Raw genomic sequence first — 54,086 nt, 5'->3', positions numbered from 1 at the left:
CAGGACCGTGAAACGCCTTCGCGCCGATGATAGTGCATATTCGTGTGTGAAAGTAGGTCATCGTCAGGCTCTTACACCAAAAGCCCCGCATCCAACCGATGCGGGGCTTTTTTACGTCTGGACAAAATGAAAACCCCTTCTACTGAAGACCGATAAAAGCAGAGCAAGGGTCAGCGCTCTGCTAATTACTACCTTCTATTACTACGCTGCCTGCTGAGCCAGCCTCTCTTTAGCATAGGCCACCTGCATACTATTGGGTAAGACTAATCCATTTTTAATCGCAATGACTTCAGCCATGAGGCTGATGGCGATCTCTGCTGGGGTTTTACTGCCTATATAGATACCTATGGGACCGCGTAGCTTATTGAGTTGTTCGGCGGTTAGGCCAAAATGCTGCATGAGCCTCTCGCGACGATCTTGATTATTGCGCCGTGAACCTATAGCTCCTACATAGAAGACGTTAGTATGTAAGGCCTCCTAAAGCTAAGTCATCTAGTTTAGGGTCGTGTGTCAGCGCTATGATGCAGCTACGGCTGTCTGCATTGAATGCAGTGACCACATCATCAGGCATGTCCGATACTATAGCTACGCCTTCCATAGAGATGCTATTGCGATACTCTATACGTGGGTCGCAAATGGTGACTCTAAAGCCACTGAATAAAGCCATGGTGGCTACATACTCTGTGAGTTGGCCAGCACCAATAAGTAGCATTTTATATTCAGGGCCAAAAGAGGTGCTTAGGCTGTTTTTATCGATGCTCAGTGGCAATGGGCTTGCTATGGATTGTTGTGCTACAGAACCATCTTTTAGACTGATCGAACGTTGTATAAGTTGGCCTTGTTCTAATGCCGCTACCAATTGCTGTAATGCTGCTGCATCTGGGTTGAATTCCAACAGAATTTCTAGTGTTCCGCCACAAGGTAGCCCAAATCTAAATGCTTCTTCAGCACTTAATCCATAGGTGACTAGTTTGGGTATAGCGGCTTCTTCATGTAAGGCCGCTTTTTCATTTCCAACAGTGTACTGTCGGATAAGGTCGTCTTCTATGCACCCTCCGGATACTGAACCAACTACAGAGCCGTCTTCACATAACGCCATAATGGAACCTAGAGGCCTAGGTGATGATCCCCAGGTGCGTGTGACTGTGGCTAAGATAGCTTTTTTACCTTCATTACGCCAAACGCTGAGCTTGCGTAATACTAGAACATCTAAATTTTCCATGGGTTTGTCTCTCACCGTGAAATAAATACAGGTTTTTTTATTAGTGTAGATGTGGCGTACAACTTGGATTTGATTAGCTTTTTAAACCAAATTGTTTTGAGATTTTGATCAGTGTACTAATGGTTTTACTGTAATTATAGTTTGTACACTGTTTATCTATGATCTGGATAGAGATAAAACCTAGTATTTCCTAGTGGGCATAGATGCTCAATATTGCTTCTTGTTGCGCCTAGTACTGGGAATGGAAGCAAGGTATCCATAAATAAAAACTCCCCCTGTAGGAGGGGGAGTTCGTATACCTTATATGCTATAAAGAGCATCTTTACTGTCGCTTGTTCGCTTTTGAGCTTCTCTGTTATGTTGTTGGAGGAGAGCCTTCCAATCGAAGGCTCCATTCCGTAATGCGATCTGATATGTCTAAGACCGCTTGCTGCGGTGTACCAAAGCCAATGCAATAATGCCTGTCACTACCAGAGCACTACCAAATAGTTGTCGGCCGTTTAGACTTTGTTCTAATAGTATCCAAGCCAGAATCAACGAGGCTACCGGTTCAATATTTAAAGCAGGAGCGTTTTGGCTTAGGTTGAGTCGTGGTGTCAGTACGAACAAGCCAATAAACGCGCAACTATAGAAGAAACCTACGGCGATTAAGGCCAGCCACCCAGTAGCATCAACAGGCACTGCTGTGCCGCCTTCTAGGGCTCCGGTAAAGCTTAGTCCTAGCATGCTGAAAAACACGATACCAATGGTATAAAAACTGCGTACTGGGCCATATAGATTGGCGAGGCGGTTTTCGCTGATCCACAAGATAAAGGCAAAGCAGGTTGCGGCCCCAAAAGCAAAAAGTAATCCTAAAAACCAGGTGCTGGTAAGTTGTTCGCTATTTTGGAACCACATGGGTGCATCTAATACCCAAATCAGCCCAAATAGGATCATCCCCATAATAATGGCCGAGGCCTTAGTAGGGCGCTTTCCGCTAACTGCCCAGTTCAATAGTGCTAAGAGAATAGGAAAGGTGTTCGCCACCAATAAGGCTATACCTACGGGTATGCGAGCAACGGCCGAGAAAATACAGAAACTTTGTAGTGCGACCAACAGCCCCAGTGTTAATTGCCAAGGCCAGAGTTTTCGTTCAAAGCGTAATGAATGGCGTTGCCATAATAGCAATAAGGTAAGACACACCAGGCTGGTGCCAGAACGGAACAAAATGGCGGTCAATAAGCCAGCACCATGATCAAAGGCGATGCGTGCTGAAACGTGATTGGTGGCAAAGCCTGTGCCTAGTCCTAACAATATAGGAATGGCGATATGACGTTTAAATGGAAGAGGGGAGTTCATGCAGATACAGCCAGCTAGGAAAGAAAACAATCTCAATCATCTTATGACAGAGTGTGTTTTCTACCTAGCAGCGGATGGCTGTATAGAAAGAAAGAGAGGCAGTTGTTGTAATAAAGAGGTTTATTCCATGCAATGTTCATTTAGTGAACCATTTTGTGTGAAGCATGGATTTTTATATGAATTACAGTTCAACCGCGTAGTAAGCAATATAGAGTTCTTCGCCAGCTAGCCATAATGCTGTTACCCCCATGATTAATGCCATTGCAGTGTTAAAAACGCGAAGATAGTTTGGGCTTTGTAGAAGCTGGCGCAATCTATCTCCTAATAAGGCCCACAGCAAAATGCAGGGGAAGTTAGTGACTATATATAGCAAAGACACCTGTAGATTGTGGCTTAAGGCTTGATCGCTGTTTACTGTACCAAACAAGAGGGCCGTATTAATGGCCATAATCCATGCTTTGGGGTTAATCCATTGGAAGGCTGCCATTTGCAGGAAACCAAAAGGGCGAGCATCTTTTTTGGCTTCTGGAGCACTGGATTGAAAAATTTTCCACGATAACCACAGCAAGTACATACAGCCGGCTAAGGCTAAGAATAGCCGCATTTGTCCCAACCATGACACCATCGCGCCTAAGGCTTGCATAGTGATGAAGCACTGAAAGCCTGCACCTAAACTAATGCCTAAACTCATGGGCAAAGTACGTTTAAAGCCAAAGTTCACGCCAGAGGTTGCTAACAGCAAATTATTGGGGCCGGGTGTAACCGACATCACGGCTACATAACTGAGAAGGGCGGGGTTGATCATGATTGCTGGTTATATGAAAAGGGAGAAAGAGCTGTCAGCGTAAAGCAGATACAAAAATAGGTACAGGCTCAGAAATTATCAATTATGATGGGTACAGTTATTGAGCACTATTTATCTTTAGGGTGTCATCATGCCTGAACTGCTGCCTGCTTCATCACAACCACGTTATCTGCAATTGGCAGAGGGGCTAAAACACGCCATTGAAAAGGGTGTGTTCAGTGCGGGTGGAGCGTTGCCGTCTATACGTCAGGCAGCGCATACGCATAATCTCAGTATTAATACGGTGATTGCGGCCTACCGCTCGCTTGAGGATCAGGGCTTTATAGAGGCCAGGCCACAATCGGGTTTTGTTGTGAAAAATCAGCTACCCGGGTTAATGCGCACTTTTGAAAAGGGTACAGAGGAGAGCGCGGCTAGTGCATCGGTATTGAGCTTAATTGAACAAGCTTTTGCTATGCAGCAGGATCCATCTTTTTTGAATTTGTCGCTGGCATGTCCTGACAAAAACTCAGACTTGTTTCCTAGGGAAAAACTAGGGCGCATTATGAGTCGCTTAGTGCGGCAGCAAGCATCGCTGATCTCTAGCTATGCATTGCCACCAGGTAGTTTGACACTACGCAGACAGATCTCACGTCGTATGCAGAATTTGGGTGTGTTGAGTCATGTGGACGATATTTGTCTTACACATGGCTGTATGGAAGCCATTAATCTCGCACTACGGGCAGTGACTAAGCCAGGGGATAGTGTAGGGGTTGAATCACCTACTTATTTTTATTTGATCCCGTTATTGAATGATTTAGGACTAAAACTGGTCGAGCTACCTACGCACGCAGAGACAGGGTTATGTGTGGATGAGATAGAGCCCCTCTTGGCAGAAAAACAGTTGCAGGCCTTGATTTGTATGCCCAACTTACACAACCCTTTGGGCTGTAGTATGCCGTTGGAAGCTAAGAAAAAACTCGCCAAATTGGTGAATCAGTATCAGGTGCCATTAATCGAAGATGGTTTATATGCAGAGCTGCAAAGCCACGGCACTTTACCTGCTGTACAGTCCTTGGATGAAAATGGGTGGGTGATTTTTTGCTCTAGTTTTAGCAAAACCTTAGCGCCAGATTTCCGTATAGGGTGGGTACACAGCACGCGCTTTAATAGAAAAATACGCCAACTGAAAAGCTTATATTCCATTGCGGAATCGCAGTTTCTATCAGAAACTTTAGGCCAGTTTTTAGAGGCTGGTGGCTATGACTACCATCTGCGTAAACTGCGTAAGAATTATGCGAAGAATATGAACGTGGCACAGGCGTTAATTGCTGACTATTTTCCAGAAGGTACTAAAGCCACTAAGCCAGAGGGTGGGTATTTGTTTTGGTTGGAATTGCCCGATCCCATCGATACCTATGTGCTGTATCAACAGCTAGTACGCGACAAGATTAGTTTGATACCGGGGCGCTTGTATTCAGCCAGTGGTAGGTTTAGTAATGCTGTGCGTATTTCCTGCTGCAATCCTGTGGATGAGCGCTATAGAGCAGGTTTTGCGAGAGTAGGGGAAAAGGCCAGAGAGTTACTGGCCTCGTCCTGAGTGCGGGGTTTAGACAAAAAGTAGGCTGATATTGACGGCAAATGCAGCGAACCAGATTAGGCTGCGCAGTGATGATAAGTCACGAATGTACACGTAAATATACGCTACGCGTAAGAGTACCCATGCTAAGCCCAGCTTCAGAACTAGCTCAGGAGCAACGGGCTGGATGAATAACGCGTAGATAAAGGCAGCGTAGAAAAAAGGTAAGGCTTCAAAGGTGTTAGCTTGAGCCGCATTGGCTCGAGCACGCCAGCCTTCTTGTTTGGCTAACCATTCACGCGGGGTGTGGTTTTGGAAACCTTTACCACCCACTTTGGCACTGATTGCCGCCAGAAACGGCAAGAACGCCGCGATGATCAGAATCCACTTTGCACTCATAATTAGCCTCGTATAAAGGGTAAGGGGGCGAAATTTACAAGCCCGAATGATGGCATTATAATTTTTGTTGAGTGCAAACGCACTGTGCCGCTTTAGCTCAGTTGGTAGAGCAGTTCATTCGTAATGAAAAGGTCACCAGTTCGATTCCGGTAAGCGGCACCAAAAATAGCAAACATGTACGCCAACTCTCCTGGGTTGGCGTTTTTGTTTTTGGTGGCAAAAGTAAGCACACAGTACAGAACTTTCAAAGACTTACTCATCTATGCTGAATGCAAAAAACAGGCGAAAATAAGCTGTTTCTTGAGCAACGTAATGGATTGAGTAATGCACATCTCTGTGAACCCTGATTCGGTATTCAATAGCCTTCAATATGGATTTAGCCAAGCGGTACTAACCAAAGAAGGAAAGCACCTTTTCTTATCAGGCCAAGTAGCAACAGATAAAGATCAAAATACTATCGCTACTGGTATGAAAGAGCAGACGCGAGTTTGTCTTGAAAATATAGAGAAAGTACTGTTAGCGACCCAAGCTAAAAAAGAGCATATTGCAATGCTGCGCATCTACATCAAAGAGGATGCCAATAACCCAGAGAATCAACTGGAAATCAGCGAGGCACTGAAAACCTTTTTCAACACTAACCCTCCTGCGTCATCCTGGGTAGTGGTTACCGGTCTTGCATTACCAGAGTGGTTAATTGAAATCGAGGCTCAGGCTGTCATTCCAGCGGTTGGATGACCTAAGGAATTTCGCATCCACGGCATGAGGAATTCAGGACTCTGTTAGTTGGTTTGAGCTTGGATCGATACTAGAAAGTCTTAGTATCGACCCATATATGTCTACAGGTTGGGGCTGGGGGCTTTCGGAAGTAGTTGCAGCTAGTTGCTACTTTCACCATTAGCCTTATGCCTCATCAGCCCCTATTTACCCTCACGCATACTGGGCGAGCTGCGCTGCCAATTGCTGCTGATAAAAGTTATTGCCATTGCGTGTATCGAAAGCGTTGGCTGCTTCTTGGGCGTGTTGTAGCGCTTCGTCTAACCCCATACCTACATCCATAGACAGACCGCGTTTTTTGGCAGCCTGCAACAGTACTGCGACGGCAGCATAGAGGCGGAATTGGCGGAATTTGTTTTCGCTTTTGGGGAGGATTTTGAGTTCTGTAGTGGCAAGATTCTCAGCTTCTTGCCATTGGTCACTTGCCATCAAATACAGGATGAAATCGGCATTGGTGTTTAAAAACTCAACCTGATTTTTGGTGAGTTTGTAGCCTCTTTCAAAACGCTCTTGCGCCGCTTCTTTATTACCTAACGCCCAGAAGGATAAGGCCAGCATGCCATTGGTCAGGTGTGGGACCTCGCCACATCGTTGTCTGCCAGAGACCAACGGTTTGCCCTTGGTGACGGCGGCTTGGTGATCGTTGTGGTAGAACTGGAAATGTACTTCGTCATTGGTTTCGCAGGCGGCGCAATCGTTCATGTGGTCTTGTTTGGCCGCTTGCCATTCAGCGCGTAAACGTAGCACTTCCTCGGGTTCGCCCATGCTCATTGCCACCATGGTGCGGATTTTGTAATAGGGCTTTAATGAGTACTGAAAGCTCAGGTACTTCTGCTTCATGTCTTCCAGTAAGTTGTCGATTTGCGCTTTGGAAATTTCAGGGAAATCGACAATGCTTAAGGCTACCCATTTGTATTTCCACATCAGGTCGTCTTCATCGATGTGGATTTCTTTGTCTTCGAACTGTTTGATCATCCACGCAAAGGCCAGCAGTTGCTTTTTAGGCATCCCTAAAGTGTAGGTGGCATCCATGAGCATTTCGCGTGCTTCGTAGCCGGCTTCTACATCGTTGTCGGCATCGGCTGCCTTAATGGCTTGTTCAATCAGGCGCACGCCTTCTACGCTGTTTTCACCTACTTCGTAGGCTTCTTCCATGTACTCTTGAGCATTCATGCTAGTGTTCCTTCTGTCTAATGGCTTGCAAGCGTAGGCTGCTGCAAAGCTACGTGTTTTTTAACCGCACTGTGTTGACGAATAACCAGTAGCGGTAAGCATCGTGAGGTGTATTCGGTTGTGTAGGCCATAGGCCTTATTTCATTGCCTTAATGATATGCAGTAAGCCTTTGTTCATTAAGGTGACCTCGTCTTTCTTCAGGGGATAATGCCCCATCAACAAGGCTTGTACATACAACACCTCAACCACCTTGCAAATGGTGTCTACGCTTTTCCCTGAGCAAAATACAGATTGCACCACTTCATTGTGAAAGTTCAGGTAGAGCTGCGCCAGCGGTACGTTTTCTTTTTCCTCTTGCAAGCTGCCTAAAATGCCACCAAACAAATCATTACTGGCTTCGGCTACGCGTCCTAATTCGCGCTCGGCTTGCTTTTGCTGATTGCAGATGTACAGCATGGGGATATCGTGCGGGCTAAAGTAGTTGAGCACCGCTTCGACTTGGTAAGTTTCCATGCGTGCATTGAGCTGACTGAGTAAATCTGCAAAAGCACGTTCTTCTTCAGGGAATAGAGGTTGGAAGGCAAACTCTACGTCTTCGGCTTGGAAGAGTTTGAATACCTCGTGGCCCAATATTCCATTCAAATGTCTGAGGATGGCTGAGTCGTAAGCGTAGCCGCCGTTAATCAGGGGCATTTGCTGAGCACGAGCCACATCGGCAATTTGTCGGAACTCATCTACGCTTTGGGTGTAATAAACCACCTCGGATCGCGATAATAGGGTTTGCAGGTTTTCTTCACCATTAAGGGTGCGAAAGTTCAGGTGCGGGTAAATGAACTGCAGCAACTCACTGTCTTCACACGCTAAGGCTTTGAAAGCTAAATAGTGTGTATTGAGCAGGCGCTGTAATTGCTTTTCAGGCATCGCTTTGATTTGTTGTTTTAGCGATGCTCCCAGTTCTTGGCTGACACGTTCTAGCGCTTCATTCTGGTAAAAGGCTTCACGCGATGCAACAGGTTGCAGCTCTTTTGTCCAAATGACAGTGCGAGTAAAAAATGCCCACTCTGGCATCACTTCCTCTACCGCATCGCTCACAAACATGCGATTCAAATAAGCGCGGTGTAGTTTACGTGCGTGGGTACTGACCGCAAAGGGAATTACATACGCGACAGCAAAGGTATTGCCACTGTCGTTATGCAAGATGAAATAGTCTTGCAGTGATCGCATTTCTTCTGCACCAAATAGCGTGCGCCCAAACTGCAAAACTTCGTAGTGATTCAAAGCCTGTAAGTCTGCCAAACTGCCTACTTTATTGCTGTGTTCGTTTAGCCATAAGCGTTTGTGTTGGTCTTTAAGGTAAATAGGCACTTCCAAGCAGGCACCATACTGGAACATGCACTCGCGGACGGTGTTATGCAAGTCAGCATAGCTTTCAGCTGCAATTTCTGCTTTGTACGTTAAATACACAGAGGTACCAGCCTCGGGCTGAGCTTCTAGCGGTAGTTCACGGATTTCATAAGTGCCATCGCCTTTACCGTTCCACTCTAATACTGTGCCGGTTTTGGCTGAGTGGGTGACTAAGCGAATCTGTGTGGTCACTACAAAGCAAGACAATAAGCCTATGCCGAAACGGCCAATAAAGCTTTGCTCGCTGCTTTCACCAAAGTTCTTCTCGCCTTTAGAGGAGCTGGCAATAGTCGCCAAAAATATCTCAACTTCGTCGGCTGTCAGGCCAATACCATTGTCAGTAAACACTAAGGTTTTGCTGTTAGCGTTTTGGTCTTGTTGCAACTCTACATTGATCTCGCCAGTATCGAGTTTGCTGTCCCATAATTTACGGGCACGAATGGCGTCAGTACCATTTTGCAAGAGTTCACGGATGTAGACGTTTTGGTCGCTGTACAAATGGTTGGACAGTATGTCGATCATGCCTGCAAGGTTGACTTGGAAGCGGCTTTCTTGGCTCATGTAGGGGGCTCAAATTTGACGAATAAGAAACTTCATCATGCTAGAGAGTCGTCATGGAAATAACAAGCACGTTGACGTAATTTGAGATTCTGTAATAAATGGGTGCAATTATGTAAACCGTAAAACAGCTGCTGTTCATGCTCTCTTTGTTCATCAAAGAGAGAGGGTTACCTCTCACGTCGTAGAGATAAGAAAGGTGGCTAGGGGCAAGGTATCTAAGCAGATATATGAACAGTTATGCCGTGGCCGACAGGGGCGAGGAAAAAAAAGAACGAGAGGCCTTAGGGCGTCTCGTTCTTGTGGTTGTGATTGTCTTTAGGAGGGGTAAAAGAGACTACACTGCAGCTAGTGTTGAGAATTAACTGGCTTTTTTAAATTTTAAAGACATAAACCCTTCTAGAGAGTCGTCTTTTATATCTAACCACGGTTTTGGTAATTGAGCGGCTAAAGTTCCAGTAATAGTAGAAGCATAGGATTTATTTCTGAATCCCATAATGTCGGACTTCTTATCTTCTAGCCATTTTTTAAATAATTCAGCTTGTTGATGAACTGGGAAGCTTGGATAGTCAGTAGCACCAGTGAGGTCATCAATATAGTTGGCTTGGAAATCAATAGACTGAGCATCAGTATTTAATTTTTCATGATTTTGTAGCCAGCTATCTATATCTTTACGTCGTTCATTTTCATTAGGGAGCTGTATTTTTCCCATAATAACGTCACGTACGTACCAAGCTTGAGCATCAAACATATTGAATGTGAACCATTGATCTTGCATGCCAAGATAAATAAGTTTCGGATTGCTTTGGAAAAATACCCCTTTATATAAATTATCAGGGTATAAGCAGTTATGTGTTTCCAAACGCAGTTCGTCAGGCAAGAATGGGAAATGAAAGATATATCCGGTACACATAACAATGGCATCAAAAGCTTGGCTGCTACCATCGCTAAAGTGCACAACGTTACCTTCAATATGTTCTAAGCCAGGCTTCTCGTTAACGGCTTCTGGCCAGTTATAGCCAAATGAACCACCACGATGGCTAATCGTGACCGATTTAGCGCCGTACTTATAACACTGTGAGCCTATATCTTCTGCAGAGTAGCTACCGCCTACCAGCAGTATATTTTGTCCTTCAAATTCCAACGCATCACGGAAGTCATGTGCGTGTAAGACACGCCCAGGGAACTGCTCTAAGCCTTTGTAATAAGGCATGTTGGGGGTAGAGAAATGCCCTGTTGCTACGACAACATAGTCAAACTCTTCCGTTTCTTGCTCACCCGTTTTATGGTTCATTACCGTGACACTAAAGCGCTGTGTGTCCTGGTCAAAGGTTACCCAGCGTACCGGACACTCAAAGCGCATGTACGTAAATAAGGCCCGTTTATCTAAACGACCCATGATGTAGTCTTTAAGCACTTCACGTGGTGGGTAGGAGGGGATGGCCTGACCAAAGTGCTGGTCAAAACTATAGTCAGCAAATTCTAGACACTCTTTAGGGCCGTTAGACCATAAGTAGCGATACATACTGCCGTGTACAGGTTCTCCGTTTCTATCTAAGCCTGTACGCCATGTGTAGTTCCACATACCACCAATATCATTCTGCTTTTCATAACAGACAATTTCAGGGAATTCGCTGATATTGGATTTTTTACGTAATGCTTCAAACGCACGTAATTGAGCCAGACCACTAGGGCCAGCACCTAGTATTGCAATTCTTGTTTTTGACAAAATTAAACTCCATTTCTTTTTTGCGCTACCAATATTGGTAATTACGCTCTGTTTTTAATAATAATTATTTCAAGAAAAGGTTATTTTTAACTATTTATGAGATTTATCCATGGTAATTAAACTTTTAAAAACAACCTTTATTTTTATAATTTTGATGTTATTATACCACAATTTATTTTTCTTGATTTTTTTTGGTTTTTGATTTTATTTCTTATTGTTTTGTGGTTGTTTTTTGATATTCTGGTTTCTTATATAAGAAACCAGATTCGGCATGCTTGGATACTGATTTTTCTGTGGCAATATATGTAAAGATAGGCGAGGGATATTCTCACCTTAGTAGGCCATACCAGAGGCCGACTGGCTGGCAGATCAGAAAAGATGTGGTGGTAAGCATGACGATTTTGACAAGCTTTCTTCTATAAGGTAAAAAACCTACGCGAGCGGAAACCGTGGCTCGTTCTACTGTGTGGCACTGCTGCTTGTTTATTTATCACCCGGGGCGGGCCGGTGTTTAGCCTTGGCATGATGCCAAGGCACGCTGGAGTTTACGTTGATAACCCTTAGTCCTTTTAAACGTCGTCTTGTTTACGTAGGCGTTTTTGAAGTTTTTGCGATTCTGTTTTCTACCTTGATTTTGATGGTGCTCAGTGAAAGTGGTGCCGATGATTCATTGCCCGTAGCGGTAATGGTGTCGGCAGCAGCGGTCGCGTGGAATTACACCTATAACAGTGTTTTCGAAGCGTGGGAGCGCCGCAATCAGGTGATGGACCGCACGTTGCGCTTGCGATGTGCACATGCCATAGGCTTTGAGGGCGGATTGATTTTGATCTGCTTGCCTATTTATATGCTTTGGTATGGCGTGGATGTGTGGACGGCTTTCATGATGGAAGTGACTTTGTTAGTCTTTTTCTTAGTCTATACATTTTTCTTTACCTTAGGCTTTGACAAGATTTTTGTACTGCCTCATCAGGTACCTCAAGCACCAGCCGAGTGATAGCAGTAGGGCAGTGCCTGGGGAGTCCCTCATCAGGAGCATGTTCTTATGCAGCACAGGTTTTCTACACGTACATTGACCCGCACTTACGGCACTACCTTTTACGCTTCTCTGGCCTCTTTGGTGTTGGCTGTTGCAAGCCTTGTTACAGTGGGGCAAGCGCAAGCCAGCAGTAAGGGGCCTATTGTGCAGAAAGCGGCAGCCATAGAAGAGCAATTGCAGGCTCGCGTGGGCGTGGCTGTTATTGATACTGCGAGCGGGCAGTCGTGGCTCTATAAAGCTGACGAGCGTTTCCCAATGGCGAGTACAGCTAAAACACTAGTGTGCGCAGCACTGCTACAACAAGGTGAGCCGCTGCTGCACAGTCCCGTTTTGCTACAGCCTGACGACATACAAACGTATGCGCCAGTGACTAAAGAGTTGGTAGGGCAGACGTTGTCTGCCTTTCAACTGTGCGAGATTACGTTACGTAGCAGTGATAATACGGCGGTTAATCTGGTGTTGAATGTGGTGGGCGGCCCTAGTGCAGTAACGTCCTTTCTACGTCGTATTGGTGATCAGGTCACAAGACTAGATAGGCTAGAACCAGAGGTGAATGAGGCTACGCCGGGCGACGAGCGCGATACCACCACACCTGCTGCTATGGCTGCCACCATGCGTGCCCTGCTGTTAGATTCCGCATTAAACCCAACGATGCGTGCACAGTTAGTAGAGTGGTTGAAGGCGAATGACGTGGCGGGGCCCTTATTACGTGCAGGTGTGCCTAGTGATTGGGTGGTGGCAGACAGAAGTGGTAGTGCTGAGTACGGAACGCGTGGCGTGGCAGCTGTGATGTGGCCTACGCAGCATGCACCTATAGTGGCGGCAGTGTATATCACTGAAACGGATGCGCCCATTGAAGCTCGCAATGCAGCGATTGCCTCTATAGGTCAGGCTATAGCCGAAGAGCTATCACTGTTGCCTAATAAATAAGGGGAGGGCAGTGGGGTTGCGTATGTAACCTCACTGCCCTAGCAAGTGGGCAGTAAAATTGAGATGTGGTTGCATCTTGTGATGCTAAATTTTATAAAACGAATATTCATTCTATAATTGCTTCATGATTGAACTATCTGAAAAATCCTGTAGCCTATTTCCTGAAATGGGACCTCGTCACGAGGCTATCCTTAGGGCAGCCCTACGCTTGTTTAATGAGAAAGGCTATTTCAGTACTTCGGTTCATGAAATCGTCGCAGCGGCAGATGTGTCGGTGGGCTTTGTGTACCACCATTTCACCGATAAGGCTGGCATAGCACGTGCCTTGTTTGACCACTTGTTGTCGGGCATGAATGCATTGCTGGACGATATTGAAGCCAGTCATGATCGTGCACAAGAGCGTTGCAAAGCCGTAGTGCAAATGTTGTTTGAGCTAACGGATACAGAGCCAGATGCGATGGGTTTTATTATCCATGCACGGCATAAAGAATTCTTACCTACCGAGAAATCCATCTGTTCTGCCTCAGCGTTTGTGCGTATGCGTCGCTTTGTGCTGAAGGGTATAGAAGAGGGCGAGATCCCTACTATGGACGCTTCCGTTGCGGGGGCACTGGTCTATGGCGCTGCGATACGGTTAGTGTGTTTACGTCTGGATGGCTTGGTAGAGCTACCGCTAGAGAATTATTTTGATGAATTGTGGCCGCGTACGTGGGCCGCAGTGCAAAGCGCACACTAAGTAGTACGCGCTAAAAACGGGGTGAGGTTAGATCCCGTTTTTTTACCGCAGCAATAAGAACGAATGTTCGTTCTAAATTTTAACGACAAAAGGAGACATCAATGACGCATCATATTTTGATTGTGGGCGGCGGGATTGGCGGCACCATGACAGCGAATCACTTGGTGAATAAGCTGTATCCTGAAATACGCGCCAAAAAGGTCAAGATCACTATGATCTCTAATTCGCCTTGGCATTATTACAAGCCAGCGTTTATGTATGTGGCCTTCAATAGCTTTTTCCGTGATGAGCTGCGTAAGCCGCAACGTAGCTTGCTGCGTCCTGAAATTGATTTCCATGTAGAAGAAGTGACGCAGTTTGATTTCGCTGCTAATCATGTGCTTTGTCGTAGCGGTAAGAAAATTGGCTACGACCACCTGATTGTTTCTACGGGTTGTTTGCCGGCTCCAGAGAAAATTGAAGGGTTGAAAGAGGCGGGTGATCACTTTTATCAGCATGCTCCAGCACGACAGTTGGCCGATAAGCTGGCCTCTATTGAGAAAGGCCGTATCTTTATTACGGTGACATTCCCCAAAACGCATAACGTGCCGCACCAGTGTGGGATTGCGCCTATTGAAACTACACTCATGCTGGACGACTTGCTGCGTAAGCGCGGTGTGCGTGATCAGATCGAGATTGTGTATACCTACCCAACGGTGGCGCAGCTATTGCGCAATTGTTTGTTCTTGCAAAAAGACACGTGCGAAGTATTGCCTACGATTTTTGAACAGCGTGGCATTAAGCACCAGCGTGGCTTCACCTTGGATAGGGTAGACCCCTCTAGAAACATTGCTTATTCGGTAGAGGGCCAAGAGGAAAACTTCGATATCTTGATGGCTACCCCACCAATTCACGCGGTAGAAGCGGTGCGGAATGCGGGTATATCTCAAGCTGCTGATAACGAAGGTTGGCTGCCTACCGATCACGAAAGCATGAAAGTGCTAGGCTTGGAAAACGTGTATGTGTTGGGTGATACGGTAGATCTGCCAGTGAGTAAGGCGGGTGGTTCGTGCCATAGCCAATCGCCTGTTGTGGTGAATAACGTGGCGTCTGAAATTCGTCATGGTCGTATTTGTGATGCCTACGACGGGAAAGTCGTGGCCATTGCACAAATGGGCTTGGAAGACGGCATGCCGCTTTGGTACGACTACAAAGTGGATGTGAAGCCTACGCCACCGAATAAATTGGGTGGGTTAATGCGTAAGGGCTTTAACCGAGGTGTGTATTGGGCAGTGGCTCGTGGGTTGGTGTAAGCCATCTATACAGACAAGGAGATAACAACATGACGAATAGTGAAAACACAGGGCACAACATGCTGAATATCACTGATGAACAAACCACGGCTAACCCCTTTGATGCGCTGATGCAAAATGAAGCAGCCATGAAAGGGTTGGAAGAGCTGTTGGAAAAAGTAGGGCCTTTGCTGGCCGGTGGGCGGTTCAATCGTTTGGTGGATTTGGCTTCCGTGACCGCCGATGCGGTGGATATGACCGATGCCTACATGATAGAGAAAATGGCAAAGGCGTTTGATGATGTGACGGGGGCGGTATGGACGGCCGGCAATGCGGCACGTATGGCACAAGCACAAGTGGCTGACATGAAAGATCCTCCTTCTATTATGGGCTTGTGGCGCTTAGCTCGTGAGCCAGAAGTACGCCGTGGCTTGGCGTTTTTATTCTCAGTGGCTGGTGTGTTGGGTAAAGGCATGTCTACCCCGCCATTGGATGGCACCGTAGACTAAACACAAGTGTGTAACGAAAAGGCCCTGTGTGAATACAGGGCCTTTTTCATTGTGAGGAGAGTGAGTAGGCTAACTTTTATATAGGTTGTAGCCCAACGTATTAGCAATAGACGCGACCATTTTTTGGCCACGCACACTATTGCCTACTTCGTCTAATGGCGGTGAGAACGCGGCAATACCCATTACTCCGGGCACTACCGCCAGAATTCCGCCACCCACGCCGCTTTTACCGGGCAAACCAACTGTGTAGGCCCAGTCGCCAGAGGTATCGTATAGCCCTTCCATGGTCATGTCCGCCAAGATACGGGGGGTATTGTTGGCGCTTAATACTTGCTCTTTGCTAACCGGGTTGAGGCCGCCCGTTGCGAGTGTAGCGCCCATGGTGGCTAACTCTACGGTGGTAAGTAGGGTTGAGCACTGACGGGTGTAAACGTCGCAGGCTTCCATGGGGTCGCAGTACAAGTAGCCAGCGGAATACAGTAGCCAGGCGATAGCGCGATTATGGAAGTTGGTGGTTTGCTCGGATTCGTTCAGTTGGGCTGACAGCTTAATGTGCGCCGATCCCAGCTTGCGTTGCATGCTGAGAATACGACTCCAGCGGTCTTCTGTATTCTTGGCTTTGATTAAGCTGGCACTGGCAATGGCACCGGCATTCACGAGAGGGGATAACGGTTTACCACCGTGTAGCTCTAAGGCCATGACTGAGTTAAAAGGCATGCCTGTGGCATCAGCCCCAATTTTCTGCTGCACTGCTTCAGCACCCCAGTCTTCCAGTGCTAAGGCTAAGGTACATACTTTGGAAATGGACTCTATGGCGAATCTATAGTGAATATCGCCAGCAGAAAGAATGTCACCTTGTGCCGTCACCACAGCGACAGCAGAAAGGTCGCTGGGAATATTGGCGAGGAAAGGAATGTAATCAGCATTGGCTCCACCTGGCGCTTGGCCAAAGTCGCGATGGGCGGTGTCAACGGCAGATTGTATGGTGTTGAGGTCTAGCACGAGCCTACTCCTGAAAGTGGATCATGGAAGTAAAAGAGGAAAAGCTGTTATGGTGCGAACAGGTTTTCCTCTTGATGATGCAGGGAACTACCGCCCCTTAGGAGTTGCTAGATGCAGTGGTTGCACTAGGTGCTGTAGCGGCAGTGTTTGCTGCTGCTTTGACTTCCCATGTGAAGGGCTCGAAATCGGAGTTAGGATCACGCCAGCTGGGTTTACGCTGTGCGTAAATAATTAGTGGGATAGCCACAAAGATCACGACCAGCACAACCAAGTACATGAAGTAAGAGGTTGGGCTACCAACAGCAATTTGGCTAGGTGGTACGAAGCTTAGAGCGAAAGCAAGCAGGGAGCCTACAAAGCCCAGTGATGCCCACAAGTACATGGCAGGGGCGCGATAAGGACGAGGACGATCCGGTTGGGTGCGACGTAGACGAATACCTGCCGCAAACATCAGCAAGTACATGACCAAGTACAGAATCACCGTCAATTGAGACAAGATTTGGAACGCGGCTTGCACCGAAGGCATGATTACGAAGGTGATGGAAAGAATGGATACGATTACCGCCTGCACCAACATCAGGTTCACACCCATGCCGTGCTTATTGGTTTTTTGAAACCAACGTGGCAGATAGCCTGCTTTGGCAACGGCCAGTACCCCAGTGTTAGGGCCAGCAATCCATGTCACCACACCACCCAGTACACCAAATGCCAGCATTACCGCCACAATAGAACCTAGCCATGGAGCGCCCAGCCATTTGAACAGCAGGTCATAGGCTAACAGCAAGCTTTGGGTGAGGTTGATGTCTTGTGCAGGAACAATAAAGGCGATACCCAAGGTACTCAGCAAGAAAATAGCTACCGTACCTAATGACGCAATAGTGATGGCGATAGGGTATTTCTTGGTGGGGTTGTCCATGTCCTTTACGTGTACGGCGTTCATTTCCATACCGGCGTACGCCAAGAAAATGCTGGCGGCTAGTACTACGGTGCTGAAATTACTGAAGTCGGGCATCAGTGCACCCCACGACAATTCAATCAACGGTTTATTGCCACTGAACATCAAATAGGCAAAGCCTAGCAGGGTCACAATACCGGCTGGAATAATGGTGCCTACGATACCGCACCATTTAGATACGCTAGCAAAAATACCCACGCCGCGCAGTGCGATGGCCACAGATATCCAGTACACAATCAGCACAAAGCTGGTGATATACCATTTGTTGGCTGAGATGCTTTCCGCCACGCTGACGGTGGGATCAATAAAAGCAATGGATACTGCGCCAAAGGTTAGTACCGTGGGAAAGTAGGGGATCACTTCAATCCACACCATCGCCATGGCCAAAAAGCCCAGTCTAGGGCCGAAAGCTTCACTGACCCAACGGAATACACCGCCTTTTTCGGGGTAGGTGGTAGCGAGTTCAGCTGCTACCAGTGCCATAGGAATCAGAAAAACGAGTGCAGCAAAGGCAAAGAAGAATATGGAGCCTAGCCCATATTCTGCTTCGGATGGCAGAAAGCGCAGGCTAACCACCGCCGTGATGTTCATGATGGCAATGGTAGCAATCGACATCTTCGCTGTAGGCTGATTTTGTGTCGCAGAGCTCATGGTTACCCTCTCATAAAGATGATTGAAAACAGAAACCGGCAGGGGATACAGAAAGAGGCCATTGCTGACCTCTTTCTTCTACCTCATGTTTTAGTGGTGGAAACCACCGGCTTCTTGTTCATCCAACGGTTGCGATACCGGGCGTTTGGCGAAGTAGTCCAACGTGCGTTGGAAGTCAGCCAATAACAAATCGGCCAAGTCGCGGCTCACGCCGTGACGTACCAAAATACGCTGTACCACAAGGTCTTCACGGTTGGCGGGCATGGAGTAGGCAGGAACTTGCCAGCCACGACTGCGCAGTCGGTCAGCAAAGTCATACAGCGTGAAATTCACTTTGCCTTTGAACTCTTCTTTAATGGTCCATGACAGGGCAGGAATGCCTTTTTTCATGTCGCCATCAAAAATGATTTTGAAGGGGCCGAATTTCTCAATTTCTTGGGATAGGTATTTAGCTGTGTCGTAGCATGCGGTTTGAATGCGTTTATAGCCTTCTTTGCCCAAACGCAGGAAGTTGTAGTACTGAGCCACGATCTGGCCACCAGGGCGAGAGAAGTTCAGTGCAAAGGTAGGCATATTGCCACCAAGGTAGTTCACGTTAAAGATTAGCTCTTCGGGCAGGCTGGCGGCATCACGCCATACAACCCAACCCACCCCAAGAGGAGCCAAGCCAAATTTGTGACCAGAGGCATTAATGGATTTCACGCGAGGTAGGCGGAAGTCCCACTCGATTTCAGGGGCGCAAAACGGAGCCAAGAAACCACCGCTGGCACCATCAACGTGGATAGGAATATCTAAACCTGTGTCTTTTTGCAGTTTGTCCAGCGCGTCGCTTACGGCCTTAACGGGCTCGTAATCGCATGTGAAGGTAACGCCCATGGTGGGTACAACGCCGATGGTGTTTTCGTCTACGCGTTTTAATACCTCCTCAGGCGACATGATTAGTCTGTCACCTTCTAATGGGATTTCACGCAGTTCTACATCGAAGTAGCGCGCAAATTTGTGCCAGCAAATCTGTACAGGACCGCAAATTAGGTTAGGTTTGTCGGTAGGTTTACCGGCGGCTTGCATCTTTTTGCGCCAGCTCCATTTCAGCGCTAAGCCACCTAGCATTGCCGCTTCAGAAGAACCCGTAGTAGAGCACCCCATGGTGTTGGCTGCATCCGGAGAGTTCCATAAATCTGCAATCATGTGCACGCAACGTGACTCTATTTCAGCCGTTTGTGGGTACTCATCCTTGTCGATCATGTTTTTGTCTATGGACTCATCCATAAGACGGCGGGCTTCATCATCTACCCATGTTTGGCAAAAGGTGGCCAAGTTTTGGCGCGAATTACCATCCATCATTAATTCGTCGTGTACCACTTGGTAGGCGTGACGTGGGTCATGCTCACCTTCAGGCATTTTGTACTTGGGCATGACTACCGATAGATCGTTTGATGCATATACATCGTCGTACATACGATCGCGGATATCATCTTTGGAGTGCAGAGCCATTTCTATAACCTCATTGAAAGAAAAGGGTTGAGCCAAATTTCGGCCTGAAACAACATCGTTGATACGAGTTAATCGTGAAGTGGCTTATTTGGTTTTTATTGGAAATTTTTAGTGCTGCAGCAATTACTTGATGATGTGAGGATTCTAGATGGCTTTGCTCATCTAGTTATGTAACTAATTAATTCTACTATTTCTAATTATTTCTAATTAAGTATTTTGACTAGCTGTTTTTGTGCTGATTTTTATACGAAGAAAAGTACTTTTTAAGGCTTGGGATGCACATAAGCAGGTGTTTTTAGCCGCAAGGAAAATACACTAACCATCTGATTTTTGGCTGTAAACGAGCAGACGGCCTACGCAAAAGGGTAGGCCGTCTGGAGTTGTGCCATAACCGTGACACAGATGTTAATGGCGATGTATTGATATCGTTACTGCAAGAGTTTACGTAGTTCCATTAACCCAGCTTGTAACGCTACTTCTTGGCTTTGTACGGCGTCAGGTAAGCCTATATGGCCGTCATTACGTAAGATTTGTTCATTAGAGAGCGTTAACTCGGCATGTTGTTGGGTGACATTTAATTTAAGCCCCGTTAATACTTGCCGTAATTGTGCTGCACATTTTTCACCACCATGAGCACCGTAGCTCACAATAAAAGCGGGCTTGTGGTGCCATTCTGTATATAAATGATCTAGCGCATTCTTTAATGCGGCCGGATAGCCCCAGTTATATTGGGGGGTTACAAAAACAAAAGCATCCGCTTGGGCAATTTTATTGCTCCAGGCTTGAGCTTGAGGTGTTTGATAACCTGCGCCGTGAGCAGGTATAGCAGGCTCATCCATCATAGGCAAAGGCCAATTACGTAAATCCACCAGTTCAAACACGGCTTCGGGTATGCATAGTCGTCCTACTGATGCTACCCAGTCTGCTAGTAAAGGGCTAATACGCTGAAGGCGTACGCTACCCATAATGACGAGAATTTTAGGGGAGGGCTTCATGTACATTCTCTACTCTGATGTTGCTGATTCATGCAGGCCTAAGGGCCCGCTACCATCATAATCAGTTATTGCTAGTGTGGCTTTGTTTTGAGGCGGAGTAGGCGATGTTTTTCGCATAGAAACCTAGATAGGCGGTGTGTGTGGTAGGTTGTTTTGCTTCCTATTGGTAACTAAATGTTAGTAAATGGTGGCCGTGCCATGCCTTGCTATAAATAATGAGAAGTAATATGAATGATATAAATCAAGGCATTAATGTCATGTACGTGCATAAGTGGCAACGCTGGATTTTGCTTTTGAAATTTTTAGTTACTAATTAGCGGGAAATTCAGTAAAAGCGAGTAGGACTACAAATCGCGAGCAGTAGACAGATAGCCGTAGCCTGATTTGAGTGTCAGTAGAAGCTGACAGAAACAGTTGTTTTTATCGTTTTAAGGTGCTCGTAATAGCTGTTTTTTTTAAACTTCAAATACAATACATACGTATGTATTGAATGGTGTAGAACATGAGCAAACCACGCAGCATAGATAGAGACAAAGTATTAGATATTGCTGAAGCCATCGTAGATCAAAGCGGGGCAGCAGCATTGACGATTGATGCCGTCGCTAAAGCGATGGGCATTAGTAAAGGCGGGGTGCAATCGTGTTTTGGTACTAAGCAGGGCTTGGTGAATGCCATGCTGGAGCGCTGGGGGCGACGTTACGATGCGTGCTTAGAAAAGGCGGCGGGTGTCTCCGTGGAGCAGTTATCCAGCATAGATAAAATCAGCCAGCACATACATATCACCGCAGATGAGCAGGCGCTGATTGCGCGAGCGGCCAGCCATCTTAGTGTGCTTCTAGAGGCTAAAGAGCTACGCGAGTGGATCAAACGCTGGCATCACGAACGACTAGCCGAGTTAGACACCTCTACCCCTGAAGGTAGACAAGCACGTATTGCGTACTTTGCGACAGAAGGGGCGTTTGTATTGCGTTACTTTGGGTTGGCTGAGTTAAGCGATCAAGCGTGGCAAGACACCTTCAACGATATAGCAGGCTTGATGGGCAAGCAGGCGATGTAACCACCTCTTAAGTCAGGGCAGTAGTTTTCATGTTGAGTTGGGTTTTTTTAGTGATATCCAGTGCGCTGGAGGTCTTGTGGGCAGCAGGGCTGAAGTATGCAGAAAGTCCTACAGAGTGGGTGGCAACCGTTCTATGTATTGTGGGTAGTTTTGTGTTCATGGTGTTGGCTGCTCAGCGGATGGGGGCAGCGTTCGCGTATGTGGTGTTTGTCACCTTTGGCACAGTAGGCACCTATATGTTGGATGTGCTGTATTTCGGCAAAGAGCTTAAATGGGCGGCTGTGCTGGCCATTGCCGTGATTTTGTTTTCGGTGATCAAGTTAAAGCAGAACGAGGTATAGGATGAATTGGCTATTTCTGGTTCTGGCAGGCTTGTTAGAGATTTTTGTGGTGGCCGGTATTCGTGATATTGCGAGTAAGCGCTATAGACGTGGGGCGGTAGTGTATGGCTTAGGCTTATCTAGCTCGTTGTACTTTTTGTACCTTTCCATGCGTAGCATTGATGTGTCTATTGCGTATACCGCTTACACAGGAATAGGAGTGATAGGTACGGTGGTGTCCGGTATTGTGTTATGGGGCGATAAAGGTGGTGTACGCAAGTTTTTCTACTTACTGTTGATCATTGCCTCTATAGTGGCGTTGAAAATGTTGGGCTGATTGGCTGCCTCATAGAAGGGAAGGGTATATCCCTACTGGTTGTTTGGTTAATTGTTTCTAAAAGTTTTTATTTTTCTTTTATTTTTGCCTAAATTGCACTAAAATCGGCGAAATTTGCTTTATTCTTCGTAATAGTCCATGCTATAGAGTGTTATGGGTTTTAGGGAGAATGGTATGCATGCGTATGAAACACGTATACAAACTGTGGAAGTGCGTGAAGCAGGTAATATGCGATTGCGCACTTTGGCCGACACTCAGCAGTTTCATGATTACAAAGGGATGGCGGCACGTTTGGGTGTTTCGTCGGCTACATGGCCGTTATTTGGTCAGCTTTGGCCTTCCAGTATCCATCTGGCCAACAAAGTTGCTACACGTCCTTTAGATAAAAAACTACGAATACTCGAAATTGGTTGTGGCTTGGGGTTAGCCAGTTTGGTGGCACACCAGCGCGGGCTGCAAATCACAGCGAGTGATACGCACCCGTTAAGCAGTGAGTTTTTACGTCGTAATGTACATTTAAATAAGCTTTTGCCCATGCGCTACAAGTATGGGCGTTGGGGCAAAAACTATAATCAGCAAGCCAAAATCTTAGGGCTAGAGGTGTTAGAAAGCCGCTTTGATTTGATTATGGCGAGCGATGTGCTGTATGAGCCAGATATGCCTGGTGATTTGGCAGCATTTATTGACCAGCACAGCGAGCCTAATGCTGAGTTTTGGTTGGTAGATCCCAACCGTGGTTATGCCGGGCGCTTTGGTAAAGCGTTGCAAGAGCATGGCTTTGAGTTGTTGGAAAATACAGAACTTAAAGAAGATCCTAGCGAGCATAATGCTAAGGGGTTTTCTGGGCGCTTCCTACGTTATGGTCGACAAGTAGTGCACCAATAAGTAGAGTGGTAGCGTTAAAAAAACGGCAGGCGAATCGCCTGCCGTTTTTTCGTACTAAGGTTGTGTGCATCAATGGGACTGATTGCGTTCTTCTTCTAGGCTGCGGTTGCGCTGTTCTATGGCTGCGGGGAATAGATCCCAGCAGGCAATAAAAAGTGCGGCGATCAGCGGACCAATCACAAAGCCATTGAGGCCAAAGAGTGACAAGCCGCCTAGCGTAGAAATCAAGATGATGTAGTCAGGAATTTTCGTGTCTTTGCCAACCAAAAGTGGGCGCAGAACGTTATCTACCAAGCCGATGACAAATAAGCCAAATGCTGTCAGAACCGTACCTTCAAATACCTGACCGGTGGCAAAGAAGTAGATGGCCACAGGACCCCAGATTAGGGAAGCGCCTACGGCAGGCAGTAGGGATAGCACGGCCATCAATACACCCCAAAATAGGGATGCTTGAATACCGAGGATGAAGAAGATCAGCCCACCTAATGCCCCCTGAGTAGCAGCCACGGCAAGGTTACCCTTAATGGTGGCACGCACCACAATGGTTAGTTTACGCAGTAGGTGGCTTTTTTGTTCTTCGCTTAGAGGGATCAGGTTGCGGCAATGGCGGCCAAGCATGGCACCGTCACGCAGCAAGAAAAATAGCATGTACAACATAATCCCAAGACTCACCAAAAATTGGAAAGTGTTGGAACCTATACTGAGTGCTTGTCTAGTTAAAAACTGACCAGAACTAATGGCAAATTCAGAAAAGCGCTCGCGCATGCTGTCTATATCACCACCTAAGAGACGGTTAGCAACATCATGTACGCTTTGAGGCATCACACGCAGGATTTGATCTAGGTAGTTACCGAGGTTGAGTTGACCGCCTTCCATCATTTTGTAGAGCGAGACCATTTCTTGGATCAGCGCACCAGCTACCAAAATGACGGGGATAATGACGATCAAAATGATGATCACTAAGGCTGTTAATGCAGCCAGTGTTTTTCTACCATTCATTGCCGTCAAAATACGGCGTTGTAGAGGAGCAAAAATAATTGCTAAGACTACGCCCCAAAACACCGCTCCGTAGAACGGCAATAGTAGCCAAACAAAGGTTAGGCTGACGAAAGCAAGCAGCACCAGGAAGCTGCGGAAATAAAGAGCCGTTTCAATTTTCATGGAAGCAATACGCAATAAGAAATCCGTGAAGTGTGCTAACGATAACCTGAATCCTGGTGTCTGCGCTTGAATTATCTGTAATTAGATATCAGTCATCTTTTCCCCACCAGCCCAGGGTTTTATAGAGTTGGACTACATAGCGCTGGGCCGTGAACTCCTCTTGTCGTAGTTGCTGCTCTATGTCGTACAGTGTACGTTGAGTTTCCAAAACGTAAAGGTAACTACCAGCACCCGCGGTGTGCCGTTTTTGAGCAATGTCGGCGGCACGCTGTATGTGCATGCTGGCTTGTAGCAGTCGCTGTAGTTGCTTTTGGTGCTCAGTGATATTTAGGATGGCACTTTGCACTTCTTGCTGGGCCGTGAGTATTTGCTGATGGTAACTTACCAATGCATAGTCGCCATCCGCCTCAGCAGCACGTAATTGTGCTCGTGCAGAGGACAGATTTACCGCCGGCCATTGCAGCAGCCCTTGAGCCGAATACGCTTGTGTAGCAGAGTTCAGGCCCTGAGTGCCCAGTGAGAAGAAGCCTAAAAAGCTACTGATACTAAGGCGAGGATACAGGTTTGCTGTGGCAGCGCCGATGTGGGCAGTAGAAGCTTGCAGTTGGGCTTCAGCGCGGCGTACATCGGGGCGCTGTTGAATCCATTCGTTTACTTGCGCAAGCGGCAACGATTTGACCTCGGGGGTAGAACCTTGCTCGGGTTGCAAAGGTAGGTTCTCATCAGGTGCTAATCCCAGTAATGTTTTGAGCGTGAGTAGTTGTTGCTGCGCATCCAGCGTTAGGGCTTCATACTCTTGGTACTGATGTTGCAAACGGGCCTGGGCGTCTTCGCTGTCCTCCGGTAGACCAGAGCCAGCGCGGTGTTCGGCTTGCAATTGTTTGACGGTAGCTGTCCAGCTTTGTATTTGCTGTTCTTTCAGTGCTACCTGTCTTTGCAGGTGACGGTACGAGAAATACGCATCGGCCACCGTGGCGGCAATAAGCTGCTGCATTTGTGTCACGTCAGCACTGGAGGCTTCAGCATCAGCGGCAGCGGCCTCGCTTAGGCGCTGTAGCCTACCAAATAGGTCTATTTCCCATTGTACTTGCATGCCTACCTGACGCGGTTCGCCTACTTCACGTCGGTTGGGGTCTATGCTGACCTGCTGACTTTGTCGTGTTTGGCTGGCACTGCCAGTAATTTGTGGCCAGCGTTCGCTGTCTTGCTGATCTAGCAAGGCTCTAGCCTTGCGCAGTCTGGCTTCGGCTTTGAGTATGTCGTGATTAGAGAGTAGCGCTTGCTGTATGAGACTGTCTAATTGCGGGTCGTTGAACCAGCTCCACCAATGGGTGCTAGGAAGCACGGCAGAAAAGTCTTGATAAGGCAGTGCTGTTTCTGACAACTGGTGGGTAACGGGGCGCTCATAATCTGGGCCCACGGCGCAGCCTGCCACCACAAGGCTGCTTGCAATCAGCGAAAGTAGAAAAGGTGTACGCATAATCATGATTGGGCTGGTCCTTCTTCTAGATCAAACTGCTCCAGTTGCTGTTGTCGGGTAGTCAGACTTTTTTGGGTGTGATCCTTAGCCATCAGCAAGTAGAGAGAGGGCAGGATAAACAAGGTAAATAACGTACCTAGCGCCATGCCTGTGATCAGTACTGCTCCTAGACCAAAGCGGCTGTTGGCACCCGCACCACTAGCAAACAGCAACGGTAATAGGCCAAACACCATCGCCACGGTGGTCATGAGCACAGGGCGCAGGCGGATTTCAGCGGCACGCAAAATAGCGTGGCGTTTATCCAGTTGTGATTTGTGTTGTAGTTCGTTTGCGAACTCCACCATCAGAATCCCGTGTTTACTGATCAGGCCTATTAAGGTGACCAGACCAATCTGCGTGTAGATGTTCAGTGAGCCTAACCCTAGGGCTAGTGGTAGTAGCGCACCACATAACGACAAGGGAACAGTAACTAAAATGATCAAGGGGTCTACAAAGCTGCCGTATTGAGCGGCCAGCACTAGGTAGATAACAATCAGCGCCCCCATGAATGCAAACACTAAGGTGTTGCCTTCTTGTTTGAACTGCCTAGAGTCGGCTAACCAGTCATGGCTGAATTCAGCAGGCAATGCGGCCAGGCTTTCTTCCAAGAATGCGACGGCGTCCCCCATGGCTACGCCTGGTGCCAAAATTGCTTGGAAGGTGGCGGCGTTTTGCTGATCGAACTGAGTTAGCGAGTTTGCGGTAACGCCAGACTCCAACGTCACAATGGTAGACAGAGGGATGGTGTCGCCGTCTGCTGTGCGTATACGGTGCAGTTTTAAACTGTCGGGGCTTAAGCGCTCTGCATGATTGCCTTGCGGGATGATGTCGTAAGCACGGCCTTGCATGGTGAAGCGACTGATGTAATCTTCGCCCATCAGTAAGGCTAACGACTCACCAATTTTTTGCATGCTAATACCCAAGCTGTTGGCTTTGGCACGGTCTATGCGCAAGCGGGTAACGGGGTTGTTGTAGTCCAGATCGCTGTCTACGACGACAAACAAACCGCTTTTCCATGCTTGTGCCTTGATTTGGTCCATGGCTTCAAACAGTTGTGGGTAATCTACAGTGCTTTTCAGTACCATTTGTACCGGCAAGCCGCCAGTAGAGCCGGGCAGGGCAGGGAGTTGGAAGATGAAGATGCTGCTACCTTCTACGTCGCTAACTTTGCCTTGTAGCTCTTGCTGAATTTCAGCGGCAGTGCGTTCCCTATCGCCCCAAGAGCTTAGCTCTAAGCCACCAAAACTTGCAGCTGGGCCATCGGTGCCATTGATGATCCATGAGCCTCTACCTTCAGGAATGGTGTCGAATACTTCGGTTAATTGGCGCGAGAAGTGTTCGGCATAGTTTAGGTTGCTGTATTGCGGGGATTTCACGGCACTTAACAGGTGAGCTTGATCCTCAGGCGGTGCCAGTTCACGCTGTGGCATGTTGTAGAGAAATGGCAGGCTGATGAAGATCAGCACAGCAAAGGCCAGTACCTTCTTGTGATGGCGTAGCAAGCCTTCCAAAATGTTGTGATAGCGTCTGCCCAGCGAAGTAAAGAAGTGTTCGGCTAGCTGCGCGAGTTTGCCTTCTTGTTGTTGACGGTTTAGAAGGTACGAGCTCATGACGGGCGACAGCGTTAAGGCCACTACACCAGAGACTAATACAGCGCCGGCTAAGGTTAGAGCGAACTCACGGAAGAGCGCACCAGTTAATCCATCCATTAAGCCAATGGGGGCGTACACTGCCGCCAGTGTTAAGGTCATGGCGATCACGGGCCCAGCTACTTCGCGTGTGCCGAGTAAGGCGGCCACCACAGGGGATTTGCCTTCTAGAATATGGCGGTGTACGTTTTCTACCACCACAATGGCGTCATCCACGACCAGCCCTACGGCAAGCACAATGGCAAGCAAGGTGAGCAAGTTAATGCTGAAGCCAAATGCCAGCATGATGGATGCGGCACCCAATATAGAGAGAGGGATAGTAGCAAGTGGTACCAGTACTGTACGTAGCGAACCCAAGCACAGGTAAATCACGCCAATCACAATGAGCATGGCTTCTAGTAGGGTGCTCATCACCTCATCAATAGAGGCTTGAATAAAGCGGGCGGTTTCAAAGGCCAGCTCTACCTCTACGCCAGGTGGCAAGGTGCTGCGGATGGTAGGTAGTAGCTGACGTATGCCATCTACAATCACCAACGGGTTGCCGGTAGGGGTGGAAAACAAACCTAGATACACGGCAGGTTTGTTGTTCATTAAGCCGCTGCTGTCTGTGGCGTTGGCAGCGAGCTCTACTGTACCCACATCGCGTATGCGTACAGGGCCGTCGTCGTCGTGTCGGATCACAAGGTCTTGAAACTCCGATACGCTACCTATGTCGGTGTTTACCTGAATGTTAGAGAGCACATAGCGCCCCTTAACTTGTCCGGGGGCAGCAATGTAATGGTTGTTGCGTACCGCTTGGGCCACATCATTGGCGGTAAGGTCGCGAGTAGCGAGTTTTTTTGTATCTAGCCATAAGCGCATCGCCAAAGTTTGGCCGCCATAGACTTGTACGTTAGATACGCCATCAATGGTGGAAAATAGCGGTTCTACTACCCTAGATAAATAGTCAGTGAGTTCGGGAATAGGAAGCGCTGCACTGGAAAAACCCACATAGGCGACAGCCGTAGAGTCACCAGAAGAGCGTTCAATAACCGGGTCATAGGCTTGTTCGGGTAGCTTATAGCGGATCTGACTCACACGCGCCATGACCTCAGTCAGGGCTTTGTTGGAGTCATGGTTTAAGTTCAAGCGAATAGTGACGCGGCTTTGACCTTGTACGGATGATGATTGCACATAATCAATGCCTTCTACGGATGAGACAGCTTGCGTGATGGGCTGCGTAATATAGCCCTGCACTACGTCAGAGGGCGCGCCAGGGTATTGGGTAGTCACCGTGATAGAAGCATTTTCTAACAATGGGTATTGGCGTATGGGAAGTTTGCCCAGCGCTTGCAAACCCAGTAAGCAAATCAGCGCACTGACAACCACCGCCAACACTGGGCGGCGAATAAAGAGATCGGTAAAGGTCATGGTGCTAGCCCTTTGTCATCCGAGAGCGCCAAGGTGTTGTGTTCTTTAATCTGAACAGGGGCTTGGTCTTGCAGTTTAATTTGGCCAGATACCACCACTTGGTCTTCAGGTTGCAGGCCTTGCAGAATTTCAGCTAAACCATGCTCGCGCCTACCTACGTCTACAGAGGTGCGTTTGGCTAAGGTGTTACCAGACTCGGCTGTTTGTATGGTGAACAGCGTATTGCCGTAGCTGGCGTAGTTGATGGCGGTTTCAGGCACCCAGTAGCTACTGCCGTCTTGTGGAATGCGTATTTGAATAGTGGCCGAGCTGCCCGCACGTGCCGGTGCATCGGCAGTGGCTAATTTGGCCTGTACAGACACATTGCGTGAGCGGTTGGTTAAGGGATCAATCGCGGTGATGATGGCATCGAAATCTTGATTAGGGTGAGCGTCGCTGCGCACCGTTAAGTTTTGGCCTAGCTCTAAATGAGCCGCGCTTTTTTCATCCACCTGAAAATTCACATAGACGGTGTCGTTATTTACAAGGGAAACAATGCTATCGCCGGTGTGCAGGTATTGACCGGGATGCACTTGGCGTACACCGACTACGCCAGAAAACGGCGCTTTGATCTGCTTCTTGGCAATTTGTGATTCCACTAAGCGTAATTCGCCTGTGCTCATATCTAAGGCAGCTTGGGCTTGTTCCAACTGTTCGGCAGTGGCAACGCCTTGGCGATTCAGGGTGCGGGTACGTTGATAGTGTTGTCTAGCCTGAGTGAGTTGCGCCTGTAGGCGTTGGCGCTCAGCTTGCTCGCTAGCATCGTTCAACTGCACTAGGGGTTGGTCGGCTTTGACGGTACTGCCTGACTCCAGTAGCAGTTTAGTGATACGGCCTTCGGTTTCTGCAGTCAGGGTGACCTGTTGTGCTGCCTCAAGCTCTCCGGTGCTCACAATGTCTACATACGCAGGTTTGATCGTGACAGAGGCCACTGCAACTGGAGTAGGGGGGTATTGATAGCCGCCTTCAGACGAGGCGCCGGGAAAATAATAATAGCCAAGTACGCCTATAGCTAGCACGGCGATGCCAGCAAAGGGGAAAACTACTTTCTTGGACATTCTGTACTCCAATAAAAGGTAACAAGCGCATGTAGCCTTGTCTCTAGGTTTTAGTTGGAGTTACTATAAGACCTCAAGTTAACTTGAGGTCAAGCAATGAAAACCGCAAAAAAACAGGAAATACAACAGATTAGTGAGCGTTTTCTAACGGTGGGTGAAGTGGCTAATCGTAGTGGTGTTGCCGTCTCGGCCATACACTTTTATGAGAGTAAGGGGCTAATACACAGCGAGCGTGGTGCGAATAATCACCGACGCTTTCCCGCGGTCACGTTGCGTTATGTGGCGATTATCAAGGTGGCACAACGAGCGGGCCTGTCGTTAGAGGAAATCACACAAGCGTTTGGGCGTTTTCCGCATGGCAGCAAAATGAAAGCCGAGGAATGGCATCAGTTGTCTGGGCAGTGGCGAGAGGGGTTGGATGAGCGTATTGCACGCTTGACCCGTTTACGTGATGAGCTAGATAGCTGTATTGGTTGCGGGTGTTTGTCGCTAGAAAGCTGTCCCTTGCGTAACCCTTATGATGAGTTAGGTCAGTTGGGTCCGGGCGCTCATATTTTGGAACGCCCGGTAATAGAAAAGCCGCGCGAGTGCTTAAATGCGGGAGATGGCGATCACGCCCAGCAGTAAGGCTGCAAAAAAGTAGGGCACACTGGGACTCAAGCTGTACAGCAGTGTACCGGCAATCGGGCCTACTACCATGCCAAAACCTTGGGCGGCGCCAATAGAGCCAGCAGCAGCACCTTGTTCATGGGGGTCTACGGCATTAGAGGCTAACGCCGCAAAAGCCGGGAAAATGCAGCCAGTGCCTACGGAAACCACCAAGAAACTGGTGGCTAGCATCCCAGTGGAAAGTGAAATGGCGGCTGAGGCAAAGCCTAGCATCCCAATAACAGCGCCTGTGCGGATGAGTTTCTTGGGTGGCCAGTTTAATTGACGCACGGCAATTTGGGTCAAGATCAGACCAATGCCTACCAGTGTGAGCGATGTACCGGCAGCTTGTGCCGCTTCAGTAGGGTTCAGCCTTAATTGGTCTATCGCAAAAAAGCCAATAGTGATTTGTGCAATGGCCACACATAGCATGGCCACAAAAGCCACCGTCATGGGTCCGCGCAATCGAGGGTCGTGTAAAGCAACAGCGGCACGGCTGGCATGGGCTTGTGCTGCTTGCTTTGGTAGATAACGCCAGAGCATAAAGCTGGCAACCACAGGCAGAACGGCAATCAAGTACAACGGGGCAGCTAGGCTGTGATGGGTAAGGCTGGCGGCTAGTGCAGGACCCAGCACTAAACCTGCAGCATTGGCAGCACCTAAAGCTGCCAATGTGGCTGTGCGTTGGGCGGGTTGCACATTATCAGCGACCAATGCTTGGCCTACGGTAGGAATGGTGGCATAAAACGCACCCGTCACACTGCGGGCGAGCAACATACCCAAGAAAATGAGCACGCTGGATGGCATAAATTGCAGCGACAGAATCAGTAGTGCGCACATGGCTAAGTTGCTGAGCAAGAAGCCATTTACCCCTTGTAGCAGTACGGTTCGTCTACCGTGGTGATCACTGCGTTGTCCCCAGAGGCGAGCGGTGGCCATCCAGAGTACTCCACCAGCGGTAGCGATGGTGCCGGCTTGCCAGGGGGCTAAGCCAACTACGCTGGCAATAGGACCTAATACGGCAATGAAAGCCATCATGGTCATACTGCACACCATGTTAGAAATCAGCAGGGGTTTGAAATTGAATGCGGATGAGGATGTGGGTGTAGAGCTCATGAAGCGGGCATCACGAAATATTGAGGGTAAGCGCAGCGGAAAAAGAGCTGGCCAGTAGATGTGCGAGCGCAGAGTGTTGTTGAGGTGTTTTGTTGGAAATCAGCATATCGGCTAAGCCATGCATGCTTTGAAACATCATGATGGCCATTTCTTGCGGATGGTCGCAGTGCCATACGGCAGTGGCGTGTCCATCGAGTATGAGCTGCCGCAATTGATCAACAACTGGGTTGTTCTGCATTAAAGAGCGGCTGGCTGGGTGTATGTCATGAAACAGCATGTCGTGCAGCAGTTCTTGGTGAATTAAGCAGCCAAGTGCTGCGTCAAACCAATGCAACAGGCGTTGCTCCCAATTGGCGTACGGTTGTTGTAGCGCGTGATGGGTACGCTGACAGAAATCATCAATAAAGCGCTGTTGTAGCGCCATGAGCAGAATATCTTTAGAGCCGAAATGGACGTAGAAGGTCCCTTTGGCTACATCGGCAGCGGCAACAATGTCATCCACACTGGTGTGTTGTATGCCTTTTTCCAAGAATAAAGATTGGGCCGCATTCATCAGCTCCAGGCGGCGCTCTTTGGGGGCGCGGCGTCTGGGGCGTGATGGTGGGGTAGAAGGTAGATTCATGAACGCATTGCAGTTTGCAGGGCTGTTAGCGTGTGCTCCAGCGAATCTGCTTTGGGCAGTGGTTGCTTAAACACGTGCTGTTCTAGCCAAGCGAGTGAGGAGTGAATGTCGGCAAAGGTTTGAGCAGGTACGCCAAACAGCTTTTCGGCATTCATTTTACTCTGCTTGGGGTAAAGCGCTTCAGGTACGACACTTGCCATGCCCATCACTTTCTCACGGATACCGGCTCCCCATTGTTGTAACCACTGTTTAGATTGCTGGGCAGAGCCTGGTGGGTGCACAAGTGAATCGTCATCCATAAAAATACGTAAGGTGGCAAAGTGTTCATCTTGTTGCAGCCATTCAGCCCATTGTGCGAAGTGCTCATCATACTCTTCTACGGTGGCGGGGCCGGTTGCTACCGTGATGATTAAGGGCCAGTGGGATAGATCAGTTTTAAGCATAATAAACTCCTGTGCGGTATAGTTGAGAATGGTAATGACTATCAGTCGGTAGCGCAAGAGTTGTGGTGAATTCGAAAAATTCTTAATGAGTATCATTCTTGTCTCTAAAGACTGCTTATAATGCTGGGATATGCCTAAAAAGGAATAATGATGAAAATGAGAACAGTTTCACTGATGATCGGTTTGATGATGGCCTGCTCAGGCGTGCAAGCTGAAGAGGCTGTCAAAATCGGTTTTATGAGTGAATTGTCGGGCCCTCAAGCAGCGCTTGGGCAAGACAAACTTGATGCTTTCATGATGCTGGTAGAGCAAAATGGCGGCAAGCTAGGTGGTGTGCCGGTTGAGGTCATCAAGCGTGATACACAGCTGAAACCTGAAGTCGCTAACCAAATCGCTGATGAGCTCATCGAAAAAGAAAAAGTAGCCATCGTGACAGGGTTTTCATTCACCAACATCATGATGGCGGTAGCAAAGAAATTCGCAGATGCCAATGTCATCGTGATGAGTGCTAGTGCTGGCCCAGCACCATTGGCCGGTGAGCAATGTGATCCTCATGTATTTGTCATGAGTAAACAAAATGATCAGTTTGCTGAAACCATGGGTGTGTATGCCAAGAACCAAGGCTACGAACGCGTGATTACGCTGGCACCAAACTATCAAGCGGGTAAAGACTTTGTACGTGGCTTCAAAGTGGCCTACGCCACTGAGCTGCAAGACGAAATCTACACACCGTTGAATCAGTTGGATTTCTCTACTGAAATCTCTCGCATTATGGCTGAACAGCCTGATGCCGTGTACGTGTTTTATCCCGGTGGTTTGGGCGTCAGTTTTGTGCGAGCCTACCAGCAGTCGGGTTTAATGGGGCGCATCCCATTGATGAGCGTTTCTACAGTTGATGGCACAACATTGCCTGCGCTTAAAAGTTCGGCTGTAGGTGTACTCAGTGCATCTGATTGGGGCCCAGACTTGGATAACGCGGCTAACCACCAGTTTGTACAAGACTTTACCGAGAAGTACGGGCGTATTCCTTCTGAGTACGCTGCACAATCTTACGATGCCGCTAGATTGCTAGATTCTGCGCTGACACAAGTAGAAGGCAATGTAGAAAATACTGAAGCTCTGCAAGCGGCTATCAAAGCGGCTGAATTTGAGTCAGTGCGCGGTAACTTCCGCTTCAACACCAACAACTACCCCATACAAGATTTCTATGTCTTTGAGGTAGTGAATCAAGATGGTGATACCACCTTGAAGACAGTGGCCAAAACCTTGACGGATGCCAAGGATAGTTATTACCAGGCGTGCCCGATGCAGTGATGTTTTGGAATCTCTTTTTTTCGCAGCTGCTCAACGGCGTACAGTTGGGCATGCTGCTGTTTCTTTTTGCCGCTGGTTTGACCCTAGTGTTGGGGATCATGAATTTCGTGAACCTCAGCCATGGGTCTTTCTACATGATGGGCGCCTACTTTTCGGCCACCACGTTTGCACACACGGACTCATTCGTGTTGGCAGGGTTGGCAGGAGTAGGGGGAACCATGTTGTTGGCCATGGCGCTAGAGTTTGTTGCATTGCGACGCTTGTATGCGCGAGAACACTTGGATCAAGTGTTGGCCACACTGGGCCTAATCTTATTTTTCAATGAAACAGCCCGCATGATTTGGGGCGCTCAGCCCTTTTTTGCTAGCGTGCCAGAGTGGGCCAATGGTGCTGTCAGTATTTTTGGCATGTTCTACCCCATCTATCGCTTGTTAATTATTGCGATGGGGCTGGCGGTAGCCGTGCTGATTTATTGGTTAATACACCGTACCAAGGTAGGTATGTTGGTGCGCGCTAGCTCTACGCATGTGGATATCGTGTCGGCGTTAGGTGTGAATGCCAAACTCCTGAATACCTTATTGTTCAGTGTGGGAGCAGGGCTTGCCGCGCTAGCTGGATGGTTGGTGGGGCCTATTGTGTCTGTGCAGTCTGGTATGGGCGATAACGTGCTGATTTTGGCCTTGGTGGTCATTGTGATTGGCGGTATAGGCTCCATACGCGGTGCATTTTATGCGGCGTTGATTATAGGCATTGTGGATACGATGGGGCGCGCGTATATGGCTCAAATCCTGCGTGGATTCTTAGAGCGTAGTGTGGCTGATGCGGCAGGGCCGGCGTTAGCGTCTATGCTGATTTATTTGTTTATGGCTATTGTGCTCGCGTTTAAACCGCATGGGCTATTTCCGGTCAAGCGTTAAGGATATCTATCATGACATCACCTTCGCGAGACAAGCCGTGCTGCGTTGGCAGTACTCTCTTTGGTTTTTTGCCTGAATCCATTCAGTGGCGATCTGTGCGCACCATCGCTGCGCTGTTGCTGATTGCACTGTTGTTGATTGTGCCGATGGTATCGCAGTGGTTGGGGCAGAGCTTTTATCTGACCTTGGCTACGCGCATTGTGATTTTTGCGATTGTGGCCAGTGGTCTGAACCTGATTTTAGGTTTTGGTGGGCTGGTGAGCATGGGGCACGCTATGTTTGTGGGCATAGGTGCTTATGTGGTGGGCATCAGCAGTTTCCATGGTTTGCAAGATGGTTGGACGCAGTTGGGATTGGCGGTGCTTATCACTATGGGAGTCTCAGCGATAACGGGGCTGGTGTCTTTACGCACGCGCGGTATAGGGTTCATTATGATTACCCTAGCGTTTGGGCAAATGTTCTATTTTCTGTTTGTCAGCCTGAAGCAATATGGCGGTGATGATGGCTTACTGATAGCGCAACGTAGTCAGTTCGCCTTTTTGCCTGACCTGAATAATAGGGTGGCACTGTATTACGTCACTGTCGCGGTATTGCTGATCGTGATGTTCTTGATTTGGCGTGTTGTGCACAGCCGTTTTGGGTATGTATTACGAGGCTTTCAGTCCAATGAGCAACGAATGGTAGCGGCTGGGTTTCCTCGTTTGCGTTATCAGTTATCCGCGTATGTGGCATCGGCTGTGATTTGTGCGATAGCCGGTGTATTACTGGCTAATTTGACGTTGTTTTCATCCCCTTCGTACTTGTCGTGGCAAGCCTCTGGTGACTCTGTGCTGATGATTGTGTTGGGCGGCATGGGTACTGTCATGGGGCCTTTATTAGGTACGGCCGTGTTCTTGTTGTTGGAAGAGGCCTTATCGGGCATGACGCAGCACTGGATGGCATGGATAGGCTTGTTTATCTTCCTGATTGCATTGTTCTCTCGTAAAGGGTTGTGGGGAGCGTTAATAGGGCTGTCCTCTAAGGGGGTAAAGTCATGAGTTCTCTACTTACCGTGCAGGGGTTGCAAAAACGCTTTGGTGGCTTAGTGGCTACTGACGATGTGTCGTTAGAGATTAAAACCGGCGAGTACCATGCATTGATAGGCCCTAATGGTGCAGGTAAAACTACCTTAATGGGTTTGCTAGTCGGTGAGCTGAGACCAGATGCAGGCACTATACAGTTTCAGGGCAATGACATTACCTCGTTAGCGGTGCATCAACGTTCCTTGCAAGGTATTGCGCGATCGTACCAAATTACACAGTTGCTCAAAGGCTTTAGTGTGCTGGAAAACGTCATGATGATGATTCTGGCGCGCACGGGGTCTGCGTGGCAGGTGTTTAAGCCGGTAAGACAAAACCAAGCGGTTAGCGATGAAGCTATGACCGCGTTGCAGCAAGTAGGGCTTTCCCAGCGCGCGCACGATGATGTGATGGCGTTGGCGCACGGCGAACATAGGCAGTTAGAACTCGCCATGGCGTTGGCAATGAAACCTACGCTGTTGCTATTAGATGAGCCGTTGGCAGGGATGAGTCGTTCAGAATCTCAGCAAATGATTGCCTTGCTGCAAGAGCTTAAAGGCCAGTACAGTATCTTAATGGTAGAGCACGATATGGAAGCAGTATTCCAGTTGGCTGATCGTATTTCCGTCTTAGTGTATGGCCGCATTATTGCGTGCGATAGCCCACAAGCTATACGCCAGAACGACGCAGTGAGCCGTGCGTATTTGGGTGACGAGGAATAAGGCATGGCGACTTTGTTGAAGGTGGACGATGCGCAAGCCAGCTACGGCAGTAGCCATGTGTTGCACGGTGTGAGTCTTGCATTGCAAGAAGGCGAAGTGCTTACCTTGTTAGGCCGTAATGGCATGGGTAAAAGTACACTGCTGAAGTGCATCATGGGTTTACTGCCGTTACGACAAGGCTCTATTAGCATTTTAGGAAAGCGCACTCAGAACTTAGCTGCTTTTGAGGTGGCGCGGCTAGGTGTGGGATACGTACCCGAAGGCAGGCAGATTTTTCCTACCTTGAATGTAGAAGAAAATTTAGTGGCTACGGCGGCGAATAGGCATGGCGCAAAGCCAGCATTTGATTTGAAACGTATCTACGAGTTTTTCCCACGATTGGAAGAGCGTCGCAACAACATGGGTAACCAGTTATCTGGTGGCGAGCAGCAAATGTTGGCAATTGGCCGGGCGTTGATGACCAACCCCAAACTGTTAATCTTGGATGAGGCCACAGAGGGCCTGGCGCCCTTAGTGCGCGCTGAGATTTGGCGGGTTTTGGGCGAGCTAAAGCAGACTGGGTTGACGATGATTATCGTGGATAAGAATCTAAAACCGTTGTTAGAGCTAGCTAACCAGCATGTGGTGCTAGAAAAAGGGCACGTGGTGTGGTCGGGAAGCAGTCAAGCCTTACAAGATGATAGAGTGATGGTGGAGCAATATCTGGGCGTGTAGTGCTCTGGTAGTGAATAAAAAAGCCTGAACTAAGTTCAGGCTTTTTTGTGTGTGGCGTACCGCATTTATTCGTCAATCTCTTCACCTAGCAATGCAATGCGTGCTTTTTGGGCCTCACGAATATGCAGGGCTGCGGCATCGCTAGCGGCTTGGCTATCACGAGCAATAATGGCGTTGATGATGTTACGGTGCTCTTGTATGACTTGTTGGGCGCGGCCTTGGACTTCGAATGTGGTCTTGCCAAGCAAAATCATGGAATCACGAATAGAGTTCAATGATTTAAGCAGATAGCGATTGTGTGCAGCGTAAGCCAGAGCATGGTGGAAAATGCGATTATGGCGCGCTTGTTCTGCGGGAGTGGTGGCCGCTTCGTAGCGTTTCATGATCTCGTTTAACGAATAGATCTCGGCGTCGCTTGCGTGTTTAGCGGCCAGACCTGCCGCTGTGCTTTCCAGCACCACACGCATATCGTAAAGCTCCATGACTTCCTGGTAGCCTAAACGCGTGATTTGCATGCCGCTATACGGTGCGCTAGTGAGTAAGCCAGCGGTTTCCAAGCGTCGCAGCGCCTCGCGTACTGGTGTGCGACTCATTTTGAGCCATGTGGCAATTTCTACCTCGGTAATGCGATGACCCGGTTTGAGAGCGCCTTCGCGTATACCGTCTAGGATTTTTTGGTAAGCCAGTTCGGATCTAGAGGTGCGATCGTCCGATAGATCGTGTGAGTCGGTCATGGGGGAGGCGGCTGGCGCAGTCATGTATCAAATAGCCATAGGGCTTAATTGTGTAGTCAAGCTATTGTAGGGGGCTTGGCCTTAAAAGCAAAAGCGCGCTTTAACGTAAAAGCAGTACAACAGCCACAACCGTACACACTATGGCAAAGAGGCGCTGCCATAGCGGGGCAGGGATGCGGGGTGCAATCAGACGGCCACCCACCATCCCCATGATGGTGCACCAAATAAACAGCCATTGTTGTGCGGTGATGGATAAGCCATGGGTGAACGCAGAAACCACCGTGGTAGCGGAAACTAGAGCAATCACCATCAACGATGTGGGGACAATGTTATCCATCTTGGCGGTGCTGAAATAGGCCAAGGCAGGGACAATAATGAAGCCGCCGCCAATCCCTAGCAAGCCAGTAAAAAAGCCAGAGACAGCACCTATACCAGCCAGCGTAATTGCTGTGGCAGGAGTCCAGACGAATTTACCGTTGTGGGGCGATAGTGTGCAGGTTTTATGTGGTAGTGGCCCAGTGTCATTCATTGGGAGCCGCTGCTGTTGTGTGGCTTGAAACCACATCCGTAAGGCGACTAGAAACAGCACAATGGCAAAACAGACATTTAACCAGTCTGGGTTAGTGACGTGTGCCATCTTTAAACCTAAAGGGGCAGTTAATCCGCCGGCCACGGCCATGAGTATGGCGGCTTTGTAGCGTACATTACCTTGGCGTAAAGCTTGTAACGCGCCTACTAAAGCAGCCGCGCCTACCGCAATTAAAGCGATGGGGGCTGCTTGAGGGAGCGTTAAACCTAAACCAAAAATCAGGGCGGGTACTGCCAAAATACCGCCGCCAGCACCGGTTAAACCCAGAGATAGCCCAATCACCAACCCTAAAAGAATAGACCACATATTCTAAATTTCTAAAAGAAATAAACTTATATCAATAAATAATATGATAAGTGATGCAAAGCGCTTTGGCGAGTAAAGCAATGTGTGGTCTTGTGTCGGAGTAGTGCTTCGTAGGGGGGGCGTTAGTGTTGCTGCCTTGATGTAGCAGCAGTGTTTTGTGGGGAGTACAAGAAGGGCGCGCGTGGCATGGTGAAAGCCTAGAGTTCGAAGCGCAGTAAGGTGCGTATGCGACGAGAAATGTTCGTGCGATGACGAAATAGCAGAGCAGAAAAGCAAAAAGCGCTTATGTGTGAACATAAGCGCTTTTTTGAATCTGGCTCCCCGAGCAGGGCTCGAACCTGCGACCTGCGGATTAACAGTCCGTCGCTCTACCGACTGAGCTATCGGGGAATCGGTAAAGAAAGAACTATAGCATAGTTTCAAAAAATAACACAAGCCCCTTGTGAAGAAGATATGACTTATTTGTAGCGGGACATGTTTTGAATTTTGGTTCATGCATGAAAACCCTAGCCCTCTATCTCTTTACTTACATGTTTGTTAGTTTTTGACAGCATTTTTTTATATTTCGGGATTTCCCTAGTTTAAGAGGCAAACAAAAATCCAGATACTTACATCTAACAAAACTGACAAACATGTAAGTTAATAGAGGTGGATTGATGGGAAAGCAAGTTTTTGCATCAGGCTCGTGTCTAGTGCAACCCACGGGCAGCGAGAGTTACTGGCAGCCTGTGCCTGCGAATGGTTTTGTACGTTGCTTGTTTAATAGCAAGGCGCTAGAAGCGAAAGCAGCATTTTCGGCAGGTACGCAAACCATTGATCCAGGCTGCTATGTACGTGAACACATGCACGATACACATGAGGAAGTGATTTATATCTACGAAGGTGAAGGCTTCGTGGTGTTGGATGGTGTGGAACATGCGTTAGCGCCAGGAGCATCGTTGTATTTAGCTTCTAAGAGCACGCATAAATTTGTGAATACGGGGTCAGGGCCGTTGTCGTTCTTCTGGATGTTGATGCCTGGTGGTTTGGATGACTTTTTCAAACAAATCGGTAGAGAGCGTCAGGCGGGTGATGTGCCTCCTGAGCCATTTCCTCGTCCTGACAATATTGAGGAAATAGAAGCCAACACCGTATTTGGTTGGACTAAGTCGTAAAAGGAGAGGGCTGTGTATATAGAAGAGCGTGATTACCGTATTAAACCTGGCTTAGTAAACCAGTTTGTACGTACCTATGAAGAGCATGGGTTGGCATTACAAAAACAGTATTTGGGCAAATTTCTGGGGTATTTTATCTCTGAGATCGGCGAGCTTAACCACGTGGTGGCATTGTGGTCCTACGAGAGCTTAGATGAACGTGACAGAGCGCGTAGTCAAATGCTGGCTGATGAAAAGTGGCAAGCGTATTTGGCAAAAGTCATTGATTTGATCGATACGCAGCAGACACGTATTTTGAAACCGGTATCGTTTTCGCCTATAGGCTAGTGGTGAGCAGTATGAAAAAAGTAGCTGTAATAGGTGGTGGGATTATCGGTAGTTCATGGGCCGTCGTGTTTGCTCGTGCTGGGATACAAACCAGCGTTTACGATCACGATGTGAACAGCGTTGAGCGTATCAAGTCGGTTATCCGAGAGAGTGTAGAGAACTCCAACTCGTTATTGATGCAGGGCGATAGCGTTGACGCCGTGATGTCGCGCATCACTATACACACTAGTTTGGCAGAAGCGCTATGCGATGCCGATTACATACAGGAAGCAGCATCGGAAAATCTGGCATTGAAGCAGCAGCTCTTTGCCGACATGGCCGCTCAGGCAAAAAATACAGCTATTTTGGCAAGCTCTACTTCTACGTATGGCGCGAGTTTGTTTACGCGTGATTTGGCACAGCGTGAGCGTTGTTTGGTTGTGCATCCTATGACGCCTCCTCATCTGATGCCTATTGTGGAAGTGGTAGGGGCAGAGTGGACTAGCCCCGAGGTGATTAAAACAGCCTGCACCTTTATGCAGCAGTTGAGGCAAAGGCCGGTGGTTTTGGAAAAAGAGGTGTCCGGCTTTGTATTGAATCGTTTGCAGGGCGCGTTGTTAATGGAAATGTTTGAGTTGATCGCTGATGGGGTGATACGCCCAGCCGATGCCGACTTGATCATTAGTCAGGGGTTGGGGTTGCGGTGGTCGGTGGTAGGCCCGTTGGAGGGCATTGATTTAAATGCACCTACAGGTATACAGGGCTACCTGGAACGTTACGGACATATTTTTAATGAGATGGCAGAAGCCAAGGGGTTACGCCCCCCGGTGGATACGCCATTAATTCAAACCTTGCATCACGCTATGCGGGCCTCATTGGGCTTAGAGAGCCTAGATGCCAAGCGTGCGTGGCGTGATCAAGCTATGGCAGCGGTGCAGTTACAACTCAGAGAAATAGAGGAGCGCGCATGATACGCCTAGTTAAGTTGGTTGATAGTTTGAACTGCGCTATTCGGTGGGTGTTGGCGGTGTGCTTGTTGGGCATGACGTTGTGCACTTTATGGCAGGTGGCGGTGCGTTTTCTATTGGGGACGTTCAGCTTGAACATTGCTGCGCCGTGGACAGAAGAAGTGGCACGTTACTTGATGATTTGGGTGATCTTTTTGGGTGCGTCTATTGCGTGCCGAAAAGCGCAGCTTATTTCATTAGACGTGGTGGTGTTTAGTTTGCCCAAGAAAATCGGGGTGTTCTTACGCTACGTCTCGTTAGTGGTGTGTTTGGGGTTCTTTGTGCTGATGGTGCAGCTAGGCATGGAGTTCTTGGAGTTTGGTGCGATTGAGTCTAGTCCGGTGCTGTCCATGCCTAAAACATGGGTGTACGTAGCAATGCCCTTGGGTTTTAGCCTCATGATCGTGAACACAGTAGCCCTCATTATCGAAACCATTTCCCGTGGTGAAGATATTCGGTTTACCAATGGCGAAAATATAGAGTAGGAGACGATCATGATGGGATTTGGAATTATTCTGCTGTTGGGGTTGTTTTTACTGAGTGTGCCAGTTTCGCTCAGCTTGGGTATCGCTCCTATTCCTGCTGTATTGGAAAAAGGTTTGCCGCTGATCGTATTGCCGCAAACCATTTTCGAAGCGATGGATTCATTTGCCTTGATGGCGATTCCGTACTTCGTGTTGGCCGGTAGATTGATGCAAAGCGGTGGTATTGCCAAGCGTTTGATCGAGCTGGGTATGGCACTGATTGGTTGGGTTAAAGGTGGTCTGGGTGCAGCGACTGTGTTGACCACCATGTTCTTCTCTACCATTAGCGGTTCGTCGTCGGCGACTACGGCGGCTATTGGTGGGGTGATGATTCCGGAGATGGAACGTAACCGTTACCCGCGTGCTTTTTCGGCGTCGGTAGTGGCGGCATCAGGTGAGTTGGGTGTGATTTTGCCACCTTCTGTACCGATGATTGTGTATGCCATGTTGACGGGTACGTCGGTTGCGCAAATGTTCTTTGCAGGGATCATTCCTGGTTTGATGATCGGTTTCTCTTTAATGCTGACCATCATTATCTGGTCATCCATTAAAGGCTACGGCGATACCAAACGTGTGTCTTTTAAAGAGTGGTTTGTAGGCGTAATGCGCGCGTTGCGTTCGGCATTCTTGTCCCTGATGCTGCCTGTTCTGATTTTAGGTGGGATTTACGGCGGGATGTTCACGGCTACAGAAGCGGCTGTGATGGCAGTAGCGTATGCGTTTGTAGTGGGTACCTTTATTTATAAGGAAATCAGCCTTAAAGAATTGCCGGCAATTTTATGGGAATCCGCGATTACGTCAGCCATTGTGATGTTGATTGTGGGCTTTGCTGCAGTGTTTGCGTATGCCTTATCGCTGTATCAAGTTCCTCAGTACATTGCATCGGCCATTTTGTCGGTTTCCGATAATCCTTATGTGTTCTTGCTGATAGTGAACGTAGCGTTGCTGGTGATAGGTTTGTTTATGGAAACCTTTGCTGCCATTTTGATTCTGGCCCCAGTACTCGCACCAGTAGCAGTGAGCTTGGGCATTGATCCCGTGCACTTCGGTTTGATTGTGATCGTCAACTTGGCAGTAGGGATGGTGACTCCTCCGGTTGGTGTGAACTTGTTCTTGGTTTGTGGTATTGCCAAAGTATCAATGGAAAAGTTGATGCGACCACTGTCTGTATTTCTTGGCATCTTATTTATTAATTTAATGCTGATTACCTATGGGCCATTGTTGTTAAAAACTTGGTTCAATTAAAAATAACGTTGGGAGACCGTAGCATGAAAAAAGTAGTCAAATTTATGGCTGGTATGTCGCTGTTAGCGGTGGCATTGGGTGTAAGCGCAAAACCAATCGAAATCAATATTGGTCATGCGCTGAGCGAAAACAGTTCTTATCAAGCAGCAGCCGAGCATTTCGCCAAGCTGATGAATGAAAAAACCAATGGCGAAGTAACCGTAAAGATTTTCCCGTCCGGCACATTGGGTGGTGAGTTGAAACTGGTGCAAGGCTTGCGTACTGGTGTGGTGGATGCGTCCATCATGGGTCAACCTTCGTTGGAAAACACCGTGCGTGAGTACCGTGTATTGTCGCTGCCGTATTTGTTCGACAACTACGAAGAAGCCAACACCATCATGCAAGGCCCGGTAGGCGATCGTTTGCTGGAAGAGCTGGATAAATACGGCATGGTAGGTCTGGGTTGGGGAGCGATTTATGCGCGCAGTATGGCATCCATGAAACCCATCAACAATGTGGAAGATATGGGTCACCTGAAAGTGCGTGTGATTCAGTCTCCGGGCTATGTAGAGGCGTACCGCTCCTTGGGTTCTCAGCCTACACCTACCGCCTACGGTGAGCTGTTCTTGGCGTTGCAAAACGGTGTGGTAGATGCGGCTGAGTTGAGTCCTGATCAAACGGTGGGCGACGGTTTCTCTGAGACCATCAAGTACTACACCGTGAGTGAAGTGCACCAGTTGCCTAGCTTGTTCATTATGTCTAAGGCTAAATACGCCAGCTACCCAGAGGATGTACAGCAAGCCATTAAAGAAGCCTCGCAATCAGCAATGGAAGTAGCGTTGCAGTATCAGGATCAAAAAATGGCAGATGCGTTTACCACTATGGAAACTAAAGGCATCACTATTGTGCGTCCTGACCTGACACCGTTCAAAGAGAAAGCACGTGCTGGCTGGCCACGCATTATGCAAGACTCTCCTGGCGGTGAAGACTTCCTGCGTCAAATCGAAGATGCTCGTAAACAGTAGTAGGGGCTAGGGCAATGACGTCTTACTTTGAGTCTGGTGTGGATGGCGCAACCTTTGCGGTAGAACGTACAGGGGAAGGTCCTGCTGTATTGCTTATCAGCGGTTTGGGCGGAAGCGCTGCCTTCTGGAAAGGTGTGAGTGCCGCACTAGCGGCGCAGCACTATCACGTGATTTGTATGGATCAACGAGGGATTGGTGGTTCAGAGCGCGGTACAGCCAAAGTAAGCATTGCCCAGTTGGCGGAAGACTTTCATCAACTTTTAATGCATTGCGGGGTTGAGCTGGCGCATGTTGTAGGCCACTCAACAGGCGGGTGTATTGCACAGCAGTTGGCCTATGCCCATCCAGAAAAAGTGCGCTCTTTGGTATTAGGAGCAACCTGGGCAGGGCCTAATGCATACATGCAAAACCTGTTTGCATTACGAGCGCAATTATTGCGCTTGGACCCGCAATGCTATGAGCAGCAAGGCGTGTATTTATCGTATCCCGCAGAATGGATATGGAAACACAACGCCTTTGTAGCAACAGGAAAAAAATGGGGGCCAGAGCAGGTCCAGACAGTGCAGGAGCGTATAGAGGCATTGTTGCAGTTTGACGGTAGAAGTCAGGCGGCAGCCTTGAGTGTTCCTAGTTTGATTTTGAGCGCTGAGGACGATGCTGTGGTTCCGCATGCATTACAAAAAGAGCTACAGACTCTAGTTGCAGGTGCCACCTTGACCAGTTGGCCAACGGGTGGACATTTCTTTCCCGTCACCTTGTCACATATCTATAACGATACTTTATTGAATTGGTTTTCGAGGTTTGAACATGATAAATAGCGTAGCGTTTATCGGCTTCGGTGCCATAGGCCAAGATGTTTTTAAAACATTGCAGCCTATGTTTAGTGCACAACAAACGAAGTTGCTGGTACTCAGACGACCAGACCCTCTTCAAGCGGAATTGCCTGAAGGCGTGATTGAATGTGCGTCGCTAGAAGAGCTTTTAGCGTTTAAGCCGCAACTCGTGATTGAAGCGGCGGCACAAGCTGCTGTACGGGAATACTTACCTGCATGTTTAGAGTTAGGTATTTCGGTGGTGATCACGTCTATTGGTGCGCTAACTGATGCGACGCTAGTAGATGAGCTGGTCCGTATTGCAGGAGAAAACGGGTCGCAAATCCTATTGCCTTCGGGTGCTATAGGTGGATTGGACTACCTGCAGTCAGTACGTCATGCGCCTGATTTGCAGGTGGTGTATGAGTCTCGTAAACCTGTGGCGGCCTGGTTGCCTGAATTGGCCGAGCTCAACATAGAGCCAGCGTCAGTTTCTACGGAAATGCTGCTGTTTGAAGGTAATGCAGCAGAAGCAGCACAGCGCTATCCCAAAAATCTGAACGTGGCAGCCACCTTGGCGCTTGCGGGTGTGGGGATGCAGAAAACTAAGGTCAAAGTCATGGTGGATCCAACGCTTGCGCAAAACCAGCACGTTATACACATCACTAGTCAGTTTGGCAGTATGCGTTTGGTGTTGAGTAATACGCCGTCGCCGTCTAACCCTAAGTCGTCGTGGGTGGTGGCGCAAAGTATTGCGAGCGTCGTACAGCGTGAGTTTTCTATCTTAAAAGTGCGCTAGGAGCCAGTAATGAAACTACAGCATAAAGTGGCTGTCATTACTGGAGCAGCCTCAGGTATTGGGGCTGCAACAGCGCAGTTATTTGCGGCCGAAGGCGCAAGCGTTGTCGTGGCAGACAAAGATTTGGTTGCTGCACAAACGCTGGTACAAAGCTTGGTGATGACGGTTGGGGCATCGGCGCTGGCTGTGCAGGTGGATGTGGCTGATTCTATTTCTGTACAGCAAATGCTGCAGCGTACGCAGGATCATTTCGGACGCGTTGATGTACTGGTGAACAATGCCGGTTTTGGTCTGGCTAGTACGGTAGAAAACACCTCAGAAGACGATTGGACGCGATTGATGCGTGTGAACGTAGATGGCGTGTTTTACGGTTGTAAGTACGTTATTCCTATGATGCGTCAACAAGGGGGCGGGGTTATTGTGAATACCGCTTCGGTAGCGGGTCTAGTAGGCTTACGTGAACGGGCTGCATATTGTGCGTCTAAAGGTGCCGTGATTGCACTCACACGGGCGATGGCTTTGGATCATGCTGCCGAAAATATTCGGGTGAATTGCGTAGCACCAGGAACGGTACAATCGCCGTACTTTACTGACATGCTAGCAAAAGCCGAGGACCCACAAGCCTTATTACAGCAGCTTTCCGCAAGGCAGCCTGTGATGCGGTTAGGGCAACCGGAAGAGATTGCTAAAGCAATTTTGTTTTTGGCCTCGGCGGATTCGTCATTTAGCGTAGGTTCAGTATTGGTGACGGATGGTGGTTTAAGCGCCGCGTAATTTAATTTGGTAGGAATTAGTTAATTTATAGGCATGAAAAAAGAATTGAATGAAATGCTCTCAATGAAAGAGCGCATCAAGCAAGAGGCTACGCGTATGTTGATCGCGCACGGTAGTGCGGGGTTTAGATTTCAGCAGATCGCCGAAGAGCTTGATTGTACGCGGGGTAATGTGCACTACCACTACCGACATAAGCATCAGCTTATAGAGGAAGTTACCGTAGAGTACTGCCAACGTACGATAGGGCATTTTGATCAAATTTGGCTGTCCGAGAATGATTTAAGCGAAAAGATACAGCAAAGTATGCAATTTAATCGCTCGCGCTATTTGATCTTCAATCCTTCAGGCAGCACAGGCCATCCGTGGAGTTTGATTGCGCGCATGCGCTCTGAGCGCGATCAAATTACGCCGCTGGCACGTGAGGCGGTGACTCGCTATACCAAAGAGCTGCAGGCCTCTGTGTTCTCTGGCATGCATCAAGCTGTGGCGCGTGGTGAGTTATGCAAAGACACCCCCGTAGAAACAGTGTCGTTGCTGCTGGTGGAAATTGCCAATAGTGCGGACCCCATTACCCGTGATGCGGGTAGCTTCACACGTTTACAGATGATGTATGAGGCGTTTGAGCGCTTGGTGCGTGATGCCTATGGTAGAAAATCGGCTGTGCAATAAAGCAGTTTAGCTAGCTAAGGTGGTTTGCCTTGGCTACGCATCACAAGCCCAGTAGGTAATAGGCCTGCTGGGTTTTTTTGTGGCCATCAAACGGCGCCTAGTTGTTCAGCTTGTGTGCTGGGTGGTGTCTCAAAGATATATAGCTATTGATAGAAGGCCGAGGGCGTCATGCCGAAGTGGCGTTTAAACATGGCGGTATAGGCGCTTTGGCTGTTATAGCCGTGTTCTAACGCTACCTGAACGATGGGAGTGCCTTGCGCCAAGCTTTCCAGCGACAGTAGTAAGCGGGCTAACTGACGCCATTGTCCAAAGGTAATGCCGGTGTGGTGTCTAAATTGCCGATGGAAGGTTTTGGTGCTCATGGCCAGTTGCGTTGCCCATTGGTCGGCAGTGGTAGGTGTGTCGGGCTGTTTAGCTAGTTGTGTGCACACCCGTTTTAGCCGCTTGTCTTCAGGCCACGGCAGGTAAAAGGGCAGAATAGGCAGGGTTTGTAGCTCATCCAGAATCAGGCGCATTAATCGCCCATCACGGCTGTCTAGTTCGTAATCCAGTGGTATTTTCGAGGCCTCTAGCATTAGCTCACGCAATAAGGGTGAGACATTTAACACGCAATCGGTATTGGGTAGGTTGGGGGCGGCATCAGGATCTATAAACAGCGTACGCATACTGACAGCACCGCTCATGCGTACTGTGTGTTTCACGTCTGCCAGTAACCACACGCCCCTAGTGGGTGGCACCACCCAACGGCCACGACTGGTTTCTATCACCATTACGCCTTGGGTGGCATAGAGAAACTGTGCTCGAGTATGAGTATGGGATGCTATGAGATGGGCGTGTGGGTATTCCACTGCCAAACCAGTAACGGGACGAGCCGCTGTTTCAGAAGGCAAGTGTACTAGAGGGTCTACGCTCACTATGTCCCTTTTGCGATAATAGATGACTCATTATCTTAATACAGTCTTTGGGCTTTGAATCAACATAGCCTTTTTATGTGTGTAGAGGATGAGCATGAGATTCTGGTTGTTTCCCTTTCTGGCCATCGCCATTTGGGCCGGTAATGTGGTGGTTTCTAAGATGGCATCGGGGGCCATATCCCCTTTGGCAATTACCTTTTATAGATTGGCGTTGGCCATCAGCATCATGAGCTTATTCATTGCTGGGCCGGTATGGAAAAACCGGGTGCAAGTGAAACGGTATTGGCCAAAGCTGATGTTCTTAGGTTTTCTGAGCATGGCGTTTTACCAATGTTTGTCGTACTGGGCGGCGGATACCTCTACAGCGACTAACATGGCGATTATTACAGCATTAACCCCATTGCTCACCATGTTGGTGAGCTCGTTAGTGTTACGTGAGTATCCTACGGTGGGGATGGTGCTGGGTGGGGCTATTGCCTTGTGGGGCACGGCTTACCTTATTAGTGGTGGCGCACCGCTAGAACTCATCAAGGGAAATTACCGTATAGGCGATGTGTTGATGCTTACGGCTGCTATCAGCTATGCGTTTTACAGTGTGTTATTGCGTAAATGGCAGATAGCGTTGCCAGCATGGCAGTCCACCTATATGCAGGCGATCTCGGCGTTGGTGTTTATGTTGCCCATGTTTTTATGGGTGCCCAAAGGCCAAGCTATGTTGGATACCGCGACGATTCCGTTGATTTTGTATGCGGGTATTTTGGCGTCTGTGGTGCTGCCATTTTTCTGGATTAAGGGTATAGAGTATTTAGGCCCTAACCGTTGCAGCGTTTTTATGAATTTACTGCCTGTGATGACGGCTGGACTGGCGATTGTGCTGCTGGATGAGCACTTAAAGGCATATCACGTTATGGGTGGTGGCATAGCCTTGCTAGGGGTGTTTATTGCTCAGACGTGGCGAGGCCGTTTTTTTGCTCGTAGATCGGTGTCTAGTGAGCCGTTAAGCGGAGAATGAGAAAAGTAGGGCAGTGCTATGGGTTGCCCATGGTTTTTGCCCTGTCTTTTTGGTGTGCTTAATATGGCAGTGCGATAGGCAAAAGAAAAAGCCCAGCTAAAAATAGCTGGGCTTTTAAATCTGGCTCCCCGAGCAGGGCTCGAACCTGCGACCTGCGGATTAACAGTCCGTCGCTCTACCGACTGAGCTATCAGGGAATAGAAAGAAACTATAGCATGTGTTTCAAATATTATGCAAGCACTTTTTAATGAGCGTCCGCTGGGGGTTTGGGGCTATCGGCACTAGGTTTGATAGGTTTGGCGATCCAGACTAAGCCCAATAGCAGCAAGAAGATAATGGATGATGCCAAGAAAATATCAGTGACCGACATGGTATGCGCTTGTTGCTCAATAATGCGGTTCACCATTTCAGCACCTTGTTGCTGCGTAAAACCTTGATTACGCACCGTTTCCATAACGTAATCAAAAGCGGGTTCTCCTGGTCTTGCTATCTCGGTTAAGTGAGCATGGTGCATGCTGGCGCGATCATCCCACGCGGTGGTGGTGATGGACGTACCAAAAGCCCCCGCTAATAAACGAGCAAAGTTAGATAAACCTGCTGCACCGGGTACACGTTCTGGCGCCAAACCGGAGAGGGTGATGGTGGTCAACGGAATAAAAAATGTCGCCATGGCAGCCCCTTGGATGAAGGTGGGCAGCATGATGGATAAGATATCCACATCCGTATTAAAGCGTGAACGTATGTAGCTGGTTAACGAGAACACCAAAAACGCAAAGGTGGCTAATGCCCTAGGGTCGTGTTTGCCAAGTAGCTTACCGACTATAGGAGACAGCACAATGGCCAGTATCCCCACCGGTGCTAAAGCTACCCCCGCCCAGGTGGCCGTATAGCCCATGGTGCTTTGTAGCCATAGCGGCATCAGTACTACCGAGCCAAAGAACACCCCGTAGGCAATAGATACCGATAACACGCCAGCGGTAAAATTGCGCTCTTTGAATAGCGTTAAATCTACGATGGGGTGTTTGGCAGTGAGTTCCCAGATCAGGAAGTACACAAAAGCCACCACAGACACAACGGCCAGAATAACGATGAACGGGCTGGCAAACCAATCCAGTTCTTTACCCTTATCCAGCAAGATTTGTAGGGCACCTACCCAGACTATCAGTAGTGCCAACCCGATGGTGTCTATAGGAAGTTCACGGCGTCTAGACTCGCGCTCATTGTAGATTTGCCATGCAGCCCAGCCTGCTAGTAAGCCAATGGGGACGTTAATATAGAAAATCCACGGCCAAGTGTAGTTGTCAGAAATCCACCCCCCTAATAAGGGGCCGGCAATAGGCCCCACCAAAATGGTCATGGACCACATGGCGAGGGCAAAGCCCGCCTTATCGCGGGGGTAACTCCCTAGCATCAAGGCTTGTGACAGCGGGATCATGGGGCCAGCAACGGCACCCTGTAATACCCTGAAAAGCACCAACGATTCTAGCGACCAAGCGAAACCGCATAGCCACGAGGTCAGCACAAATAGCAGTACAGACAACGTGAACAAGCGCACTTGTCCGAAACGTTGCGTGAGCCACCCCGTTAACGGTACGGTGATGGCGTTGGCCACTGCGAAAGAGGTTATGACCCACGTACCTTGTGTGCTACTTACCCCCAAATCGCCAGCAATGGTAGGAATGGACACGTTGGCAATAGAGGAGTCCAGCACGTTCATGAATACCGCTGCAGACAGGGCAATAGTACCCATCACCCGGGCACGGCCTTGCAGCGGCGGGTAGATGATGGGCCCTTCTGCGGGTTTGCTGTCAGTAGTGGCGTCACTCATGATGCAAGATTGGCCTGAATAATGGCAGCAATGCGTTGGTTCACTGCATCGTCATTTTGTTGGAAGATATCGGTGCTGAGATGAGCAGGGCCGCCGGAGATATCTTCTGGTTCGCTATCCAAATCTACGATGACCAGCATCGATAAACCGATGCGTAGAGGGTGCTCTTGCAGCTCTTTAGGGTCTAAGCGTATGCGTACGGGCAAGCGTTGCACCACTTTGATCCAGTTACCGCTAGCATTTTGTGCGGGCAGTAAAGAGAACGCACTGCCTGTACCTGCCGCTAAATTTTCTACAACGCCGTGGTATTCCACGGTAGAACCATAGAAGTCTGCATTCAGCGTTACTTTTTGGCCTGCGCGCATGTCTTTAAGCTGGTTTTCTTTGAAGTTAGCCTCAACCCAGAGTTGATCCAACGGGACCACAGACATCAGCGTCGTACCTGCAGCAACGTGTTGACCTACTTGTACCGAGCGTTGTGCCACCATACCGCTAGTAGGCGCATCCACGCGTGTGCGGGTAGTGGCTAGCCATGCATTGCGGTAATGGTCAGCAGCCAGTTGTACGTCAGGGTGGTTTTCTACAGTAGTACCTGCTGTTAATGCCAGATTAGTATTCAAACGAGCTTTAGCGGCTTGTATGGCAGCTTCTGCTTTATTGAGGGCGCTACGTGCAGTTTTAACGGTGGCTTCAGCGTGCAGGATTTCTTCACCGCTTACCCCGCCAATTTTGCGCAGGCTTTGACGACGACGTAAGTCACTTTCTGCTTTTTCCAGTGTCACTTTAGCTTGGCGGGCTTCGGCTTCTTGTACTTGTACTTCTGCTTCTAAGGCATCATTTTGCGCAAACAGAGTACGAGTTTTACGTACGCTTTGTGCCAACTGTGCTTCCGCCTGTTGCATGGCAATATTGACATCAGTAGGATCTAACTCAATCAATGGGGAGCCTTGCTGCACCATCTCGGTGTCATCCGCCAAGATGGCTTGTACAGTACCCGTTTGGCGGGCAGAGATCTGCACCATGTTGCCATGCACATAGGCGTCTTCAGTGCTTTCCGTATTACCTGCGAGAAACAGTGCCCACACGGCATAGGCGATGCCTATCAGAACAAAAGCCGTAGTAATGCCGGTGAGCAAGCGTTTACGTTGCGAAGAGGGTTGTGTAGTCATGATTGTTTGTCTGTGTTTGGGCTGTATTATTGATCTTGAAAACCACCGCCTAGCGCGGTAGCCAATTGAGCATCGGCATTAAAGGCTTGCACTCGTAGATCGGTAGTCAGTAAGGCTTGTTGGGTGACGGTGTTTTGCGCAAGTAGCACTTGCACGTAATTCCCCAAACCTGACTTATAGCGTTCTACAGCAATGTCTCTGGCTACAGAAATAGCCTCGTAGGCTTGCATTTGTTGCTGTTGCCTTGCTTCCAAGGTGTGGATGGTGCTGATGGCATCGGCCACTTCACGCACGCTGTCCAAAACACGTTGGTTGTATTGCGCGATGGCTTCATCGGTTTCTGCTTGGCGGGCATGCAACTGCGCATTTAATGCGCCACCGTGGAAAATAGGCAGGCTAATCGCTGGGCCCACGCCATATACGCCGCTGTCACCATGCAGCAGGTTATCTGCTCCCAACGATAAAAAGCCGGCAAAAGCATTCAAATTAATATTGGGGAAGAAGTCTGCTTTGGCCGCTTTGATTTTGGCTTGGCTGGCTTCAATGCCTAGCTTGGCAACTAAAATGTCAGGGCGTCTACCCAGCAATTCCAATGGGATATTGGCGGGCAGTAGCTGCGCTGGTAATTGCAGCGTGACGGCTTGCAGCTTTTCACCCGCAGCAGGGCCTTCGCCCATGAGGCTGGCCAACTGATTACGTAGCAGTTGTGCGTTGCCTTCAGCTTGCAGTTGTTGGGCACGGGTGCTAGCCAAAGATGAGCGTGCTTGTTGCAGCTCTACTTCAGTGTCCAAGCCGGCATTAATACGCTGCTCGGTAATAGTCTGAATTTCTTGATATTGCTGTTCCAGTGTTTTCAACATGGCGGCTTGGGCCAAAGCATTTTGCAAGTTGAAATAGCTTTGGATAACAGCGCTAATTAGCGCATTGCGTGCCACCTGAATGTCTGCCGAGGCAGCCTCTTCTTGCGATAGCGCACTGGCATATAACGCACGATTTTTACCCCAAATATCCAGATCAAAACCTATGTTTAAGCGCAGCGATGTATCGGTATACATAGAGCCGGCATAGGGGGCTGGGGTGCTGTAGCGTTCCGAGTAGCGCTGGCGGGTCAAGTTGTAATCCGCATCAGCTTGAGGCAGTTGTACCGCGCGGGCGCTACCTACCGCAGCTTGCGCTTTACGTAAGCGGGCTTGCACTATTTGTAAGCTGGGGCTTTGCTGCAAAGCGTGTTCGATGACGTCATTGAGCTGTGGATCGTGGTACCGCACCCACCACTGATCCTCTGGCCAGCTGATTTGGCTGGATTGCAGACCAAGGGTAGAGCCTTCTACTTGAGATAAGGGCAGTGGTTGTGTGTCTATAGCGGCACAACCACTAAGAAGGGCAGCAAGTACTAGAGGATAGATTCGCTTCATGCTTACATTTAGCTTAAACATGCTGACTAAGCGCTTACTGCTTAGGCAGCTATTTGTGAAAAAAATAGTAAAGGGTTCAAGAGTCGGATTCGTATGAACGTAAGGCTGCTTCGCCATTTTGACGTAAGCGGTCTAGAAAAGAGAGTAGTTGAAAAATTTCGGTGGTGCTAAAGCCGTCTAAGTGCACGTTCAAGGCCTCGGCGATTTCAGGCAGAATTTTGCCGGAAACTTCATGGCCTTCTGGTGTTAGGCTTAGCAACACTACACGTCTATCTTGCTCACAGCGTTGACGCGAT

The 54,086-nt window shown here is 48.6% G+C and carries 52 protein-coding genes, 3 tRNA genes and 1 pseudogene (1 of these 56 only partly in view); 29 read left to right on the top strand and 27 right to left on the bottom strand.

Going from position 1 to position 54,086, the window contains the following annotated elements:
• Positions 1–201 precede the first annotated feature (201 nt).
• The 3 genes and pseudogenes from ACLO87_RS11170 to ACLO87_RS11160 form a co-directional block, all read right to left on the bottom strand.
• Positions 202–1,222, bottom strand: a pseudogene (locus ACLO87_RS11170) (XdhC family protein).
• Positions 1,223–1,639: 417 nt separating this feature from the next.
• A complete protein-coding gene (locus tag ACLO87_RS11165) occupies positions 1,640–2,560 on the bottom strand; it encodes an EamA family transporter (RefSeq protein ID WP_135866517.1) in 921 nt (306 codons plus the stop codon).
• A gap of 181 nt (positions 2,561–2,741) precedes the next feature.
• The gene (locus ACLO87_RS11160; protein ID WP_135866519.1) at positions 2,742–3,365 is read right to left on the bottom strand and encodes a LysE family translocator; all 624 of its coding nucleotides are present in this window, start codon (positions 3,363–3,365) and stop codon (positions 2,742–2,744) included.
• Positions 3,366–3,495: 130 nt separating this feature from the next.
• Here ACLO87_RS11160 and ACLO87_RS11155 point away from each other — a divergent pair, with 130 nt between their 5' ends.
• Complete coding sequence (locus ACLO87_RS11155; RefSeq protein WP_430223698.1) at positions 3,496–4,944, top strand: aminotransferase-like domain-containing protein; 1,449 nt, start codon at positions 3,496–3,498, stop codon at positions 4,942–4,944.
• 9 nt (positions 4,945–4,953) lie between these two features.
• Here the strand turns inward: ACLO87_RS11155 and ACLO87_RS11150 are convergent, their stop codons facing one another.
• Positions 4,954–5,322 (bottom strand): MAPEG family protein, encoded by a 369-nt coding sequence (locus ACLO87_RS11150; protein ID WP_430223697.1) that lies wholly within the window; start codon positions 5,320–5,322, stop codon positions 4,954–4,956.
• An 86-nt stretch (positions 5,323–5,408) separates the two neighbouring features.
• Between ACLO87_RS11150 and ACLO87_RS11145 the strand changes: the two genes are divergently transcribed.
• Positions 5,409–5,484: transfer RNA gene (locus ACLO87_RS11145), tRNA-Thr, on the top strand.
• Between the two features lie 162 nt (positions 5,485–5,646).
• Positions 5,647–6,057 (top strand): RidA family protein, encoded by a 411-nt coding sequence (locus ACLO87_RS11140; protein ID WP_135866297.1) that lies wholly within the window; start codon positions 5,647–5,649, stop codon positions 6,055–6,057.
• Between the two features lie 192 nt (positions 6,058–6,249).
• Here the strand turns inward: ACLO87_RS11140 and ACLO87_RS11135 are convergent, their stop codons facing one another.
• From ACLO87_RS11135 to ACLO87_RS11125, 3 genes are all read right to left on the bottom strand, one after another.
• Positions 6,250–7,269 carry a hypothetical protein gene (locus ACLO87_RS11135; RefSeq protein ID WP_430223696.1) on the bottom strand — a complete coding sequence of 340 codons (1,020 nt, stop codon included), beginning with the start codon at positions 7,267–7,269 and terminating at the stop codon, positions 6,250–6,252.
• Positions 7,270–7,405: 136 nt separating this feature from the next.
• Positions 7,406–9,235: an HSP90 family protein gene (locus ACLO87_RS11130; RefSeq protein ID WP_430223695.1), complete on the bottom strand. Its 1,830-nt coding sequence runs from the start codon at positions 9,233–9,235 to the stop codon at positions 7,406–7,408.
• 358 nt (positions 9,236–9,593) lie between these two features.
• Positions 9,594–10,961: an NAD(P)-binding domain-containing protein gene (locus tag ACLO87_RS11125; protein ID WP_430223694.1), complete on the bottom strand. Its 1,368-nt coding sequence runs from the start codon at positions 10,959–10,961 to the stop codon at positions 9,594–9,596.
• A gap of 550 nt (positions 10,962–11,511) precedes the next feature.
• Here ACLO87_RS11125 and ACLO87_RS11120 point away from each other — a divergent pair.
• The 5 genes from ACLO87_RS11120 (at position 11,512) to ACLO87_RS11100 (ending at position 15,443) form a co-directional block, all read left to right on the top strand.
• On the top strand, positions 11,512–11,955 hold the full coding sequence (locus tag ACLO87_RS11120; protein WP_135866038.1) for a PACE efflux transporter: 444 nt from the start codon (positions 11,512–11,514) through the stop codon (positions 11,953–11,955).
• Between the two features lie 48 nt (positions 11,956–12,003).
• Complete coding sequence (bla, locus tag ACLO87_RS11115) at positions 12,004–12,927, top strand: class A beta-lactamase (RefSeq protein WP_430223693.1); 924 nt, start codon at positions 12,004–12,006, stop codon at positions 12,925–12,927.
• A gap of 124 nt (positions 12,928–13,051) precedes the next feature.
• Positions 13,052–13,663: a TetR/AcrR family transcriptional regulator gene (locus ACLO87_RS11110; RefSeq protein WP_135866042.1), complete on the top strand. Its 612-nt coding sequence runs from the start codon at positions 13,052–13,054 to the stop codon at positions 13,661–13,663.
• 101 nt (positions 13,664–13,764) lie between these two features.
• Complete coding sequence (locus ACLO87_RS11105) at positions 13,765–14,955, top strand: NAD(P)/FAD-dependent oxidoreductase (RefSeq protein ID WP_135866044.1); 1,191 nt, start codon at positions 13,765–13,767, stop codon at positions 14,953–14,955.
• Positions 14,956–14,984: 29 nt separating this feature from the next.
• Positions 14,985–15,443: a DUF1641 domain-containing protein gene (locus ACLO87_RS11100; RefSeq protein ID WP_430223692.1), complete on the top strand. Its 459-nt coding sequence runs from the start codon at positions 14,985–14,987 to the stop codon at positions 15,441–15,443.
• Between the two features lie 69 nt (positions 15,444–15,512).
• On the opposite strand, the gene glsA is transcribed toward ACLO87_RS11100, so the two are convergent.
• The 4 genes from glsA to ACLO87_RS11080 form a co-directional block, all read right to left on the bottom strand.
• Positions 15,513–16,445, bottom strand: a complete 933-nt coding sequence (gene glsA, locus ACLO87_RS11095) for a glutaminase A (RefSeq protein WP_430223691.1) — start codon at positions 16,443–16,445, stop codon at positions 15,513–15,515.
• 97 nt (positions 16,446–16,542) lie between these two features.
• Positions 16,543–18,051, bottom strand: coding sequence for a putative glutamine/gamma-aminobutyrate antiporter GadC (gadC, locus tag ACLO87_RS11090; RefSeq protein WP_430223690.1), 1,509 nt, complete (start codon positions 18,049–18,051; stop codon positions 16,543–16,545).
• Positions 18,052–18,141: 90 nt separating this feature from the next.
• Positions 18,142–19,545, bottom strand: coding sequence for a glutamate decarboxylase (locus ACLO87_RS11085; protein WP_135867129.1), 1,404 nt, complete (start codon positions 19,543–19,545; stop codon positions 18,142–18,144).
• A 428-nt stretch (positions 19,546–19,973) separates the two neighbouring features.
• Positions 19,974–20,540, bottom strand: coding sequence for an NADPH-dependent FMN reductase (locus ACLO87_RS11080; RefSeq protein WP_430223689.1), 567 nt, complete (start codon positions 20,538–20,540; stop codon positions 19,974–19,976).
• A 502-nt stretch (positions 20,541–21,042) separates the two neighbouring features.
• Here ACLO87_RS11080 and ACLO87_RS11075 point away from each other — a divergent pair.
• The 4 genes from ACLO87_RS11075 to ACLO87_RS11060 all read left to right on the top strand — a co-directional run bounded on the left by ACLO87_RS11075 (position 21,043) and on the right by ACLO87_RS11060 (position 23,139).
• Positions 21,043–21,597, top strand: a complete 555-nt coding sequence (locus ACLO87_RS11075) for a TetR/AcrR family transcriptional regulator (RefSeq protein ID WP_135867185.1) — start codon at positions 21,043–21,045, stop codon at positions 21,595–21,597.
• Between the two features lie 29 nt (positions 21,598–21,626).
• A complete protein-coding gene (locus ACLO87_RS11070) occupies positions 21,627–21,938 on the top strand; it encodes a DMT family transporter (protein WP_135867183.1) in 312 nt (103 codons plus the stop codon).
• Position 21,939: 1 nt separating this feature from the next.
• The gene (locus ACLO87_RS11065; protein ID WP_135867181.1) at positions 21,940–22,254 is read left to right on the top strand and encodes a DMT family transporter; all 315 of its coding nucleotides are present in this window, start codon (positions 21,940–21,942) and stop codon (positions 22,252–22,254) included.
• Between the two features lie 174 nt (positions 22,255–22,428).
• The gene (locus ACLO87_RS11060; RefSeq protein WP_168246929.1) at positions 22,429–23,139 is read left to right on the top strand and encodes a class I SAM-dependent methyltransferase; all 711 of its coding nucleotides are present in this window, start codon (positions 22,429–22,431) and stop codon (positions 23,137–23,139) included.
• A gap of 69 nt (positions 23,140–23,208) precedes the next feature.
• Here ACLO87_RS11060 and ACLO87_RS11055 read toward each other — a convergent pair whose 3' ends face one another.
• From ACLO87_RS11055 to ACLO87_RS11040, 4 genes are all read right to left on the bottom strand, one after another.
• Positions 23,209–24,300, bottom strand: a complete 1,092-nt coding sequence (locus ACLO87_RS11055; RefSeq protein WP_430223688.1) for an AI-2E family transporter — start codon at positions 24,298–24,300, stop codon at positions 23,209–23,211.
• A gap of 88 nt (positions 24,301–24,388) precedes the next feature.
• Complete coding sequence (locus ACLO87_RS11050) at positions 24,389–25,786, bottom strand: efflux transporter outer membrane subunit (protein WP_430223687.1); 1,398 nt, start codon at positions 25,784–25,786, stop codon at positions 24,389–24,391.
• Positions 25,783–28,878, bottom strand: a complete 3,096-nt coding sequence (locus ACLO87_RS11045; protein WP_430223686.1) for a MexW/MexI family multidrug efflux RND transporter permease subunit — start codon at positions 28,876–28,878, stop codon at positions 25,783–25,785. Before ACLO87_RS11045 ends, ACLO87_RS11050 begins: the two co-directional genes overlap by 4 nt.
• Complete coding sequence (locus ACLO87_RS11040; RefSeq protein WP_430223685.1) at positions 28,875–29,975, bottom strand: efflux RND transporter periplasmic adaptor subunit; 1,101 nt, start codon at positions 29,973–29,975, stop codon at positions 28,875–28,877. Before ACLO87_RS11040 ends, ACLO87_RS11045 begins: the two co-directional genes overlap by 4 nt.
• 96 nt (positions 29,976–30,071) lie before the next feature.
• Between ACLO87_RS11040 and soxR the strand changes: the two genes are divergently transcribed.
• Complete coding sequence (soxR, locus tag ACLO87_RS11035) at positions 30,072–30,602, top strand: redox-sensitive transcriptional activator SoxR (protein WP_430223684.1); 531 nt, start codon at positions 30,072–30,074, stop codon at positions 30,600–30,602.
• Here the strand turns inward: soxR and ACLO87_RS11030 are convergent.
• The 3 genes from ACLO87_RS11030 to ACLO87_RS11020 are packed head-to-tail and all read right to left on the bottom strand — an operon-like array spanning position 30,567 to position 32,804.
• Positions 30,567–31,739, bottom strand: a complete 1,173-nt coding sequence (locus ACLO87_RS11030; RefSeq protein ID WP_430223683.1) for an MFS transporter — start codon at positions 31,737–31,739, stop codon at positions 30,567–30,569. The genes soxR and ACLO87_RS11030 overlap by 36 nt on opposite strands.
• A 10-nt stretch (positions 31,740–31,749) precedes the next feature.
• The gene (locus ACLO87_RS11025) at positions 31,750–32,361 is read right to left on the bottom strand and encodes a TetR/AcrR family transcriptional regulator (RefSeq protein WP_135865526.1); all 612 of its coding nucleotides are present in this window, start codon (positions 32,359–32,361) and stop codon (positions 31,750–31,752) included.
• The gene (locus tag ACLO87_RS11020) at positions 32,358–32,804 is read right to left on the bottom strand and encodes a hypothetical protein (RefSeq protein ID WP_135865528.1); all 447 of its coding nucleotides are present in this window, start codon (positions 32,802–32,804) and stop codon (positions 32,358–32,360) included. Before ACLO87_RS11020 ends, ACLO87_RS11025 begins: the two co-directional genes overlap by 4 nt.
• 156 nt (positions 32,805–32,960) lie before the next feature.
• Here ACLO87_RS11020 and ACLO87_RS11015 point away from each other — a divergent pair, with 156 nt between their 5' ends.
• From ACLO87_RS11015 to ACLO87_RS10995, 5 genes are read left to right on the top strand one after another with little or no spacing between them, the layout of a single operon-like run.
• Positions 32,961–34,118, top strand: coding sequence for an ABC transporter substrate-binding protein (locus ACLO87_RS11015; RefSeq protein ID WP_430223682.1), 1,158 nt, complete (start codon positions 32,961–32,963; stop codon positions 34,116–34,118).
• Positions 34,118–35,035 (top strand): branched-chain amino acid ABC transporter permease, encoded by a 918-nt coding sequence (locus ACLO87_RS11010; RefSeq protein WP_135865530.1) that lies wholly within the window; start codon positions 34,118–34,120, stop codon positions 35,033–35,035. The genes ACLO87_RS11015 and ACLO87_RS11010 overlap by 1 nt, the downstream gene beginning before the upstream one ends.
• Before the next feature lie 11 nt (positions 35,036–35,046).
• Positions 35,047–36,072: a branched-chain amino acid ABC transporter permease gene (locus ACLO87_RS11005; protein WP_430223681.1), complete on the top strand. Its 1,026-nt coding sequence runs from the start codon at positions 35,047–35,049 to the stop codon at positions 36,070–36,072.
• On the top strand, positions 36,069–36,815 hold the full coding sequence (locus tag ACLO87_RS11000) for an ABC transporter ATP-binding protein (RefSeq protein ID WP_135865532.1): 747 nt from the start codon (positions 36,069–36,071) through the stop codon (positions 36,813–36,815). The genes ACLO87_RS11005 and ACLO87_RS11000 overlap by 4 nt, the downstream gene beginning before the upstream one ends.
• Before the next feature lie 3 nt (positions 36,816–36,818).
• On the top strand, positions 36,819–37,529 hold the full coding sequence (locus tag ACLO87_RS10995; RefSeq protein WP_430223680.1) for an ABC transporter ATP-binding protein: 711 nt from the start codon (positions 36,819–36,821) through the stop codon (positions 37,527–37,529).
• Positions 37,530–37,594: 65 nt separating this feature from the next.
• Here ACLO87_RS10995 and ACLO87_RS10990 read toward each other — a convergent pair whose 3' ends face one another.
• The 3 genes from ACLO87_RS10990 to ACLO87_RS10980 all read right to left on the bottom strand — a co-directional run bounded on the left by ACLO87_RS10990 (position 37,595) and on the right by ACLO87_RS10980 (position 39,548).
• Positions 37,595–38,287, bottom strand: a complete 693-nt coding sequence (locus ACLO87_RS10990) for a GntR family transcriptional regulator (RefSeq protein ID WP_430223679.1) — start codon at positions 38,285–38,287, stop codon at positions 37,595–37,597.
• Between the two features lie 76 nt (positions 38,288–38,363).
• Entirely contained in the window at positions 38,364–39,158 is a 795-nt protein-coding gene (locus ACLO87_RS10985; RefSeq protein ID WP_430223678.1) for a sulfite exporter TauE/SafE family protein, read from the bottom strand.
• 314 nt (positions 39,159–39,472) lie between these two features.
• Positions 39,473–39,548, bottom strand: a tRNA-Asn gene (locus ACLO87_RS10980).
• 266 nt (positions 39,549–39,814) lie between these two features.
• On the opposite strand from ACLO87_RS10980, the gene ACLO87_RS10975 reads away from it, so the two are divergent.
• From ACLO87_RS10975 to ACLO87_RS10930, 10 genes are read left to right on the top strand one after another with little or no spacing between them, the layout of a single operon-like run.
• Positions 39,815–40,312 (top strand): cupin domain-containing protein, encoded by a 498-nt coding sequence (locus tag ACLO87_RS10975; RefSeq protein ID WP_135863222.1) that lies wholly within the window; start codon positions 39,815–39,817, stop codon positions 40,310–40,312.
• Between the two features lie 12 nt (positions 40,313–40,324).
• Positions 40,325–40,639: an NIPSNAP family protein gene (locus ACLO87_RS10970; protein ID WP_135863221.1), complete on the top strand. Its 315-nt coding sequence runs from the start codon at positions 40,325–40,327 to the stop codon at positions 40,637–40,639.
• 11 nt (positions 40,640–40,650) lie between these two features.
• On the top strand, positions 40,651–41,589 hold the full coding sequence (locus ACLO87_RS10965) for a 3-hydroxyacyl-CoA dehydrogenase (protein WP_430223677.1): 939 nt from the start codon (positions 40,651–40,653) through the stop codon (positions 41,587–41,589).
• Complete coding sequence (locus ACLO87_RS10960) at positions 41,586–42,110, top strand: TRAP transporter small permease (RefSeq protein WP_430223676.1); 525 nt, start codon at positions 41,586–41,588, stop codon at positions 42,108–42,110. The genes ACLO87_RS10965 and ACLO87_RS10960 overlap by 4 nt, the downstream gene beginning before the upstream one ends.
• A gap of 12 nt (positions 42,111–42,122) precedes the next feature.
• On the top strand, positions 42,123–43,394 hold the full coding sequence (locus ACLO87_RS10955) for a TRAP transporter large permease (RefSeq protein WP_135863244.1): 1,272 nt from the start codon (positions 42,123–42,125) through the stop codon (positions 43,392–43,394).
• A gap of 23 nt (positions 43,395–43,417) precedes the next feature.
• Positions 43,418–44,398: a TRAP transporter substrate-binding protein gene (locus ACLO87_RS10950; protein ID WP_430223675.1), complete on the top strand. Its 981-nt coding sequence runs from the start codon at positions 43,418–43,420 to the stop codon at positions 44,396–44,398.
• 14 nt (positions 44,399–44,412) lie between these two features.
• Positions 44,413–45,216, top strand: coding sequence for an alpha/beta fold hydrolase (locus ACLO87_RS10945; protein WP_430223674.1), 804 nt, complete (start codon positions 44,413–44,415; stop codon positions 45,214–45,216).
• Positions 45,206–46,009 (top strand): aspartate dehydrogenase, encoded by an 804-nt coding sequence (locus ACLO87_RS10940; RefSeq protein WP_430223673.1) that lies wholly within the window; start codon positions 45,206–45,208, stop codon positions 46,007–46,009. The genes ACLO87_RS10945 and ACLO87_RS10940 overlap by 11 nt, the downstream gene beginning before the upstream one ends.
• A 9-nt stretch (positions 46,010–46,018) precedes the next feature.
• The gene (locus tag ACLO87_RS10935) at positions 46,019–46,783 is read left to right on the top strand and encodes an SDR family oxidoreductase (RefSeq protein ID WP_135863211.1); all 765 of its coding nucleotides are present in this window, start codon (positions 46,019–46,021) and stop codon (positions 46,781–46,783) included.
• Between the two features lie 33 nt (positions 46,784–46,816).
• The gene (locus ACLO87_RS10930) at positions 46,817–47,452 is read left to right on the top strand and encodes a TetR/AcrR family transcriptional regulator (protein WP_430223672.1); all 636 of its coding nucleotides are present in this window, start codon (positions 46,817–46,819) and stop codon (positions 47,450–47,452) included.
• Between the two features lie 143 nt (positions 47,453–47,595).
• Here ACLO87_RS10930 and ACLO87_RS10925 read toward each other — a convergent pair whose 3' ends face one another.
• A complete protein-coding gene (locus tag ACLO87_RS10925; RefSeq protein ID WP_430223671.1) occupies positions 47,596–48,366 on the bottom strand; it encodes an AraC family transcriptional regulator in 771 nt (256 codons plus the stop codon).
• Positions 48,367–48,460: 94 nt separating this feature from the next.
• On the opposite strand from ACLO87_RS10925, the gene ACLO87_RS10920 reads away from it, so the two are divergent.
• On the top strand, positions 48,461–49,378 hold the full coding sequence (locus ACLO87_RS10920) for a DMT family transporter (RefSeq protein ID WP_430223670.1): 918 nt from the start codon (positions 48,461–48,463) through the stop codon (positions 49,376–49,378).
• 121 nt (positions 49,379–49,499) lie between these two features.
• Here ACLO87_RS10920 and ACLO87_RS10915 read toward each other — a convergent pair.
• From ACLO87_RS10915 to ACLO87_RS10895, 5 genes are all read right to left on the bottom strand, one after another.
• A tRNA-Asn gene (locus tag ACLO87_RS10915) sits at positions 49,500–49,575 on the bottom strand.
• A gap of 47 nt (positions 49,576–49,622) precedes the next feature.
• Positions 49,623–51,206 carry a DHA2 family efflux MFS transporter permease subunit gene (locus ACLO87_RS10910; protein ID WP_430223669.1) on the bottom strand — a complete coding sequence of 528 codons (1,584 nt, stop codon included), beginning with the start codon at positions 51,204–51,206 and terminating at the stop codon, positions 49,623–49,625.
• Positions 51,203–52,375 (bottom strand): HlyD family efflux transporter periplasmic adaptor subunit, encoded by a 1,173-nt coding sequence (locus ACLO87_RS10905; protein WP_135866784.1) that lies wholly within the window; start codon positions 52,373–52,375, stop codon positions 51,203–51,205. The genes ACLO87_RS10910 and ACLO87_RS10905 overlap by 4 nt, the downstream gene beginning before the upstream one ends.
• Positions 52,376–52,401: 26 nt before the next feature.
• Positions 52,402–53,790, bottom strand: a complete 1,389-nt coding sequence (locus tag ACLO87_RS10900) for an efflux transporter outer membrane subunit (protein WP_430223668.1) — start codon at positions 53,788–53,790, stop codon at positions 52,402–52,404.
• Between the two features lie 76 nt (positions 53,791–53,866).
• Positions 53,867–54,086, bottom strand: partial view of a MarR family winged helix-turn-helix transcriptional regulator gene (locus ACLO87_RS10895; RefSeq protein WP_135866817.1) — the final stretch only. 272 nt of this gene lie beyond the right edge of the window; 220 of the gene's 492 nt are visible here — the last part of the coding sequence; the start codon falls outside the window, past its right edge; it ends in the stop codon at positions 53,867–53,869.

The organism is Paenalcaligenes sp. Me52 (assembly GCF_050487965.1).
Taxonomy (GTDB): Bacteria; Pseudomonadota; Gammaproteobacteria; order Burkholderiales; family Burkholderiaceae_B; genus Paenalcaligenes.
Note: the sequence above shows the minus strand (reverse complement) of the source record. Positions and strands in the feature narration are given on the sequence as shown.

Excerpts from the sequence above, each read along its gene's own strand:
- ACLO87_RS11165 (WP_135866517.1), bottom strand. The coding sequence starts at position 2,560 with ATGAACTCCCCTCTTCCATTTAAACGTCATATCGCCATTCCTATATTG.
- ACLO87_RS11160 (WP_135866519.1), bottom strand. The coding sequence starts at position 3,365 with ATGATCAACCCCGCCCTTCTCAGTTATGTAGCCGTGATGTCGGTTACA.
- ACLO87_RS11155 (WP_430223698.1), top strand. The coding sequence starts at position 3,496 with ATGCCTGAACTGCTGCCTGCTTCATCACAACCACGTTATCTGCAATTG.
- ACLO87_RS11150 (WP_430223697.1), bottom strand. The coding sequence starts at position 5,322 with ATGAGTGCAAAGTGGATTCTGATCATCGCGGCGTTCTTGCCGTTTCTG.
- ACLO87_RS11140 (WP_135866297.1), top strand. The coding sequence starts at position 5,647 with ATGCACATCTCTGTGAACCCTGATTCGGTATTCAATAGCCTTCAATAT.
- ACLO87_RS11135 (WP_430223696.1), bottom strand. The coding sequence starts at position 7,269 with ATGAATGCTCAAGAGTACATGGAAGAAGCCTACGAAGTAGGTGAAAAC.
- ACLO87_RS11130 (WP_430223695.1), bottom strand. The coding sequence starts at position 9,235 with ATGAGCCAAGAAAGCCGCTTCCAAGTCAACCTTGCAGGCATGATCGAC.
- bla (WP_430223693.1), top strand. The coding sequence starts at position 12,004 with ATGCAGCACAGGTTTTCTACACGTACATTGACCCGCACTTACGGCACT.
- ACLO87_RS11110 (WP_135866042.1), top strand. The coding sequence starts at position 13,052 with ATGATTGAACTATCTGAAAAATCCTGTAGCCTATTTCCTGAAATGGGA.
- ACLO87_RS11105 (WP_135866044.1), top strand. The coding sequence starts at position 13,765 with ATGACGCATCATATTTTGATTGTGGGCGGCGGGATTGGCGGCACCATG.
- ACLO87_RS11100 (WP_430223692.1), top strand. The coding sequence starts at position 14,985 with ATGACGAATAGTGAAAACACAGGGCACAACATGCTGAATATCACTGAT.
- gadC (WP_430223690.1), bottom strand. The coding sequence starts at position 18,051 with ATGAGCTCTGCGACACAAAATCAGCCTACAGCGAAGATGTCGATTGCT.
- ACLO87_RS11085 (WP_135867129.1), bottom strand. The coding sequence starts at position 19,545 with ATGGCTCTGCACTCCAAAGATGATATCCGCGATCGTATGTACGACGAT.
- ACLO87_RS11080 (WP_430223689.1), bottom strand. The coding sequence starts at position 20,540 with ATGAAGCCCTCCCCTAAAATTCTCGTCATTATGGGTAGCGTACGCCTT.
- ACLO87_RS11075 (WP_135867185.1), top strand. The coding sequence starts at position 21,043 with ATGAGCAAACCACGCAGCATAGATAGAGACAAAGTATTAGATATTGCT.
- ACLO87_RS11070 (WP_135867183.1), top strand. The coding sequence starts at position 21,627 with ATGTTGAGTTGGGTTTTTTTAGTGATATCCAGTGCGCTGGAGGTCTTG.
- ACLO87_RS11065 (WP_135867181.1), top strand. The coding sequence starts at position 21,940 with ATGAATTGGCTATTTCTGGTTCTGGCAGGCTTGTTAGAGATTTTTGTG.
- ACLO87_RS11060 (WP_168246929.1), top strand. The coding sequence starts at position 22,429 with ATGCATGCGTATGAAACACGTATACAAACTGTGGAAGTGCGTGAAGCA.
- ACLO87_RS11055 (WP_430223688.1), bottom strand. The coding sequence starts at position 24,300 with ATGAAAATTGAAACGGCTCTTTATTTCCGCAGCTTCCTGGTGCTGCTT.
- ACLO87_RS11050 (WP_430223687.1), bottom strand. The coding sequence starts at position 25,786 with ATGATTATGCGTACACCTTTTCTACTTTCGCTGATTGCAAGCAGCCTT.
- ACLO87_RS11045 (WP_430223686.1), bottom strand. The coding sequence starts at position 28,878 with ATGACCTTTACCGATCTCTTTATTCGCCGCCCAGTGTTGGCGGTGGTT.
- ACLO87_RS11040 (WP_430223685.1), bottom strand. The coding sequence starts at position 29,975 with ATGTCCAAGAAAGTAGTTTTCCCCTTTGCTGGCATCGCCGTGCTAGCT.
- soxR (WP_430223684.1), top strand. The coding sequence starts at position 30,072 with ATGAAAACCGCAAAAAAACAGGAAATACAACAGATTAGTGAGCGTTTT.
- ACLO87_RS11030 (WP_430223683.1), bottom strand. The coding sequence starts at position 31,739 with ATGAGCTCTACACCCACATCCTCATCCGCATTCAATTTCAAACCCCTG.
- ACLO87_RS11025 (WP_135865526.1), bottom strand. The coding sequence starts at position 32,361 with ATGAATCTACCTTCTACCCCACCATCACGCCCCAGACGCCGCGCCCCC.
- ACLO87_RS11020 (WP_135865528.1), bottom strand. The coding sequence starts at position 32,804 with ATGCTTAAAACTGATCTATCCCACTGGCCCTTAATCATCACGGTAGCA.
- ACLO87_RS11015 (WP_430223682.1), top strand. The coding sequence starts at position 32,961 with ATGAGAACAGTTTCACTGATGATCGGTTTGATGATGGCCTGCTCAGGC.
- ACLO87_RS11010 (WP_135865530.1), top strand. The coding sequence starts at position 34,118 with ATGTTTTGGAATCTCTTTTTTTCGCAGCTGCTCAACGGCGTACAGTTG.
- ACLO87_RS11005 (WP_430223681.1), top strand. The coding sequence starts at position 35,047 with ATGACATCACCTTCGCGAGACAAGCCGTGCTGCGTTGGCAGTACTCTC.
- ACLO87_RS11000 (WP_135865532.1), top strand. The coding sequence starts at position 36,069 with ATGAGTTCTCTACTTACCGTGCAGGGGTTGCAAAAACGCTTTGGTGGC.
- ACLO87_RS10995 (WP_430223680.1), top strand. The coding sequence starts at position 36,819 with ATGGCGACTTTGTTGAAGGTGGACGATGCGCAAGCCAGCTACGGCAGT.
- ACLO87_RS10990 (WP_430223679.1), bottom strand. The coding sequence starts at position 38,287 with ATGACTGCGCCAGCCGCCTCCCCCATGACCGACTCACACGATCTATCG.
- ACLO87_RS10985 (WP_430223678.1), bottom strand. The coding sequence starts at position 39,158 with ATGTGGTCTATTCTTTTAGGGTTGGTGATTGGGCTATCTCTGGGTTTA.
- ACLO87_RS10975 (WP_135863222.1), top strand. The coding sequence starts at position 39,815 with ATGGGAAAGCAAGTTTTTGCATCAGGCTCGTGTCTAGTGCAACCCACG.
- ACLO87_RS10965 (WP_430223677.1), top strand. The coding sequence starts at position 40,651 with ATGAAAAAAGTAGCTGTAATAGGTGGTGGGATTATCGGTAGTTCATGG.
- ACLO87_RS10960 (WP_430223676.1), top strand. The coding sequence starts at position 41,586 with ATGATACGCCTAGTTAAGTTGGTTGATAGTTTGAACTGCGCTATTCGG.
- ACLO87_RS10955 (WP_135863244.1), top strand. The coding sequence starts at position 42,123 with ATGGGATTTGGAATTATTCTGCTGTTGGGGTTGTTTTTACTGAGTGTG.
- ACLO87_RS10950 (WP_430223675.1), top strand. The coding sequence starts at position 43,418 with ATGAAAAAAGTAGTCAAATTTATGGCTGGTATGTCGCTGTTAGCGGTG.
- ACLO87_RS10945 (WP_430223674.1), top strand. The coding sequence starts at position 44,413 with ATGACGTCTTACTTTGAGTCTGGTGTGGATGGCGCAACCTTTGCGGTA.
- ACLO87_RS10940 (WP_430223673.1), top strand. The coding sequence starts at position 45,206 with ATGATAAATAGCGTAGCGTTTATCGGCTTCGGTGCCATAGGCCAAGAT.
- ACLO87_RS10935 (WP_135863211.1), top strand. The coding sequence starts at position 46,019 with ATGAAACTACAGCATAAAGTGGCTGTCATTACTGGAGCAGCCTCAGGT.
- ACLO87_RS10930 (WP_430223672.1), top strand. The coding sequence starts at position 46,817 with ATGAAAAAAGAATTGAATGAAATGCTCTCAATGAAAGAGCGCATCAAG.
- ACLO87_RS10920 (WP_430223670.1), top strand. The coding sequence starts at position 48,461 with ATGAGATTCTGGTTGTTTCCCTTTCTGGCCATCGCCATTTGGGCCGGT.
- ACLO87_RS10910 (WP_430223669.1), bottom strand. The coding sequence starts at position 51,206 with ATGAGTGACGCCACTACTGACAGCAAACCCGCAGAAGGGCCCATCATC.
- ACLO87_RS10905 (WP_135866784.1), bottom strand. The coding sequence starts at position 52,375 with ATGACTACACAACCCTCTTCGCAACGTAAACGCTTGCTCACCGGCATT.
- ACLO87_RS10900 (WP_430223668.1), bottom strand. The coding sequence starts at position 53,790 with ATGAAGCGAATCTATCCTCTAGTACTTGCTGCCCTTCTTAGTGGTTGT.